Source organism: Marinobacter zhanjiangensis (assembly GCF_014651935.1).
GTDB lineage: Bacteria > Pseudomonadota > Gammaproteobacteria > Pseudomonadales > Oleiphilaceae > Marinobacter > Marinobacter zhanjiangensis.
Window position 1 is genome coordinate 263,321 of sequence record NZ_BMXV01000006.1, and the last position, 57,671, is coordinate 320,991.

The window sequence follows — 57,671 nt, forward strand, 5'->3', positions numbered from 1 at the left end:
CTCATTCGCGGCAGCCATGCCGGAACGATTTGTGCCTCTGCGTGAGGTGCGTGCGCTTTCCGGCTACACCGCGCAACTGGTGGCGGGTTATCAGGAGGATACCGCCGCGACATTTATTCGCCGCTATCCGGAACTCGAGGGGCTGCGTTACACTCGAAGCCAGAGAAATGGTCGGGACTGGTTCGTGGTCTACCTTGGCCGGTTCGAGCAGAAGCAGGCAGCCCGGGCTGCCGTCGCGGAATTGCCGTCCTCGATACGCTCCCAGCAGCCCTGGATCAGGGCTCTGGAAGACATCTGAGAGGCGCCGCAAGCGCCTTTTTTTATGGCCAGGGCAGAGATTGGCGCCACAGGGTTGGCACTATATTTGTTTGTATACGTACTTATGCGAGTGTAAAATAGCCAGCCCTTTTTTTCAGTGTTGGCGGGGCTTTATACCCTCCGGGTATTTAACTCGCTGACAGAAAAAGCATTTTTATGCGAGAGAACGCTTATGATGACAGGTTTGTATCATCCCGATGAATTCAGGGACAACTGCGGCTTTGGTCTGATCGCGCACATGAAAGGCGAGGCCAGCCACAAGTTGTTGCAAACTGCCATCGAGTCGCTGACCTGCATGACCCACCGAGGTGGTATCGCTGCAGACGGCAAGACCGGCGATGGTTGTGGCCTCCTTATCCAGAGCCCCGATGGCTTCCTTCGCAAGGCCGCCCAGGCCGCCTTTGGCAAGCAGCCAGGCGATCTTTTTGCAGTGGGCCAGGTCTTTCTCAGCCCTGAAAAAGCTCGGGCAGAGGCAGGTCGCAAGGCCATCGAGCAGCGCCTGACCGACCGTGGCCTGGAGATTCTGGGCTGGCGCAAGGTGCCTACCGACCCCTCCTGCCTGGGCCCGATGGCCCAGGACTGCCTGCCGTGGATCGAGCAGGTTTTCGTGGTGCCGGGCAAGGACCAGAACGAGCGCCAGTTTGCGATCGATCTGTTCGTTGGCCGGCGCCTGGCCGAGCGCGACATGGCGGAAGATGAGGAGTTCTACATCTGCAGCCTGTCCCACAAGACCCTGTCCTACAAGGGTCTGATGATGCCAGCGGACCTGACCCGGTTCTACCCTGATCTGGGTGACCCGGACCTCGAGACAGCGATCTGCGTATTCCACCAGCGTTTCTCGACCAACACCATGCCCAAGTGGCCACTGGCCCAGCCGTTCCGTTATCTGGCCCACAATGGCGAGATCAACACTGTCTCAGGCAACCGTAACTGGGCACTGGCGCGGGCTGCCAAGTTCGAAGCGCCGGATCTGCCCGACCTGCAGACCCTGCAGCCGCTGGTGAACCTGACCGGTTCGGACTCTTCCAGTATGGACAACATGCTGGAAGTGTTGCTGGCTGGTGGCGTTGACCTGTTCCGGGCGGCGCGGATGATGATTCCGCCGGCATGGCAGAACGTGGATACCATGGATTCCGAGCTACGGGCGTTCTACGAGTATAACTCCATGCATATGGAGCCCTGGGACGGGCCCGCTGGCCTGGTATTGTCCGATGGCCGTCATGCAGTCTGCATGCTTGATCGCAACGGCCTGCGCCCGGCCCGCTGGGTGATTACCAGGGATGACTTCATCACGCTGGCGTCCGAGATCGGCACTTACAGCTACAAGCCCGAGGACGTGGTGGCAAAAGGCCGGGTCGGTCCTGGGCAGATGCTGGCCGTGGACACCGAAAGTGGTGAGTTGCTGCACACCCGGGATATTGACCAGCGTCTCAAGAGCGCCCAGCCCTACAAGAAATGGCTGCGCGAGAACGGCCTGCGGGTCGAGTCCACCCTGAATACCGCCACGCCGGAATTCAAGCTGATGGACAACGACGAACTCCGGGTTCATCAGAAAATGTACATGGTCACCTATGAAGAGCGTGATCAGGTACTGCGTCCGCTGGCGGAAAATGGCCAGGAAGCCGTTGGCTCCATGGGTGACGATACGCCCATGGCCGTGTTATCCAGCAAGGTTCGCCACGTTGGTGACTACTTCCGCCAGAAGTTCGCCCAGGTGACCAACCCGGCCATCGACCCGCTGCGCGAAGCCGTGGTCATGTCCCTGGAAACCTGCCTTGGTGCCGAGCGGAATGTCTTCGAGGAAACCGCTGAGCACGCCAACCGGCTTATCCTGACCACACCGGTGCTGTCGCCGGCCAAGTTCCTGCGAATCGAGGGTAATGAGCGGCCCGGGTTTGAAGTGGCCAAGATCCACCTGAGCTACAGTCCTGAGCGGGGGCTGGAAAACGGCGTCCGTGATATCTGCGAAGCGGCCGAGAAGGCAGTGCGCGATGATGGCAAGGTGTTATTGATCCTGTCGGACAAGGACCTGAAGGAGGGCGACCTGCCGGTCAACAGCCTTATGGCCACCGGTGCGGTCCACCACCACCTGGTGGCGAAAGGCCTGCGCTGCGATTCCAACATCATTGTGGAAACCGGCTGGGCCCGCGACCCGCACCATTTCGCGGTGCTGTTCGGCTTCGGCGCCACGGCGGTCTATCCCTATCTTGCCTATCAGGTGATCAACGATCTGATCCGCACCGGCGAAATGCTGATCGACCCGATCGACGCCAAGAACAACTACCGCAAGGGCATCAACAAGGGGCTGCTGAAGATCCTGTCCAAGATGGGGATCTCCACCATCACCTCCTATCGGGGTGCCCAGCTGTTCGAGGCCGTGGGCATCGCCGACGAGGTGGTGGACCTTTGCTTCAGGGGTGTGCCCAGTCGCATCCAGGGCGCCACCTTCTATGACTTCCAGCAGGACCAGGAACAGCTGGCAGCGACCGCCTGGAAACGGCGCAAGTCAATCACCCAGGGCGGCCTGCTCAAGTATGTGCATGGTCAGGAATATCACGCCTTCAATCCGGATGTGGTCACCACCCTGCAGGCGGCCGTCACCAGCGGCGACTATGGCCAGTACCAGGAATATGCCGGACTGGTGAACAATCGCCCGGTATCCACGCTCCGTGACCTGCTGGCCTTCCGCGAGGACATCAAGCCGGTGGATATCGACGAGGTGGAGCCGGTGGAGAAGATTTTCCCGCGCTTCGATTCCGCAGCCATGTCCCTTGGGGCCCTGTCACCGGAAGCGCACGAAGCCCTGGCGGTGGCCATGAATACCCTCGGCGGGCGTTCCAACTCCGGTGAGGGCGGCGAGGATCCGGCCCGCTATGGCACCGAGAAGCGCTCCAAGATCAAGCAGGTAGCCTCCGGCCGATTTGGTGTGACCGCCGAGTACCTGCGTAGCGCCGACGTCATGCAGATCAAGGTGGCCCAGGGCGCCAAGCCGGGTGAAGGTGGTCAGCTGCCCGGCGGCAAGGTCAACGCGCTGATTGCACGGCTGCGTTACTCCGTGCCCGGCGTCACCCTGATTTCGCCGCCGCCGCATCACGACATCTATTCCATCGAGGATCTGGCACAGTTGATCTTTGACCTCAAGCAGGTCAACCCCAAGGCGCTGGTGTCGGTAAAACTGGTTTCCGAGCCGGGTGTTGGTACGATCGCGGCCGGTGTTGCCAAGGCCTATGCCGATCTTATCACGGTGTCCGGTTATGACGGTGGTACCGCTGCCAGTCCGCTGACGTCCATCCGCTATGCCGGCTCCCCCTGGGAACTGGGCCTGAGCGAGACCCAGCAGGCCCTTCGGGCCAACGACCTGCGGGGCAAGATCCGCCTGCAGACAGACGGCGGTATCAAGACCGGTCTGGACGTGGTCAAGGGCGCCATACTGGGCGCCGAGAGCTTCGGCTTTGGCACTACGCCCATGGTCGCCCTGGGCTGTAAGTACCTGCGCATCTGCCACCTGAACAACTGTGCCACCGGTGTGGCCACCCAGGATGACTACCTGCGGGAGGAGCACTTCAAGGGCACGGTGGAAATGGCCATGAACTTCTTCCGCTTTGTGGCGGCGGAAACCCGTGAGTGGATGGCGAAGCTGGGCGTGCGCAACCTGGAGGAGCTGGTGGGCCGCGTGGACCTGCTGGAGCGCCTGCCTGGTGACACCGAGCGCCAGAAGCGCCTGGATCTCAGCCATCTGCTGCACAATGACCATATTCCGGCGGACAAGCCCCAGACCTGTCAGGTTGAGCGCAACCACCCGTTTGATGAAGGTGCCCTGGCAGAGCGGATGGTCAGTGAAACGGCCGATGCCATTGCGGACCGCAAAGGCGGCACCTGGGACTTCAAGGTCACCAACTGTGACCGCTCCATCGGCGCCCGCCTGTCCGGTGAGATCGCCCAGCTTCATGGCAACCAGGGCATGGTGGGCAGCCCGGTCGTGCTTAACCTGACCGGTACCGCAGGCCAGAGTTTTGGTGTCTGGAACGTGGGTGGCCTGCACATGCACCTGGAAGGCGATGCCAACGACTATGTGGGCAAAGGCATGACCGGTGGCAAGCTGGTGGTTCGCCCGCCAGCGGTCAGCTCGTTCAAGTCCCAGGAAACGGCGATCGTGGGTAACACTTGCCTGTACGGCGCTACTGGCGGCAAGCTGTTCGCCGCAGGCACGGCAGGTGAACGCTTTGGCGTTCGCAACTCGGGCGCCCACGCGGTTGTGGAAGGCGCTGGTGACCACTGCTGTGAATACATGACCGGCGGCCTGGTGGCGGTGCTCGGCAGTACCGGACACAACTTCGGGGCCGGCATGACCGGTGGCTTTGCCTACGTGCTGGACCAGAACAACACCTTCGTGGACAAGTACAATCACGAACTGGTGGAGATCCAGCGGATTTCCAGCGAGGACATGGAGCCCTACCGTAATCACCTGCGCGGCGTGATCGCAGAGCACGTGGATGAAACCGGTAGCGAATGGGCCCGCCATATCCTTGAAAATTTCGACGACTACGTTGGCCGTTTCTGGCTGCTGAAGCCAAAGGCGGCCAATCTCAAGAGCCTGCTGGCCAGCACCCGGGCACGTCCGGAGTAACGGGCCACCGTCAACCGTAGTCAGTGGCCGGCCCCGCTCAACCGGGGCGGCCCGTCGAAATCACGATGATGAGAGCGTTACGATGAAAGAACGACTGAACAACGATTTTCAGTTTGTGCAGGTAGGCCGCGTCGACCCGAAAAAAGTGCCTGCCAGCAAACGTCGCAAGAACTTCGGCGAAATCTATTACCAGTTCGAGGCGGCGGATGCCAGCAGCCAGTCACACCGGTGCCTGGAGTGCGGCAACCCCTATTGCGAGTGGAAATGCCCGGTTCACAACTATATTCCCAACTGGCTCAAGCTGGTGTCTGAGGGCAACATCATGCGGGCTGTGGAGCTGTGCCACGAGACCAACTCGCTGCCTGAGGTCTGTGGCCGCGTATGCCCCCAGGATCGTCTGTGTGAAGGGGCGTGCACCCTGAACGATGGCTATGGCGCGGTGACCATCGGTTCCGTGGAAAAGTACATCACCGACACCGCCTTCGCGCTGGGCTGGAAACCGGATCTGTCCGAGGTCAAGTGGACTGATCGGAAGGTGGCGGTAATCGGCGCAGGGCCTGCGGGCCTTGGCTGTGCGGACGTGCTGGTGCGCAATGGGGTCAAGCCGGTGGTGTTCGACCGTTACCCGGAGATCGGCGGCCTGCTGACCTTTGGTATCCCCGAGTTCAAGCTGGAAAAGACCGTGATGACACGCCGTCGTGAGGTGTTCGAAGGCATGGGCGTCGAGTTCCGCCTGGAAACCGAGGTGGGCAAGGATGTCCAGTTGCAGGACATTATTGACGAATATGATGCGGTCTTCATGGGCATGGGCACCTATACCTACATGAAAGGTGGCTTCCCGGGCGAGGAGCTGGATGGCGTGCACGACGCTCTGCCATTCCTGGTGTCCAACGTGAATCGTCGCCTTGGCTTCGAGAAGAACGCAGGCGATTTCGTTGATATGAAAGGCAAGCGGGTCGTGGTACTTGGTGGCGGTGATACTGCCATGGACTGCAATCGCACCTCCATCCGTCAGCAGGCAGCCAGCGTCACCTGTGCTTACCGCCGTGACGAGGCGAACATGCCGGGTTCACGCCGTGAGGTGGCGAATGCCAAGGAGGAAGGCGTCAAGTTCATGTTCAACCGCCAACCCATCGCGATCATCGGCGAGGACCGGGTCGAAGGTGTCAAGGTGGTACAGACCAAGCTTGGCGAGCCGGATGAAAATGGCCGTCGCCGCCCGGAAGTGGTGCCGGGAAGTGAGGAGGTTATCCCGGCGGACGCGGTGTTGGTGGCCTTCGGCTTCCGCCCCAGTCCGGCTGACTGGTTCGATGAGCTGAAGGTGGGTACCGACGATTCCGGCCGTGTAAGCGCGCCCGAGGAAGCGGAATTTGCCTTCCAGACGACCAATGCCAAGATCTTCGCCGGTGGCGATATGGTCCGCGGCTCGGACCTGGTAGTTACGGCAATCTGGGAAGGCCGTGAGGCCGCCGAGGGGATCCTGGACTACCTGGATGTCTGAACCAATCGACATCTGATGCGTATCAAGGGGCGTCCTGGTTCAGCAGGCCGCCCTTTTTTATTGCGTCAAACACGTTATCATTGCCGCCTGTTTGAACATTTCCCAGTACACGGGAGTGCCCGCCCGGTTAGTCACTCCGCAGATCAGGAATCACTATGAGCGAACTGAAGAACGACCGCCTCCTCCGCGCCCTGATGCGCCAGCCTGTTGACCGTACGCCGGTCTGGATGATGCGCCAGGCGGGGCGCTACCTGCCGGAGTACCGGGCCACCCGGGAAAAGGCCGGGGACTTTCTGAGTCTGTGCAAGAACACGCCGCTGGCCTGTGAGGTGACCCTGCAGCCGCTGGAGCGTTTTCCGCTGGATGGGGCGATCCTGTTCTCGGATATCCTGACCATTCCGGATGCCTTGGGCCTGGGCCTGTATTTCGAGACCGGTGAGGGGCCCAAGTTCCGCAATGTGATTCGTTCGGAAGCGGATGTGGCGGCGCTGCCAACCCTCAAAGCGGATGTGGATCTGGATTATGTAATGAATGCGGTCTCCACGATCCGCGGCGCACTCAATGGCCGGGTGCCGTTGATCGGCTTTTCTGGCAGCCCCTGGACGCTCGCCACTTACATGATCGAAGGTAGCTCGTCCAAGGATTTCCGCGAAGCCAAGAAGCTGATGTACGGTCAGCCGGAGGTGATGCATCGGTTGCTGGATCATCTGGCGAATTCGGTGATCGATTACCTGAACAGTCAGATCCGGGCCGGCGCCCAGGCGGTTCAGATTTTTGATACCTGGGGTGGGGTGCTGAGTAGCTGGGCCTACCAGGAGTTTTCGCTGGCCTATATGAAGAAGATTGCCGACGGTCTGATTCGCGAGAGCGACGGGCGCCGGGTGCCGCTGATTATCTTCACCAAGAATGGCGGCCAGTGGCTGGAGTCCATGGCGCAGTCGGGTGCTGATGCGCTGGGTCTGGACTGGACCACTGATATTGGCAATGCCCGGGCCCGCGTGGGGGACCAGGTGGCCCTGCAGGGCAATATGGATCCTGCCATGCTGTACGCGCCGAAGGAGCGGATTCGTGAGGAGGTGGCGGATATCCTGAAGCGTTATGGCCCGGGTCCTGGTCACATCTTCAATCTGGGGCATGGCATTACACCGGATGTGGATCCGGAGCATGCCGGGGCGTTTATCGAGGCGGTTGTCGAACTGAGTGGGGAGTACCATCGTTAAGTTGAACGGTTGATTCTCTGTTGACTTCTACCTTGTGCCGGTCGGAATCAGGCCGGTAACTCTTTCCTAGACACGCCCCGCAAGTACGTCCCTGTAGGGCTCGACGAGCGCCTTCCCTGGCGCTCGACGGTCCAGGAAAGAGTTACCGGCCTGCTTCCTCGGCAGATTATGCAGTTAACTTTTGCTCTGTGCCCAACCCTTACATCAACTGTCCCTGCGTTCCCGGCAGTGGTATCAAATCTCTGAGAGGTCTATAGTCATGAAAAGACAAGAACATGGACCCGGGAGCAAGGCATTGGACGAAAATACCCCCGAAAAGCGTCGCTTCCATCGAATCCACTTTGATGCGCCCTGTGATCTCCACTGGCAGGACGACATGCAGACGGCTGATGTTCTGGATATCTCCCTGAAAGGCGTCCTGGTCAGCCGCCCGGCCGGCTGGGCGGCGTCCGAGGGCGAGCCCTGCGAGTTGACCATCCATCTGAATGACCACGAAAGCGCCATCGTCATGGCGGTTACCTTGCGCCACCTCGAGCCGGACCGGTTGGGCTTCAAGATTGAGTACATTGATCTCGAAAGCGCCTCTCATTTGAAGCGCTTGGTAGAACTGAACCTTGGCGATGCAGCGCTTCTTGAGCGTGAGCTTTCGCATCTGATCGAATAATCCGCCAAGCGTTAACTGCGAAGATGGATAAGGAGATAGGTCGAGAACCTTTTCCCGGACCTTCGAAAACAGGGGTGGAACGCGCCGGCGTTTCACGGCCCGGCCATGGATGGCCGGGCTAGGACCTTTACGGCGACGCAGGAGCAGTTAGCCGTAAAGGTTTTCGAAGAGCCTCCATGGATGGATTCACGGCGTGTCCGGGAAAAGGTTCTCGACCTGTCGCCCCGGCACCAAACTATCAGGCTACTAAACCATTAAGATTTAGCTGGCCTATAGGTCCTCTAGCGCCGCTAAAGCCTCACTCAATTTGGTCACCGGAATCACCTTCATCCCCTCAATACCCTTGCGGGGCGCGTTGGCCTTGGGTACAAGCGCACGGGTGAAACCGTGCTTGGCGGCCTCATAAATCCGTTCCTGCCCTGAAGGTACGGGGCGGATCTCGCCGGACAGGCCGACTTCGCCGAAGATCACCAGATCCTGGGGCAGGGCGCGGTCGCGGAAGGAGGAGACGATAGCAGCCAGCAGGGCCAGGTCGGCGCTGGTTTCCGCCACCTTGACGCCGCCGACCACATTGACAAACACATCCTGATCCGACACATGCATACCGCCATGGCGGTGCAGTACCGCGAGCAGCATGGCCAGCCGGTTCTGGTCCAGGCCCACGGCGACCCGGCGCGGGTAACTGCCCTGAGCCATGTCCACCAGTGCCTGTATCTCCACCAGCATGGGCCGGGTGCCTTCCCAGACCACCATCACCACGCTACCCGGAGCGGCTTCCTCACCCCGGTTGAGGAAGATGGCGCTGGGGTTCTTTACCTCTTTCAGACCCTGTTCCAGCATGGCAAACACGCCCAGCTCATTGACCGCGCCGAAGCGGTTCTTGATGCCCCGCAGGGTGCGATAGCGGCTGTCGCTGGAGCCCTCCAGCAGGATCGAGCAGTCAATCATGTGTTCCAGGACCTTGGGGCCGGCCAGGCTGCCGTCCTTGGTGACATGACCTACCAGGAACAGGATGGTGCCCGTCTGCTTGGCAAAACGGGTCAGGTAGGCGGCGCTTTCCCGTACCTGGGAGACGGACCCGGGGGCGGATTCGATATCCGCCACATGCATCACCTGGATACTGTCCACCACCAGGATTTTCGGCTTTTCCGCCTCTGCTACCTGCATCAGCCGTTCGACGCTGGTTTCCGACAGCATCTTCAGGTCTTTGGTGGGCACACCCAGACGCCTGGCCCGCATGGCCACCTGTTGCAGGGATTCTTCGCCAGTGACGTAAAGGGCGGGAGTCTTCTCCGCCAGATGGCAGACCGCCTGCAATAGCAGCGTGCTCTTGCCGGCGCCGGGGTGCCCGCCCATCAGTACTGCGGAACCCTCCACCAGTCCACCGCCAAGCACCCGGTCGAACTCCTGCATGCCCGTGCTGATGCGGGGCTGCTCGGCAAGGCTGACCTCGTCCAGGCTCTTCACCGCGGTCAGGCTGCCGGCAAAGCCTTCGAAGCGGGCACCGCGGGCGCCCTTGGCGTTGCTGCCACTGACGCCGCGAACCTCACTGATGGTGTTCCAGCCGTGACAGGCGCCGCATTGACCCTGCCATTTGGAGTAGTCGGCGCCGCACTCGGTGCAGACAAAGGCGGTTTTTACTTTGGCCATGGGTGAGTCCTGATTGGTTCGGGGGAGTCTCCACCCTCACCCCCGGCCGCTCTCCCCTCAAGGGAGAGGGGAGAATCTGGTCCAGCCTGGGGTCCGTTTCAAGCCCCTCTCCCCTGAAGGGAAAGGGGTTGGGTGAGGGGGGAGGTAGACGAGTAGCGGGTTCGTACCTTACGCCAGCTTCGTGTGTTTCATTCGCTGGGGCTGCATGGCCGAGTCACCCTTGCGCTTCTTGAAGTCCTCGTCGTACTCGCTGAAGTTGCCTTCGAAGTAGACCACTTCACCATCATCCTCGAAAGCGAGGATGTGGGTGGCTACCCGGTCCAGGAACCAGCGGTCGTGGGAGATCACCAGGGCGGAGCCCGGGAAGTTCAGTAGCGCCTCTTCCAGGGCGCGGAGGGTTTCCACGTCCAGGTCGTTGGTGGGCTCATCCAGCAGCAGTACGTTGCCACCCTGCTTGAGCAGTTTGGCCAGGTGCAGACGGTTACGCTCACCGCCGGACAGGTCCCCGACACGCTTCTGCTGGTCGCTGCCCTTGAAGTTGAAGCGGCCCACATAAGCACGGGACGGGGTTTCGTAGTTGCCGATCTTGATGATGTCGTTGCCGTCGGAGAGCTCTTCCCACACGGTCTTGCTGCCGTCCAGGTCGCGCATCTGGTCCACGTAGGCCAGTTTCACGGTCTCGCCAACCACGATGTCGCCGGAATCCGGCTTGTCGTATCCGGCAATCATCTTGAACAGGGTGGACTTGCCGGCGCCGTTACCGCCGATGATGCCCACGATGGCCCCCGGCGGAACCCGGAAGGACACATCCTCATAAAGCAGCCGGTCTTCGAACGACTTGCTGATGCCGTCAACTTCAATGACCTTGTCGCCCAGGCGCGGGCCGGGCGGAATGTAAAGTTCGTTGGTCTCGTTGCGCTTCTGGAACTCCTGGGAGCTCATCTCCTCGAAGCGGGCCAGGCGGGCCTTGCTCTTGGACTGACGGCCCTTGGCGTTGCTTCGAACCCACTCCAGCTCCTGCTTGACGGCCTTCTGGTGGGAAGCCTCCTGCTTGGACTCCATTTCCAGGCGCTTTTCCTTGTTCTCCAGCCACTGGCTGTAATTGCCCTCAAAGGGAATGCCCTGGCCGCGGTCCAGTTCCAGGATCCAGCCCGCTACATTGTCGAGGAAGTAACGGTCGTGGGTAATGGCTACCACGGTGCCGCTGTAGTCGTGCAGGAAACGCTCCAGCCAGGCCACGGATTCCGCATCCAGGTGGTTGGTGGGCTCGTCCAGCAGAAGCATGTCGGGGCTGGACAACAGCAGGCGGCACAGGGCCACCCGGCGGCGCTCACCACCGGAAAGGTTGGCGACCTTCTGTTCCCATGGTGGCAGTCTCAGGGCATCCGCAGCCACTTCCATCTTGCGTTCGATATCATGGCCGTCAGTGGCCTGGATGTAGGCTTCCAGCTCGCCCTGTCTTTTGGCCAGAGCGTCAAAGTCGGCATCCGGTTCGGCATAGTCCGCGTAAACCTGGTCCAGGGCCGCCAGTGCGTCGTGAACACCGGACACAGACTCGTCGACGATTTCCTTGACGGTCTTGTCGTCGTCCAGTTCCGGTTCCTGGGGCAGGTAGCCCACGTTGATGCCGGGCTGGGGGCGGGCTTCGCCGATGTAATCCTGGTCCACCCCGGCCATAATGCGCAGCAGGGTGGATTTACCGGCCCCGTTCAGGCCGAGCACCCCAATTTTGGCGCCGGGGAAGAAGCTCAGGGAGATATCCTTGAGAATTTCGCGCTTGGGCGGAACCACCTTGCCCACGTGGTTCATGGTATAAACGTACTGGGCCATGTTGGCTTTGTCCTCTTTTACAGAAATTGCCACGGAATCCACGGAAGAACACGGAAAAAGAGGTGGATTCCGTGGCAAAAAAATTCTTTAACGCAGGCCGGATTGTCGCCTGCTTGAAAGCAGAACCCCGTAAGGTATCTAAACCTATTGGGGATAGCAATTGGCGCAGAGCGGAACAGGCCCGCGTGCCGGTATCTGCGGACGCCGTAAAGGATGATTTTTTACCCGGAATCAAGATAGAATAGCGGCCCAATTTTTCAGGGATTCCGGGGTGCAAGTGTCCCGTCCGGCGAACTCGCTCACCCGTAGCGTAACGAGTTAGCCGGATGCGGGGCTATGTCCGGGGCCAGCCACACAGACAGGGGCAACGCATGTTTAACCGTGATATGAAAATCGCCGGCTTTGATGACGAGCTGTGGAGCGCCATGCAGGCGGAGGAAACGCGTCAGGAAGCTCACATTGAACTGATTGCATCGGAAAACTACACCAGCCCCCGTGTGATGGAAGCCCAGGGTAGCGTATTGACCAACAAATACGCCGAAGGCTACCCCGGCAAGCGTTACTACGGTGGCTGTGAATTTGTTGATGTGGCGGAGCAGCTGGCTATCGACCGCGCCAAAGAGCTGTTTGGCGCCGCCTATGCCAACGTACAGCCTCACTCCGGCTCCCAGGCCAACTCGGCCGTCTTCATGGCCCTGCTGAAGCCGGGGGATACTGTGCTGGGCATGAGCCTGGCCCACGGTGGCCACCTGACCCACGGCGCCACCGTCAACTTTTCCGGCAAGATCTACAATGCCGTCCAGTACGGCATCAACACGGATACCGGCCTGATCGACTATGACGAAGTGGAGGCCATGGCCGTCGAGCACAAGCCGAAGATGATCATTGCCGGCTTCTCCGCCTATTCCCAGGAGCTCGACTTTGCCCGCTTCCGCAAGATTGCCGACAAGATTGGCGCCTACCTGTTCGTGGATATGGCCCATGTGGCGGGGCTGGTGGCTGCCGGTGTCTATCCGGATCCGGTTCCCCATGCCCACGTTGTGGCAACCACTACCCACAAGACCCTGCGTGGTCCCCGTGGTGGCCTGATCCTGGCTTGCGACGACGAAGCCCTGCAGAAAAAACTGAATTCCGCTGTTTTCCCGGGCGGTCAGGGTGGCCCACTGATGCACGTGATCGCCGCCAAGGCCGTTTGTTTCAAGGAAGCCATGAACGACGAATTCAAGGCCTATCAGAAGCAGGTAGTCAAGAATGCGGCTGCCATGGCGGAGGTGTTCATTGAACGCGGTTATGACGTGGTTTCCGGTGGCACGCGGAATCACCTGTTCCTGGTCAGCCTGATCAAGCAGGATATTACCGGCAAGGATGCGGATGCTGCACTGGGAAGAGCCCATATTACCGTCAACAAGAATGCGGTGCCCAACGACCCCCGCTCTCCGTTCGTGACCTCCGGTCTGCGTATCGGTACGCCGGCGGTCACAACCCGCGGCTTTGGCGAGAGCGAGTGCCGCGATCTGGCGGGCTGGATGTGCGATATTCTGGATAACCTGGAAAACGAAGCCCTGATCGGCGAGGTTCGCGAGCAGGTGCAAGCCCTTTGTGCCCGTTTCCCGGTCTACACCGACTGATACCGCCGGGTAATCTGTCATGGCCGCTGCGGTAACGGAGTGGCCTGTTTCTATCGGAGCGTCCGACTATGCAATGTCCTTTCTGTGGTGAAGCCGATACCAAAGTGATCGACTCCCGGCTGGTGGCCGAGGGTGATCAGGTGCGCCGCCGCAGGGAGTGCCTGTCATGCCGCGAACGTTTCACCACGTTCGAAAGCGCGGAGCTGGTCATGCCCCGGGTGGTCAAGCAGGACGGCACCCGCCAGCCCTTCGACGAGGAAAAGCTGCGGGCCGGGCTGATGAAGGCCCTGGAGAAACGCCCCGTCAGCATCGAGCAGATCGACGCCGCCCTCAACCGGATCCGCTATCGCCTGCGGGCGACCGGTGAGCGGGAAGTGAAGTCGATGACGCTGGGCGAAGAAGTGATGACCGAGCTGCGCCAGCTGGACAAGGTAGCTTACGTGCGTTTCGCTTCCGTTTACCGGAGCTTCCAGGATATCAACGAGTTCAAGGAGGAGATCGAGCGGCTGTCGGACGGTGCCGACCCGGCTGATGTGGCCAGGGTGCTTGCCGACCGGGACTCAACCGAAGGTACTTCATGACACAAGCCCAGGATGTCGCCATGATGGCCCGGGCCATTCAGTTGGCCTGGCGTGGTCGTTATTCCACGCATCCCAACCCGCGCGTGGGTTGCGTGATCGCCCGGGGTGACCGGGTGCTGGGGGAAGGCTGGCACGAGCGTGCCGGCGAGGCCCATGCGGAAGTGAGGGCCCTGAGCCAGGCAGGACAGGATGCACGGGGTGCCACTGCCTACGTCACTCTTGAGCCCTGTAGCCATTTTGGGCGGACTCCGCCCTGTTCCCGGGCTCTGATCGAATCGGGTGTGGCCAGGGTGGTGGTGGCCAGCGAGGATCCCAACCCCAGCGTTTCCGGTCGTGGCCTGCAGCAACTGCGGGATGCGGGCGTTCGCGTCAAGGAGGGCCTGCTCCGGGAGGAAGCTGCGCGGCTGAACCCCGGTTTTCTCAAACGCATGAAGACCGGGCGCCCCTGGGTGCGCCTGAAGATGGCCGCCAGTCTGGACGGGCGAACCGCCATGGCGTCCGGGGAGAGCAAGTGGATTACCGGCCCGGAATCACGCAGCGATGTGCAGCGCCTGCGTGCCATGAGCGATGCCATTCTCACCGGTGTGAACACGGTACTGGTGGATGACCCGTCGCTGACTGTGCGGCGCAATGAGCTGGGTGATACCGGAGATGCGACTGAACCGTCGCGCCAGCCCTTGAGGCTGATTGCCGACCGGGATGCCCGTACGCCATCCACCGCCAGCATACTGCAGGGGGGCGATGTCCACCTGTTCTGCTCCTCCGAGGCGCTGTCGTCCCCTGCTGCGCAGGATCTGGCCGCTCTAGGGGTAACCCTCAACGGAGTGGGCTGGCAGGACAGCGGTGTCAACCTGGGGCAGTTGCTGGACAGGCTTGGCGAGCTGGGGGTAAACGAACTGCTGGTGGAGGCGGGGCCGACCCTTGCGGGCGCTTTCATCGTCGAGGGGCTGCTTGATGAGCTTTGGCTCTACCAGGCGCCTGTTTTCCTTGGCAGTGAAGGCAGGCCGACTGCCAGGCTGCCATTCAGGGACATGTGCGAGAAAATCGAGTGGCTGGTCACTGACCGGCGCCAGTTCGGCGTGGATACACGGCTGGTACTGGCGCCCAAGGTCCTGTCGCCCAAATCACCTGCGGGCAGCTGACGCGGCCTGGCGACCCATGCATCAACATCACGGCAGCCCTGCGCTGGCCGGGAGACTGTGGAATACTATGGCACTGAACACCGTTGAAGAGATTATCGAGGACATCCGTCAGGGCAAGATGGTGATTCTCATGGACGACGAAGACCGTGAGAACGAAGGCGACCTGGTCATGGCCGCCGAACATTGCACGGCGGAGTCCATCAATTTCATGGCCCGCTTTGGTCGTGGTCTGATCTGCATGCCCATGTCCCGGCAGCGCTGTGACCAGCTGGGCCTTTCGCTGATGGTGCAGAGCAATAACTCGGGGTTTGGTACCAAGTTCACCCTCTCCATCGAAGCGGCAGAAGGGGTGACCACCGGTATCTCCGCTGCGGACCGTGCCCGGACCGTGCAGGCCGCCGTGGCCCGCAACGCAACGGCGGCGGACCTGGTGCAGCCGGGGCATATCTTCCCGCTGATGGCGGACCCCGGCGGCGTGCTTAGCCGCGCAGGGCATACCGAGGCATCCTGCGATCTGGCTGCCCTGGCAGGCGGTGAGCCGGCGGGCGTGATCTGCGAGATCATGAACGACGATGGCTCCATGGCACGCCGCGAAGACCTGGAAAAGTTTGCCGCGCGGCATGAGCTGAAGATTGGCACCATCGCAGACCTGATCCACTACCGCACCATGAATGAACGCACCATCGAGTGCGTGGAGCAGTACGATCTGGATACGGAGTATGGTGTGTTCAATCTGCGCACCTACCGCGACAGTATTCAGGGCGGAACGCACCTGGCCCTGGTCATGGGTGATGTCCGGGCCGAGTCGCCGACAATGGTGCGGGTCCATGTCACCGATACCCTTCGCGACCTGCTGGGCGCCCGTCGCAAGGGGTCTCATAGCTGGCCGCTGCACCATGCCCTGGAGAAAGTGGCCGAAGAAGGCAAAGGGGTCGTGGTTCTGCTGAACAGCGCCGAGGACAGTTACAACCTGGAGGACCGGATTCACGAGTTCTTCGGGGAAGGGCCCGCCAAGGCTGGCAAGGGCGGCAGTTCCGGTGTCTACTTCACGGTCGGCACCGGTTCCCAGATCCTGCGGGACTGCGGCGTCGGCCAGATGCGACTGCTTAGTGCCCCGATCAAATTCTCCGCCATTTCCGGCTTCGATCTGGAAGTTGTGGAATATGTACCCTACACCGGTAGTTAAAACCAGAATTCAACGGATATCCGGGCCCCCGGCCCGGAACAGGAATGACAATGTCAGATATCAAGGTTATTGAAGGGGATTTTCGGCAGTGCGCAGGGCGTTATGCGCTGGTGGTCGGACGTTTCAACGGGTTCGTCGTGGAAAGCCTGGTGGAGGGCGCGGTGGATACCCTGCGCCGCCACGGCATTGCCGATGACGACATCACCATCGTGCGGGTACCCGGCGCCTACGAGATGCCCCTGGCCGTGAAGCGGGTGGCGGAGACCGGCAACTTCGACGCCATTATCGCCCTGGGGGCGGTGATCCGTGGTGGCACACCCCACTTCGAGTACGTGGCGGGTGAAGCCGCCAGTGGCCTGGGCGCTGTCAGCCTGGAAACAGACGTACCGGTCACCTTTGGTGTGCTGACCGTGGACTCCATAGAGCAGGCTATCGAACGTTCCGGCACCAAGGCTGGCAACAAGGGCGCCGAAGCAGCTATTACCGCGCTGGAAATGGTCAGCCTGTTCAACAAGCTGGGTGAGTGATGAGCGACCAGGACAGCACAGCGTCGGGCGCATCCGCCCCGGGCAAGCCCAAGGCCGGTGATCGCCGGCGTGCACGGGCCCTGGCCCTGCAGGCACTCTATCACCGTCATTTCAGCAAGAGTCCGATCAATGATATCGAGGCCGAGTTCATGGTCGACAACGACATGACCAAGGTGGACTCGGCATTCTTCCGCGACCTGCTCCGGGGCGTTCACCGGGAGCAGTCCGGGCTGGACGGGGTGATCGAACCACTGCTGGACCGTCCACTGGCGGAAGTGGATCCCATTGAGCTGGCTATCGTGCGTATCGGCGCCTATGAACTCAAGTATCGCGTCGACGTGCCCTACCGGGTGGTCATTAACGAGGGTATCGAGCTGGCCAAGCGTTTCGGTGGCACCGAAGGGCATAAATTTGTCAACAGTCTGCTGGACAAGCTGAGCCAGCGTCTCCGCCTGGCGGAAACCCGTCCCCGGCAGTCGTAGATTCCGCCATGGGTGAGTTCGAGCTGATCCGCACCCTTTTCCGTCCGTTGGCGGAAGCCACCTGGCAGGACGGTGTGGTTCTGGGGCCGGGGGATGACTGCGCCATCCAGCGCGTGCCACCAGGGCATGAGCTGGTCTTTTCCATCGATACCCTGGTGGCCGGGGTCCACTTTCCTGCCGGGTATGACCCGGTCCGGCTTGGCTGGCGTTCGCTGGCCGCTGCCGTCAGTGATCTGGCGGCCATGGGGGCCGATCCGGTCTGTTACACGCTGGCGCTGACGCTTCCCGATGCCGATCCGGGCTGGGCAAAGTCGCTTGTGGGTGGGCTGGAAGAGGCGTCCCGTGCGTTCGGTATTGCTCTGGCGGGAGGTGATATCACGCGGGGGCCGCTGACACTGACCATACAGGTTCACGGAACAGTGCCCGAAGGTCAGGCGATCCGGCGCAGCGGCGCCCGGTCCGGGGAACTGGTGGCTGTCACCGGCCCGCTGGGCGGGGCGGCGGCTGCACTGAGCTGGCTGGAGGCAGCCAGTCCTCCGGCTTCGGCGGAGGGGTTCCTTGCCCGTTACCATCGCCCTCAGCCCCGGTGCGAACTGGGCCGTCAGCTGCGAGGACTGGCTACCGCCGCCATCGATATTTCCGACGGGCTGCTGGCGGATCTCGGCCATATCCTCGAGGCCTCAGGGGTGGGGGCAGAACTGGAGCCGGGCCGGGTACCACGGAATTTCGATGGCACCCAGGCGACTCTGGATCAGGCCCTGAACGGTGGCGATGACTATGAGCTCTGCGTGATTCTGCCACATTCAGCGCTGGAGCAGTTGCCGGGCAGCGTGGCCGACAGCCTTTGGGTGGTCGGTAAGGTGTGTGCCGGTTCCGGGTTGCGTCTGATGCACGCGGACGGGGTTATCGAAGAGGTCAGTGTGCCGATGGGCTATGATCATTTCAGGGGGCAATAGCAGAACAGGGCCGACAAGGGGTAGCGGCGATTGCCAGAGACGCATCCATGCGTTAGCCCGGTTCTGCGGTCCATGGTGTCAGTGAACTCGCAACTCCCGGGCATCATGGGGCAGCATGTTGATCACATGCAGGAACCGCTTGAGGCCGATTTCGGCACGCTCCCGTGTGGCAAAGGGACCGCTGTCAAATCCTTCCCGTGTTGTGAAGTACCATTTCCCTCCCACGCAGAAGTAACGACTGCTGCGGAATGGTGTCGGGGTAGCCTCGCCTGCTCGGATGTTGGTATCCATGGTAGCCTCCTACTACTTGACTGTGGACTGCACTTCGCCCGGGTCCGGGCGCTGGTTACAGCGAGCTATCCTGATACGGATCGACAATCGCAAAATTCAGGACACATGACATAAAATTAAACCAATTTCTGCCGAATTCAACACTTTTTTACAATTCGCCAGTAGAATGCTTCTTTATCACGGACTTGCGCCTGAACAGGTCTGTGGTCAGAATGCCCCCATCAACCGGCGGGCTTCCAACAGCCCCGCACAGACTCAATGTTATCCATGGAGAACGACCGAATGCTTGCAAGGTATATCAAGGTTCCGAGGACCGGGCTCAGCTGGCTGAAACTGTTGGTGCCGGCACTGGCGATTGTGGTGGTATCCGGTTGCAGTACCGGTATGTCGCGGGTCCAGACCTGGGACGGTGAGGCATCCGGTGAAGTCGCAGTGCTCAAGGCTCCCTCGTCGGTCAAGGTGCGCGAGGTCAACGGGCGCCGGGTTGGCAACTTCCTGATGGACGATCTGGCAATCGATTACGAGTTGCTGCCAGGTACCAACACGGTGGTCTTCACCCACAAGACCATCTGGGCCAAGAGTGGCGTGATCCGCGATGGCGAGTCGGCGGTTCATGTGGTGGAGAGCGCGCCCCAGCAGTTTACGATCAACACCCGCCCCGGTGAGGTGTATCGCTTCGACATTCCTGAAGTGACCACTCGCCGCGAAGCGCAGCGGTTCGCCTCCAGCTTCAGCGCTGAACTGATCACCGACGACGGCAGCGTGGTTGCCCGCTCGGAGCCATTTGAGGGCTATCCGCAACAGCAGCAGGTCGCCAGCCAGCCGTCGTCCGGTACCAGTGGTGAGGCGAACGTGGTGACTGGCCGGCCCACAGGTGCGCCCGCGCCAGTTGTACAGGGGCAGGGCAATAACCGCATGGACACGCTGGATGGCCTCAAGGTGCTGTGGGAACGCGCCAGCGGTGAGGAGAAGCGGGAGTTCCTGCGCTGGGCGTTTGACTGAAAGCCGGCTTCCTACTCGATATCCAGCCAGCCCCGGAAGAGTCCGGGCTGGCTGAGCCTTTCCCAGAACCACTGCAACGCCTTGCCCTGATCCTCGCTGCGGCGGGCAATGTGAACCGCGATGGGTTCACGGGGAATGTCCACCGGTTTTTCTACCAGTAAGCCCGCTTCCAGCTGCCGGACGATCCGGTAACGGGGCAACCAGCCCACACCAAGCCCCACTTCCTGAAGTGCAATTTTCTGATCGATGTTGGTGACCGTGACGGTCTGTTGCCGCCTGAAAATCCCCGCGCTTCCGGGGGGTAGTGAGCGGGAGCTGTCAGCCGCCACCGCCGCCGGATAGCGGGCAATGTCCTGTTCGGTCAGTGGATGGGGCTCGCCGGACAGTGGGTGATCGGCCGCGACCGCAAACACGAACGGTACCCGGCCCAGGCTGCGGGTGGAAAAGTCACCTGCTGGCCTGCTCATCTGGTCGGCGCCTATGGCGAGATCGATGCGACGGCTTTGCAGCGCATCCCAGGTGCCGGTGAATACTTCTTCCACCAGTTGCACCTCAACCGGAATGCCCAGGTCGTAAAACTCCCTGATCGCGGGAAACATCGCCTCGGCGGGCAGCAGTGAATTGAATCCGATCCTTATTCGTGTCTCCCAGCCCTGGGCCACCTGTCGCGTGGTATGGGCGAGGGCTTCCGTGGCCTCCAGCAGTGAACGGCCTTCGTTGAGAAGATAGCGGCCTGCGGGCGTCAGTGTGGCCCGGTGACCACTCCGGTCAAAAATGTCCACGTCCAGGTCCTCTTCCAGCTTCTGGACCGTGTAACTGATGGCCGATGGCACCCGAAACAGTTCGCTGGCGGCACCCGCGAAGCTGCCTTTGCGGTCAATGGCGTCGAGTACTTTCAGGGCGTCGATGGTGATGGCTGTGTGCATGTTCGAATTATCTGAAGGTGATGGCCAGAATTGATTGCTTGGAGCGTAGCAGGGTGGTGGCTAAGCTGTCTGCCATTGATTCATGTCTTTTTCAGCCACGGAATCCACTGAAGAACACGGAAAGCAAAAACTGAAAATTCCTTGCCACGAAACCCACGAAACCCACGAAAGGTTATAAAGGTATTTGTTCGTGTATTCCGTGGCAAAACCACAAGGGGGTAAAAATGGGGTTGCTGGTAGATGGCGAATGGCACGACCAGTGGTACGACACTGACAAGACGGGCGGCAAGTTCGAGCGGGAAGCTGCCCGTTTCCGTAACTGGGTGACCGCGGATGGTTCACCCGGGCCTGCGGGCGAGGGTGGGTTCCGGGCAGAGTCCGGTCGTTATCACCTGTACGTGTCCATGGCCTGCCCCTGGGCCCATCGGACGCTGATTTTCCGGAAACTGAAGGGGCTGGAGTCTCACATCACGGTTTCGGTCGTGCACCCGGATATGGTTGAGAACGGCTGGGAATTCCGGCCAGGGGACGAACGTCACCAGGACCATCTGCACGATGCCCGTTTCCTGCATGAGGTCTATACCCGGGCGGCTCCGGATTACACCGGACGGGTTACTGTGCCTACACTCTGGGATAAAGAGAGGGAGACCATCGTCAGCAATGAGTCGGCGGACATCATCCGCATGTTCAATTCAGCATTCGATGAACTGGACGGTGTGCGCCGCGACCTGGATTTCTATCCAGAATCTTTACGGGAGGAAATCGACCGGGTAAACGAGCGGGTCTACCACACGGTCAATAATGGTGTGTACAAGGCGGGGTTTGCGACGGCGCAGGACAAGTACGAGGATGCTTATGGCGCGCTTTTCGAGTCCCTGGACTGGCTGGAGGAGCGCCTCAGTGGTCAGCGATACCTGACGGGAGATGAGCTGACCGAGGCGGACTGGCGGCTTTTTACCACCCTGATCCGGTTCGACGCGGTGTACTTCAGTCACTTCAAGTGCAATCGGCAGCGTATCGGCGATTATCTGAGTCTGTCGGGATACGTGAAGGATCTTTATCAGGTGGCGGGGGTATCGGATACGGTCGATATCCAGCAGATCAAGCGGCACTACTACGTCAGCCAGCGAACCATCAATCCTACCCAGATTGTGCCGGTGGGCCCGGAGCTGGATTTTGACGGGCCTCACGGGCGTTCCTTTCTTTGATCGAACTGCCCGCCGGGTTCAGTTGACCCGCTCTACGGCCAGCTCGGTCAGCAGGTGCAGTGCCTGAGTCTGGGGAGAGTCTGGCAGAACCAGGGCACACTGTCGCGCCAGGTCCGCCTGCTCACGGGCCCTGGCCATGGTGTATTCCAGGGCGCCGGAATCGTTGACAATGGCAAGAATGCAGGGTAAATCATTCAGTCCGCCCTTGCGGACGGCCTGGCGGATCAGCTGCCGGTCGCTCTCGTGGCTGCTGGCCATGGCATGGATCAGCGGCAGGGTGGCTTTGCCTTCGGCCAGGTCGTCACCCACGTTCTTGCCCATGGCATCGGCGTCGCCGGTATAATCCAGGGCATCGTCCACCAGCTGGAACGCGAGCCCCAGGTGCTTGCCGTAGTCCCTGAGTGCCTTTTCCTGCCTGTCGTCCGCACCCGCAAGCAGGGCACCGGTGTGGGAGGCGGCCTCGAACAGCATGGCGGTCTTGTTGTGGATGACCTCCATGTACTTTTCCTCGCTCAAGTCCGGGTTCTTGACGTTCATTAACTGCAGAACCTCGCCCTCGGCGATTACCGCGGTTGCGTGAGACAGAATCTCCATGATGGGCAGGCTTTTCAGTTCCACCATCATCTCGAAGGCACGGGCGTAGAGGAAATCCCCTACCAGTACGCTTGGCGCATTTCCCCAGCGTGCGTTTGCAGTGCTGCGCCCCCGCCGCATATCTGATGTGTCTACGACATCGTCATGCAAAAGGGTGGCGGTATGCAGGAACTCGATGACCGCGGCCAGCTTCAGGTGGTCGTCGCGGTCGTACCCAAGGGCCCGGCTGGACAGTAAAACCAGTAAGGGTCTCAGGCGCTTACCGCCGCTCTCGATGATGTACTGGGCGATCTTTTCCACCAGGGGGACATCCGAGGAAAGCCGCTTGATGATCAGGTCATTGACGCGGGTAAAGTCGTCCGCGACGGTATCGTGTATGCGCTGGGCAGTCATGCGGCTGTCCGATCCCCTGAAAAGTGATTTGTCTGATAAAACAGGCAGGTCGCGGCAATGCTAGGTATTGCGGTCATCAGTGTCAACTTGGCTTGTAAAGAGTGGCAGCTTTTCGTACAATCACGCGCCCCAACTCATCCCAACCTGCGCTCCCTGCTATAGGGTTGCCAGAGCGCTTCCCTTAGAACCAGGCGGATAAGAGCAGGGATGGGTCAATCGCGGAGAAGGTACATATGTACGCAGTTATTGTTAGCGGTGGCAAGCAGCACCGGGTAAAGGAAGGCGAAACACTCAAGCTGGAAAAGCTGGAAGTCGAAACCGGTGGTACCATTGAGTTTGATCGCGTTCTGCTGGTCGGCAATGGTGACGACATCAAGGTGGGTGCACCGGTAGTGGATGGTGCCAAGGTGACTGCCGAGGTGGTTGATCACGGTCGTCATGACAAGATCCAGATCATCAAGTTCCGTCGCCGGAAGCATTCCATGAAGCGTCAGGGCCACCGTCAGTGGTTCACTGAAGTCAAGATCACGGGTATCCAGGGCTAAGACCCCCTGAGTAACCCCTCAGATAAGGAGGCTTGTAATGGCTCACAAAAAAGCAGCAGGTAGTACCCGTAACGGTCGCGATTCCGAGTCGAAACGACTTGGTGTGAAGCGCTTCGGTGGCGAGACGGTACCTGCAGGCAGCATTATTGTTCGTCAGCGTGGCACTCGTTTCCACGCCGGTGACAACGTAGGTTTGGGCAAGGACCACACACTGTTTGCAACCGCAAATGGCCAGGTCAGGTTCGAGACCAAGGGTCCCGAGGGCCGCAAGTTCGTAAGCATCGTTCCAGCGGCGTAAGTCGCGGTGATGCCCGGCTCTGATATCATTCGGTAACAGGGCCGGCAAAAACCCCGCAAAGCTTTGAGGTTTTCTGTCCGGCAGCAACAGGCCGGCGGGAGCCAGAGCCTGCGGGGTTTTTTTGTTTATGCGCAGAGCGCAATAGGTTCAACCATGAAATTTGTAGACGAAGCCACCATCATCGTGGAAGCGGGCAAGGGCGGTCACGGTTGCCTGAGTTTCCGGCGAGAGAAATACGTTCCCAAGGGCGGTCCTGACGGTGGTGACGGTGGCGATGGTGGCTCCGTATACCTGGAGGCCGAGGAATCCCTCAACACCCTGATCGACTACCGATTCCAGCGCAAGCACAAGGCGCGGAACGGTCAGCCGGGTTCCGGTCGCAACTGTACCGGCACCAAGGGTGATGAGCTGGTGCTGCCGGTGCCCGTGGGCACCACCGTGGTGGATATGGATACCCATGAAGTGCTTGGCGACCTGACCTATGCCGGCCAGCGGCTGAAGGTGGCCCAGGGTGGGTTTCATGGTCTGGGCAACACCCGCTTCAAGTCGTCGGTCAATCGCGCTCCGCGCCAGACCACCAACGGCTCCGAGGGTGAGGTCCGCAACCTGCGTCTTGAGCTGAAAGTGCTGGCGGATGTGGGGTTGCTGGGCATGCCCAATGCCGGCAAGTCCACCTTTATCCGTTCGGTATCCGCTGCCAAACCCAAGGTAGCGGACTACCCGTTTACCACGCTGGTGCCCAACCTGGGTGTGGTCAAGGTCCAGGAGCATCAAAGCTTTGTGATCGCTGATATCCCCGGGCTGATCGAGGGTGCCGCCGAGGGCGCCGGCCTCGGCATCCGCTTCCTCAAGCACCTGGTGCGTACCCGGCTGCTGCTGCATCTGGTGGATGTGGCGCCCTATGACGGTTCGTCGCCGGCGGATGCGGTGCGGGCCATTGAGCATGAGCTGGAAAAGTTCAGCGAAACCCTGGCCAGCCGCGATCGCTGGCTGGTGCTCAACAAGGTGGACATGGTGGCGGAGGATGAGCGCGAGGCCCATTGTCAGGCCATCATCGACGAACTTGGGTGGCAGGGGCCGGTGTTCCGGATTTCCGCGATCAGTGGCGAGGGCACCAGGGATCTGACTCAGGCGATCATGCGCTGGATTGAAGAGCGTGCCCGGGAAGAGGCGGACAATCCCGACCTGGCAGAGGAAGAGGCGGAACGTCGCAAGCAGATGGACGAAGAAGCGCGGAACGGGATAGAGGAAGAAAAGGCCATTCGGCGCGCCGCCCGGGAAAATGATGACGATGACGACCCTGATGATGACGATCACGACGTCGAGGTAGTCTACGCTCCGGAATGAACCTGCCCTTATGACCAGGGCTCAGCAGGAACGACCCAGTAACCATGAGTGAACGTGAGCAGGTGCGCCGGGCCCGGCGCCTGGTGATCAAGATTGGCAGCGCACTTCTGACCAACGACGGTCGGGGGCTGGATGTGCCCGCGCTGGCGCGCTGGGTTGATCAAATTGCCGACCTGATTCGCGAAGGTGTCGAGGTGGTGGTGGTGTCGTCCGGCTCGGTTGCCGAGGGCATGACCAGGCTAGGCTGGAGCCGGCGTCCCGAACACCTGCACGAGCTGCAGGCGGCTGCGGCGGTCGGGCAGATGGGGCTGGTGCAGACCTGGGAGGCCCAGTTCCGCCGCCATGATCGCAACGCGGCTCAGGTTCTGCTGACCCACGATGATCTTTCCGATCGCAAACGCTACCTCAATGCCCGCAGTACCCTGAGAACCCTGCTGGACTTCGGTGTCATTCCTATCGTTAACGAGAATGACACGGTTGTTACCGACGAAATCCGCTTTGGTGATAACGATACCCTGGGTGCACTGGTGGCCAATCTGATCGAAGCGGATGGCCTGATCATCCTTACCGATCAGGATGGCCTGTTTGACAGCGACCCCCGCAAGCACCCGGACGCCAGGCTGGTCACCGAGCGCCGGGCCGGAGATCCGGAGCTGGATATCATGGCCGGCGGTGGCGCCGGTGCGCTGGGTCGCGGCGGCATGCAGACCAAGCTTCGGGCGGCGCGCCTGGCGGCCCGGTCCGGCGCCTTCACGGTGATCGTGGGTGGTCGTCTCGATCAGGCGATCAGTCGGCTGCGGGAAGGTGAAGAGATTGGTACCCTGCTACTGCCGGAACAGGGCCGGATTGCGGCCCGCAAGCAGTGGCTGGCCAGCCACCTGCAGACACGGGGGCGGGTGACCATCGACGCCGGCGCCGTTCAGGTTCTGTGTCGGGGCGGTCGAAGTCTTTTACCGGTTGGCGTAAAAGGTGTGGCCGGGCAGTTCCGCCGCGGTGAGATGGTGTCCTGTGTGGATGAGAGTGGCCAAGAGGTGGCCCGCGGGCTGATCAACTACGATTCGGATGAGGCAAGGGCCATTGCTGGCCGTTCCAGTGACCGGATTACGGATGTGCTGGGCTATGTGTCCGATGAGGAGATGATCCATCGGGACAACATGGTGCTGGTCTGACCGGTTGCGGGGTGTTTTCTCCGGGCAATAAAAAAACCCCGCTTTCAAGCGGGGTTTTTTGTGTCGCCAGACTGCGGATCAGGCTTTCAGGGCCTTGATCCTGGAGCTCAGGCGGCTCTTCTGCCGAGCAACCTTGTTCTTGGCGATAACGCCCTTGTTAACCATGCTGTCCATGATCGGCTGGGCTTCCTGGAAAGCCTTCTGGGCTTCCTCGTAGTTGCCGGCGTTGATCTTGCTCTGGACCTTCTTGATATAGGTGCGCGCCATGGAACGCAGGCTGGCGTTGTGCTTGCGGTTCTTCTCGTTCTGACGTGCGCGCTTCTTGGCTTGCGGGGTATTTGCCACCGTGTAACTCCTGAAAAATCTGAGTGAAAATCTGGATTCGCTGGGAGCGTCTTCACCGAAGCCGCCCCGACAATCGTCGCCGCGCCCACTGCATTCGACGCGTCAAAATAAATGACGCGGAATCATGCCTCCACAAGCCTTCAATGTCAAGTGGCAGGGAGGTTTCACGAGCACCGGGAAGCCTGTGATAAACTCCCGCCACCTCCACCACAGGAAGCGGTCCGAATGAGTCAGTCGGAAACTCCGGAAGTCCCGTCTCAACCCTCCAAAGCCCCGGGGTTGCTGCGTTCGTCTGGTGTTGTAGGGATTATGACCATGCTGTCCCGGGTGCTGGGGCTGGTGCGCGACATGGTTATCGCCCGCTATTTTGGTGCTGGCGCCAGCGCTGACGCCTTCTTTGTGGCCTTCAAGATTCCCAATTTCCTGCGCCGCCTGTTTGCCGAAGGCGCTTTCTCCCAGGCGTTTGTGCCGGTGCTGTCCGTCTACCGTGAAAAGGGTGACGTGAGTGAGGTGCGAGGGCTGGTCAACGCTGTGGCCGGCTCCCTGGGGCTGGTATTGCTCGGGGTCACCCTGGTGGCCATGGTGGGCTCGCCGGTCCTGACCGCCCTATTCGCCCCGGGGTTTACCGATGATCCGGTGAAGTTCGGCCTGGCCAGCGACATGCTGCGCATCACCTTCCCCTATTTGTTGCTGATTTCACTGACCGCTTTTGCCGGCTCTATCCTCAACAGTTATGACCGGTTTGCCGTGCCGGCATTCACCCCGGTGATACTGAACCTGTCGATGATTGGCGCGGCCATTTTCATGACGCCGCTGATGGCGCAGCCGGTGATGGCCCTGGCCTGGGGTGTGGTCATTGCCGGCGCGCTGCAGCTGTTCTTCCAGCTGCCGTTCCTGATGCGGTTGGGGTTGATGCCGCGCCCCCGGGTGGATTACCGCCATGAGGGAGTCAAGCGGATTCTGAAGCTGATGGCCCCGGCCCTGTTCGGGGTGTCTGTCAGCCAGATCAACCTGTTGCTGGACACGGTGCTGGCCTCGTTCCTGCAGACTGGCAGCGTGTCCTGGCTGTACTATTCTGACCGTCTCTCGGAGCTGCCTCTGGGTGTGATCGGCATTGCCATCGGTACGGTGATTCTGCCCAACCTGTCCCGCAAACATGCGGCCCAGTCCAGGGACGATTTCGCAGCCACGGTGGACTGGGCCGTGCGGGCGGTGCTGCTGATCGGGCTGCCCGCCGCCGTGGCGCTGGTGATGCTGGCGGAGCCGCTGATTGCCACCCTGTTCCACTATGGCGAGGTCACCGACCGGGACGTGGCGATGTCCGCGCAAAGCCTGCGGGCCTATTCGCTGGGCCTGCTGGCGTTCATGCTGATCAAGGTGCTGGCACCGGGTTTCTTTGCCCGGGAAGATACCGTCACCCCGGTAAAAATCGGCATATTCGCCATGGTGGCCAATATGGTGCTCAATCTGGCGCTGATCGTGCCCCTGGCTCATGCCGGTCTGGCCCTGGCTACCTCGATTTCCGCCTGGCTGAACGCACTGTTGTTATGGCGTGGGCTGTCGAAGCAGGGGGCCTGGAAGTCCCAGCCCGGGGCCATTCGGTTTCTGTTGCAGCTGCTGGTGGCGAACCTGGTTTTGGCAGGGGTTATTCTGCTGCTTAATGAGCCGGTCAGTGCATGGATGGCGGCGGGCGCGATGGACCGCGCTGCGGATATGGCCATGCTGGTGGTTGCCGGGGCGGGCGCCTACTTCCTGGCGCTGGTCCTGGCGGGTGTACGTATAAGACATTTCGTCCGTCGATAGGTTATAATCGCGCGTTTTCTCACCAGCGATCTACCGTCGCTGGCAAGCTGACAACAGAGGGTTTGCTGTAGGCATGCGTCTGATTCGGGGGCTGAAAAACCTCAAACTGCTGTCTCGCCGGGACGATTTCATCCTGTCGCAGGGCTGTGTTGCCACCGTGGGCAACTTCGACGGCGTCCATCTGGGGCACCAGACCATCCTTGAGCAGGTGAAGGAAAAGGCCGAGGCCCTGGGGGTTCCGTCAGTGGTCATGGTGTTTGAGCCCCAGCCCCGGGAGTTCTTCCAGGGTGATGAGGCGCCGCCCCGGCTGACCGGCTTCCGCCAGAAGTTTGAAGCCATCCTGTCCTATGGTGTGGACTGTGTACTCTGCCTGAAGTTTGACGAAAACTTCCGCAGTTACTCCGGCATGGGCTTTATCGAGGATGTGCTGATAGACGGTTTGAAGGTGCACCACCTAGTGGTAGGGGACGACTTCCGCTTCGGCTGTGACCGGGCCGGCGACTTCCGGCTGCTGAACCAGGTTGGGGAAAGGGCCGGTTTTTCCGTGGAAAACACCCGTACTGTCACCGTTGACGGCGACCGGGTAAGCAGCACCCGCATCCGTCACGCGCTTCAGGAGAACAACCTGTCACTGGCGGGCCGCCTGCTGGGCCATCCCTATACCATCCGGGGGCGGGTGGTTTACGGCCGGCAGCTGGGGCGCACCATAGGCGCCCCCACGGTGAATATCATGCTGGGCCGGCTGGCTCCGTTGCGGGGGGTGTATGTGGTGGATGTCGAGTTGCCCGACGGCCGTCATCGCGACGGTGTTGCCAATATCGGCCTGCGCCCCACGGTGGATGGTCGCCAGCCGTCCCTGGAAGTGCACCTGCTGGACTTTGCTGGCACACTTTATGGCCAGCGTATAGCGGTCACGTTCCGTCAGCCGCTGCGGGACGAGATCAAGTTTGACTCCATTGATGAACTCAAAGACCAGATCGCCCGGGACCTCGACGACGCCCGGGCGTGGATCGCCGACCACGGCACGGTCGCCAACCAACACTGACCGAGAGATTATGAGCGACTACAAGCATACGTTGAATCTGCCTGAAACCGCCTTCCCCATGCGCGGTAACCTGGCCAAACGCGAGCCGGACATGCTCAAGCGCTGGCAGGACCTGGATGTGTACGGCACCCTGCGCCAGCAGCGGGCAGGCCGTGACAAGTTCATCCTCCATGATGGCCCCCCCTACGCCAACGGCAGCATTCATATCGGTCATGCGGTCAACAAGATTCTCAAGGACATGATCGTCAAGTCCCAGAGCTTCAAGGGATACGACGCGCCCTATGTGCCGGGCTGGGACTGCCATGGCCTGCCCATCGAGCACAAGGTTGAGCAGGAAATCGGCAAGGCCGGCGTCAAGGTGGACTACAAGACCTTCCGCCAGGCCTGTCGCGACTATGCGACAAAGCAGATCGAAGGCCAGAAGGCCGACTTCATTCGTTTGGGCGTGATGGGCGAGTGGGACAAGCCCTACCTGACCATGGACCCGAAAGTGGAGGCGGGAATTGTCCGCGCCCTGGGCAAGATCGTCGCCAAGGGTCACCTCATCCGTGGTTTCAGGCCGGTGTACTGGAGCGTGGTCGGGCAGTCCGCCCTGGCCGAGGCCGAGGTGGAGTATCAGGACAAGACCTCGACCCAGATCGATGTGCGCTTTACCGCTGTCGAGCGGGGCAGGGTTCTGGAAGCCTTTGGTACCGATCAGGGCGAAGGCGATGTGTCCGTGGTGATCTGGACCACCACCCCCTGGACCATTCCGGCCAACCAGGCGGTTTCGCTCCACGGTGAGCTGGACTATGCCCTGGTGCAGACCGATGTCGGAAATGGCCCGGAGCGCATGATCCTGGCGGCGGAAATGGTGGAAGACATCATGGGTCGCTGGGGCGTGGAGCAGTATGAAGTGCTGGCCACCTGCAAGGGTGAGGCCCTGGAGCGGCTCCTGCTGCACCACCCGATCTATGACAAGCAGGTGCCGGTGATACTGGGCGATCACGTTTCCACCGACGCCGGTACCGGCGCCGTTCATACCGCCCCGGATCACGGTATGGAAGACTTTCAGGTGGGCAAGGAGTACGGCATTGGCACCATCAACCTGGTCAAGGCCGATGGCACCTATACCGAGGCCGCCGGCGAATTCGCCGGTGTCCACGTCTACAAGGCGGACGATCCGGTCTGTGGTGCCCTTGAGCGTGAGAGCAAACTGGTCCGCTCGGAGAAGTTCCAGCACAGCTATCCCCACTGCTGGCGCACCAAAACCCCGCTGATCTACCGGGCGACCCCTCAATGGTTCATCAGCATGGACAAGGAAAACCTGCGTGCCGACGCCCTGGAAGCCATCAAGGGTGTGCGCTGGGTGCCCGCCTGGGGCCAAAATCGTATCGAGGCCATGTTCGAGCAGAGCCCGGACTGGTGTGTCTCACGTCAGCGCACCTGGGGCGTGCCTATCACCCTGTTCGTGAACAGGGAAACCCAGGAGCTTCACCCCGACACCCAGGCGCTGATTGAAAAGGCCGCTCAGTCCATCGAGAAAGATGGCATTGACGCCTGGTACGACCTGGATGCCGGTGAGCTGCTGGGCGCCGATGCAGACCAGTTTGAGAAGGTGACTGACACCCTGGATGTGTGGTTCGATTCCGGCGTTACCCACGAGTCGGTCCTGCGGCCCCGGTCGGAGCTGGGGCAGTTCCCGGCGGATATGTACCTGGAGGGCTCCGACCAGCACCGTGGCTGGTTCCAGTCATCCCTGAAGACCTCCATTGCCATGAATGGCGTGGCCCCTTACCGGCAGGTGCTGACCCACGGCTTCACCGTGGACGGCAAGGGCCGCAAGATGTCCAAGTCCCTGGGTAACGTGATCGCACCCCAGGAGGTGATGAACGAGCTGGGCGCCGATATCCTGCGCCTCTGGGTGTCCGCCACCGATTACAGTGGCGAGATGACCGTGTCCAGGGACATCCTCAAGCAGACTGCCGACGGCTACCGCCGTATCCGCAATACCTCCCGCTTCCTGCTGAGCAACCTCAACGGGTTCGACCCGGCAGAGCACATGGTGGTGCCGGAGGATATGATTGCCCTGGATCGCTGGATGGTGGACCGTGCGTTGCGGCTGCAGGAGGAACTGGACGAGGATTATGGCAACTATGCCTTCCTGCGCATCTACCAGAAGGTCTACAACTTCTGTGAAGCGACTTTGGGCGGCTTCTATCTGGATATCATCAAGGATCGCCAGTACACCACGCCGGCGGACAGCCTGGCCCGTCGTTCCTGTCAGAGCGCCCTGTACCACGTGGCCGAGGCCCTGGTACGGTGGATTGCGCCGATCCTCAGCTTCACCGCCGACGAGATCTGGCAGCACCTGCCCGGCAAGCGTGGCGACACGGTATTCTACGAAACCTGGTACGACGGCCTGACCGCTCTGTCAGACAACGCCGATCTTGGCCGCGACTATTGGCGCGAGATCTATAGCGTGAAGGAAGCCGTAAACAAATGCCTGGAAGAGGCCCGCGGCCGTGGCGAGATCAAGGGCTCTCTGAGTGCCGAGGTAACGCTGTACTGCAACGATGATCTGGCCGGCAAGCTGGAGCATCTGGGTGAGGAACTGCGTTTTGTGCTGATTACCTCGGAAGCCACGGTGCGGCCGTTGGCAGAAGCTGAAGGCGCCGAGCAGAGCAGCCACGAAGGCCTGATGGTGAAGGTGGCGGCGGCGGCCCATGCCAAGTGTGAGCGCTGCTGGCACCACCGTGAGGATGTGGGCCGGCACGACAAGTACACCGACCTGTGCGGCCGGTGCATCACCAACCTGGAAGGCCCGGGCGAAACCCGCACCTTCGCCTGACGGAGATGACCATCCGGATGGACGCTGCCATGACACAACAGCAGACGGGCACCAAGCTGAAATGGCTTTGGCTTTCCGTGGCGGTCATTGCTCTGGACCTGGGCACCAAGGCGCTGGCCACAGCCATGCTGACTTATGGTGACCCGGTGCCGGTTATGCCGATGTTCAACCTGACGCTGCTGCACAATACCGGTGCGGCGTTCAGCTTCCTGGCGGGTGCCGCCGGCTGGCAACGCTGGTTCTTCGTGGCGCTGGCGATTGTGGTCAGCGTCGTGCTGGTCTACTGGCTCAAGGGGCTCAAGCGGAACGAGACCTGGGTTGCAGTGGCCATTGCCCTGATCCTCGGCGGCGCCATCGGCAACGTCTACGATCGCGTCGTCCACGGCTACGTGGTGGACTTCCTGCATTTTTACTGGCAGGACTGGCACTTCCCGGCTTTCAACCTGGCCGATACCGCAATCACTATCGGTGCCGGCATGATGATCCTCGATATTTTCCGCAAGCCTGCTGACCAGGCGGCGGATGGGAGCGACTGAACCATGAACGACCTGCCCATCGACCAGGGTACCCGGGTGACCCTCAACTTTGCCCTGAAATTTCCGGACGGCGAGGTGATCGACTCTACTTTCGACAAGCAGCCGGCGACCCTGGAAATCGGCGACGAGAACCTGCCGGAAAACTTCGAGGCCTACCTGATGGGCCTCAAGGCTGGTGATCGGAATGTCTTCGAGGTGCCGCCGGAGAAGGCCTTTGGTCAGCACAATCCCAGCAACGTTCAGACTTTCAAGCGCCACGAGTTCAGCGCCGATATGGTTCTGGAGCCCGGTGTAATGATTTCCTTTGCCGACGCCCGACAGAGTGAATTGCCCGGTGTGGTCAGCCGCGTGGAAGGCGATCAGGTGGATGTGGACTTCAACCATCCGCTGGCAGGGCGTACACTGACGTTTGAAGTGGAGATTATCGACGTTGAACCTGTTGCCACCGCTCATTAGCTGGCGGATTGCAGAAGGTTACGAGGATTCGATGTGAGGTGTTGCTCTCCGGGACCTTCAAAAACATGGACGTTTTTGAAGAGCCTCCATGGATGGATTCACGGCGTGTCCCGGAGAGCAACACCTCGCAGCGAAGCCAGACTCCCAAGTTAGCAGGCCCGAGTAATCAAGGTACCATGCAAATCAGACTAGCTAATCCCCGCGGCTTCTGCGCCGGGGTAGACCGAGCCATCGAAATCGTCAACCGGGCCCTGGAAGTGTTCGGGGCGCCGATTTACGTGCGCCATGAAGTGGTCCACAACAAATATGTGGTGGACGACCTCCGCAACCGTGGCGCCATTTTCGTGGATGAACTGGAAGAGGTGCCTGACGACACCCTCGTCATCTTCAGCGCCCACGGCGTTTCCCAGGCGGTGCAGAAAGAAGCCGCCGACCGGGGCCTGAAAGTCTTCGATGCCACCTGTCCGCTGGTCACCAAGGTGCATCTGGAAGTCATGCGCTATAGTCGCGATGGCCGTGAGTGTATCCTGATCGGCCACCATGGCCACCCTGAAGTCGAGGGCACCATGGGGCAGTATGATCACGGCAATGGTGGTGACATCTATCTGGTGGAAGACGAAAAGGACGTCGCGAACCTAGAGGTGAAAGACCCCGAGCGACTTTCTTATGTCACCCAGACAACCCTGTCCATGGATGACACAGCCCGGGTCATCGACGCCCTGCGGGACAGGTTTCCCCACATCGAAGGCCCCCGCAAGGACGATATCTGCTACGCCACCCAGAACCGCCAGGACGCCGTCAAGCAACTGGCCGGCGACTGTGACCTGATGCTGGTCGTGGGCTCCCCTAACAGCTCCAACTCCAACCGCCTGCGGGAACTGGCCGAACGCATGGGCACCCCGGCCTACCTGATCGATGAGGCCGGGCAGATCGAGCCCCAGTGGCTTGAGGGCCGAGCAACGGTTGGTGTAACCGCCGGCGCCTCGGCACCGGAAGTGCTGGTCAATGACGTGATCAAGCGCCTGCAGGAATTGGGCGGTACAGTCCCCGAGGAAATTACAGGCCGGGAAGAGAATATTGTCTTTTCCATGCCGAAAGAGCTGCGCATTGAGGCTGTAAACGTCTGATCCGTTTTCCCGATATCCGGTCTGGACAGCCCCTCCCCACCTGCGGGAGGGGGGGAGAAGCCTCCCGAAAGAAGCCAGCAACCTCCCCTACAGCCTCGATCCCGGCCCTGTGACGCCCGTCACGCCCTGAACCCCCTTTATACCGCTTATCCGCCAACAAAAACCGCTCATCGATTCCAGCTAGATGGCACAATGGATGCCGGTTAATCTTTCTCCAGGTCATGATGGAAGTGGGCTATGTACGGAAGAGAGCGAAGTTCTGGTTTTACGATGATTGAGCTACTGATCACGATGGCGATCATGGCAATCATTCTCGGTTTGGTGGTCCCCTCCTTCCAGGGAATTATTCGATCGAACCAGGTGACTACGGAAGCAAATGCTTTTATGTCGGCCGTGCAGCTGGCCCGCAGTGAGGCGGTAAAAAGAGGAAATGACGTGTCGCTTTCCGCAGATGGAGCCGGTTTTGGTGATGGCTGGTGTGTCCATACCGGCGCCAACTGTGCTGCCGATCTTATTCGTGAATTTGACGAGCCAAGTTCGGATTTCGCCGCGGGCTTTACCTCGGTCACCTTTAACCGCCGGGGGGAGCGGGACACCGGGCCCGCCATGCTTCAGGTGCAGGTCCGTCCTGCGGACTGCGATGCTGGTGAAGCGGGCGCGGAACGGGAAATCAGCATATTGGTTAGTGGTCAGGTCCGGATGGGGAGGAATGATTGCCCATGAACAAGTGTTGTTCTGGTATTCAAGGCAAGGTGCCGGATATGTCACATCGGCATGCCGGCTTTGGTTTGATCGAGGTGCTGATTTCGCTCCTGATTCTCGCTGTTGGCCTGCTCGGCCTGGGTTCCCTGCAGTCCACCGGGTTAACCATGACCAGTGAAGCCCGTAATCGCAGCCAGGCCATTTTCCTGGCCGATGATATCTTTGAAAGGGCCCGGGCAAACAGGAGCAACCTGGCTGCGTATCAGGTTGACGCCCTGAACGATCCGGACTGTAACGAAAACTTTTCCATCGATAACGCAGGTGTTGCAGCGGATGATCTCGCCGAATGGCAAAACTCACTGGCGTGTCTGTTGCCGAACGGAACCGGTTCCGTGAATGTGGCTGATAGCACGGTAACCGTACAGGTGACCTGGGATGCCAATTCGGGCAATGACGACGATGGTTCACTGACTATGGCGGCGGAGATCTGACGATGGCCAGTTTGTTGATTTCAGAGCGGCGTCTCCCGCGGAAGCAAATAGGACTTTCGCTCATTGAGCTGATGATAGCACTGCTCCTGGGAACCGTTTTGACCCTGGGCGTCACGCAGGTTTTTCTGGGCTCCAGCCAGACCTACCGAACCAGTGATGCAATCGCAATGCTACAGGAGAACCTGCGTTTCTCCCTGTCGAGACTGAGCCGTGACGCGCGGATGGCGGGCCACTATGGTTGTCTGATCGGCCAACCTACGGAACACCTCAATACCGGGAGCGCCGCGTATAACGACGAACTGTTTAATTTTGAACGTGCCGTGGTTGGCTGGGATGCACCTAACACAGGATTGGGCAACGATCATGAGGTGGGCGCTTTCGTTGCAGGAAATGGCGGCTGGACAAATGGCGAGGCTGACACTGTGCCACCAGTGATCGCCAATAATGCGGTGCAGGGTAGCGATATTCTGGTGCTTAATGGCTCCGTCAGGGCCAGCGTCACATTGGCAGACAATCCGGGTCAGCCGGCAAACACGATTGGTACGGACGGACAAACTGGAATCCCCCAGGGCACGATCCTGGTGGCAATCATGGGTGACTGCAGTGGTGGTGATCGGTTCCAGAAGTCTAACCAGGCCACCTCGAGCTCCATCACCCGAGGCCTCGGTGGTTCTCCCGGTAATACGAATGACGAAGAGCTTGCCACTCATACCGATCAATCGTCGGTCTACACCTACAGAAGCACCGGTTATTTCGTTGGCATCGGCGCCGGTGGCGAACCGGCCCTGTTCCAGGTAGCCCTCGAGCCGGGCGCTGCGGACGGCAACCCCATAGAAATCGTCTCCGGCGTGGAAAGTCTGCAACTCCTCTACGGCGTGAGTCAGAACGAACGCCGCGCCGAGACCTATGTTCCCGCTGACCAGGTCGACGACTGGGAGGACGTGGTCAGCGTACGGTTCGGACTGCTGATGCGGTCTGACGACAGAATTCTGGACGAGGACAACACCAGAACCTTTAACCTGGTGGGCACGGAAGTAGACCCTGGCGCTGATCGTCGGGCCCGACTTGTCGGGGCATTTACTGTTGGTATCCGGAACCGTTTGGAGTGAGATCCATGAGCGAGATCAAGGTAGTGGGTGGCTTCCCCAGGGGGGGATCCATAAGGGGAGGGCAGTCCGGTTCGGCGCTGATTGTGTCGCTGATCATGCTGTTGCTGCTGAGCCTGATAGGAGTTGCCAGTATGCAGAGCACGACCCTGCAGGACCGGATGACCGGTAACCTGCAGGATCAGGAGCTGGCTTTCCAGGCGGCAGAGGCGGCTGTGAGGGAGGCGGAGGGTTTCCTGCGTGAGGACCCGCCAGCGAGCTTCCCGAATAATGACGGGCTCTACCGCGTCGGCGCCGATGATCGGCCCGACTGGATGGCCAACATCGAGGATGATGGCAATGGCACCATCGAGTATGGGGCGGACATCGACAGGACATCATCAAGGCCCGTTTATTACATTGAGCAGATTGATTCGATTGTTCCCCCGGGGACGGACCTGTCAACGTTTACCGAACCTGTGTATTACCGAGTGACGGCACTTGGTTATGGCGGTTCCGAGGACTCAGCGGCGGTTATCACCACTGTATTCAAGAACGAGTAACTTGCTTCAGGGTTTTGGGGCAGCGGAGATTGGGATATGAATCTATTAAATGCTTTTGTGGGAAAGGTTCGGATGGCATGTGACCAGAGGGTCGCACATTGTGGAGCGGCTTTGCTGCTTACGCTTGCTCCTCTCCAGTATTCGTCGGCCGAGGTGGCTCAGTCTCCCTTGTTTCTGGGTGGTGGTAGCGGGGTGCCGGGTAACCTGGTGCTGACGCCGTCTGTTGAGTACCCGACCGTCCAGAGCCTGGCTAACCTGGGCAGCTACAGTTCGGACAGACAGTTTGAAGGGTATTTTGATCCCCAGAAGTGCTATCAATACAGCTTCGTTACGGATGACGATGCTGGCAATCATTTCTACCCGAGCAGCCCGGCATCGGACAGGACATGTAATGGAGCAGGAGAATGGAGTGGTAATTTTCTCAACTGGGCCGCTACTCAAACCATTGACCCGTTCCGCAAGGTGTTGACTGGTGGTTACCGGGTAAGGGATACCGCCACGGAAACCTGGCTTGAGAAAGCCCGGCACCCCGGTCAGAGTGGCCTGACCGTCAGAGAGATATCTGGCGATCAGGTGGCTGGTGCTACGCCTTTCAACAGTGGTGTGTCACGAGTCAGGGTAAAGATTGAGGGGCTTGAAACTGATATGAGGTTCAGTCTCAACGATTCCGGGGTGGATGATACACAAGCCTGGTATGACCCGGACAGTACGATAGATGTGAACGCGACCGGAAGTTACCGGGCGGCTGTACGGGTCAAGGTCTGTGACGAGAGCGCTGGCCTGGAGGACAACTGTCGGGAGTATGGTCAGGGCTGGAAACCAGAAGGCCTGATCCAACAGAATGCCCGGGATATCCGCTACAGTGTTTTTGGCTATCTCAACGATCCCAATAGCAGTCGGGATGGTGGGGTCCTGCGCGCCAACCAAAAGTATGTAGGACCTTTGAAGTTCGTTGAGGGGGAAGGGTTTGTCGAGAATCCAAATGCGGAATGGGATGCAGAAACCGGGGTGTTTACGACAAATCCCAATCCTGATGATGCCACCAATACGCCAGGCACTATAACAAACAGCGGCGTCATTAATTATATTAACAAGTTTGGTCAGCTGAATGAGTTTGACCACAAGGCTCTGGATCCGGTCAGTGAATTGTATTACACAGCTACCCGTTATTTGAAAAATCAGGGAAATGTGCCTTCCTACTCTTCGCTTACCAGTAATATCGATAGATATACAGATGGTTTTCCCGTCATTACGGAATGGGATGACCCGATACAGTATGAGTGCCAATCAAATGTGATTCTGGGCATAGGCGATGTGAACACTCACGATGATGGTAACTTGCCGGGTACGTCCTATAGGGGGGATGAGCCTTCCCTGCCTGACGAGGTCAGCAGTGATGATACGGTCAACGTAACGACCGCGACCAACAAGGTCGGTGATCTGGAAGGGGTCGTTAACCTGGGGACAGGCGAATTCACCGGTCGCCAGAACACGGCTTACATTGCCGGACTTGCTTACGACAATCACACCGTCGACATGCGACCGGATCTGCCCGGGATCCAGACTGCATCAACCCATTGGGTTGATGTTCTGGAAAACCAGAACCTGGCGAGCCCCTCCAACAATCAGTACTACCTCGCAGCCAAGTACGGTGGGTTCGTGATTCCGGAGGATGAGGCTGACGAAGTAAACTTTGACCCCTATACCAGAACGGAAGCCTTGCCCGAATCATGGTGGCATACCAACAACGAAACGGTAACTGTTGGCGGTACCAGTTTCAAACGTCCCGATAACTTCTATATAGCCGGTCAGGCAGACCGGATGATCGAAAGCCTGCGGGAAGCGTTCAGGAATATCACCGCTGAAATGTCCAGTTCGGCTTCCTCGGTGGCCGCCAACTCCACGTCGCTCCAGTCCGATACCGCCATCTTCCAGGCGTCGTTCGATAGTTCCGCCTGGAGTGGTGAGTTGAGGGCCTTTGAGCTATCCGACGGGGGAGAGATTTCGGTGGCTCCGATATGGTCCGCTGCTGAGAAGCTCGACGATATGACGGACCTTGGAATCAACAATCGGAATATCCTGACTGCATCCCCGTTAGTGACTGACGGGGATGCGATGCTGACCACGACCGGGCAGAGTTTTGAATGGGACGATCTGACACCTGACCAGCAAGAAGCCCTGCGGATGACCGAGGGCGGCTCCCTGGCGGATGTTTCCGTGGGACAAGACCGGCTGAACTATCTCCGGGGTATCCGGACTAAGGAGCAGACCGACAACAACCAGACACGGCCCTTCCGGCAGCGGGACAGTCGTCTGGGTGACATTGTCAACTCCTCTCCCCAGTACGTGCATCAGAAGAACTTCGGGTATCAATGGCTATCTTCCGTGGCCGGTTTTGGGAGTGTGGACAGCTATACGGATTTCCGGGCCAGCAATGTTTATCAGGATCGTCCGCCATTGATTCTGGTCGGTGCTAATGACGGGATGCTGCACGGGTTCAATGGCAGCGTGGATCCTAACGATGGCGGTGAAGAACTGTTTGCCTATGCTCCCACGGGCGTATTCGCCAACCTTTGGGAACTGACAGAGCCGGAATATGAACATCGCTTCTATGTGGATGGTACGCCGCGGGTAAGCGATGCCTGGCTTGGCAGCACACTTGGCTGGAAAACCATTGCCGTTGGAACCACAGGGGCTGGCGGCAAGACGGTGTTTGCTCTGGATGTCACTGATCCTGAAAGCATGGGTGCGTCGGAAGTTCTCTGGGAGTTCTCGCACCCGGATATGGGATATATGATGCAGCAACCGGCTATCTTTGCGCTGGCCACTGGCGAGTTCGGAGTGGCTGTTAGCAGCGGCTATGAATCCGGTTTCACCGACGGTGTCGTCTGGTTGCTGGAGGCTGGCACGGGTGATGTGATTGAAACCATCGAACTGCCGACTGGTGGTGCCGACCTCGGCTCGCCGGTCCTGATCGACCTGAATCGAGACCGTGTTGCAGACAGGATGTACGTTGGTGACACGGAAGGACGGATCTGGCGAGTTGACCTAGACAGCGCCAGCACCAATGACTGGGATGCGCCCGCTTCCTTGAAGAGTGGCTCTACAATTACGCCATTGTTTGAGGCAGCTGTAGGCCAGAGCATTACCGCTGACCCCGTGGCTGCGCTGAACGAGCAGGGTGACGTGATGTTGTTCTTCGGCACCGGTACTTTCCAGGATGTGGGTGACAATGTCGTCCCGAACGACCCAACAGTGGATTCGTTCTACGGTATTGTCGATCGTGGGGAGCTGGTTGAGCGCGGTGATCTGCTGGAGCAGGAAATTCTGAACGAGGGGACCGTGAGCGGAAACCGGGTTCGGGTGGTTTCGAAAAATGAGCCCAGTGGAAGTGCCTACAATGGCTGGTACATTGATTTGCTCTGGAAAGAGTCTAATGGCGGTCCTGGGGCCCAGGGTGAGAGGGTGGTTGCCAAAGCCCTCGTTCGCTCGGACCGCGTCATCTTCCCGACACTGATTCCCTCAGAGGACCCCTGCGCAGCAGGTGGTCGTAGCTGGTTGATGGAGGTATCGCTCTACACTGGCGGACGTTTGAACTACCAGGTATTCGATATCAATAACGACGGTGAAATCAATGACGAGGACCGCGTAGACGACCCCGAATGTGAGGGTGACTGCGAGGATGTGCCGCCGTCAGGGATTGATCCGGACATCGGCATCATCAATACCCCAACGGTTATAAAAGGCTGCGTTGACGACGACGAGTGTAAAGTGGTCAGCGGCTCCTCTGGTCAGGCCGATACCATTCAGGAAGAGGGGAACGTTAATTGGGGCAGGATCAATTGGGAACAGCTCCGATAGAAAAGCCGATCATGCGCCAGCCCAGGTTTTCTGAGCTGGCGCATATTTATTATGCAGTCAGTTATGGACGTGGACATGAGAAAACCTCAGGCAAAAGCGGGCAATGGTTTTACCCTGATTGAGTTAATGATAGTTGTCGCAATCGTAGGCATTCTCGCCGCAATTGCTTACCCCTCTTACCAGTCGCACGTCGAACGGACGCGCCGCAATCTGGCGCAGGCTGACCTGCTCGAGCTGGCCCAGTGGATGGAGCGGCGGTACTCGACCACGTTTGATTATCGGGATGGTGGTGGTGACCCGGCGCTTCCTTTCACGACATCGCCAAGAAACGCCGCTGAACCGACGGCATACAACATCAGCTTTAACGGCGCTGTGGGTCGATCGGATTTCGAGTTACAGGCCCAGCCGACCGCATTGCAGAACGGGGATCGGTGCGGGACCCTGACACTCAACGAACAGGGCACACGCGGTGCTGCTGAAGCCGACTGCTGGTAAGCTTAGCTAAGGGCAGTGAATATTGTTGCCGCTGGCGTTTTCCACAATGCCATCACCGTTGCGGTCTCGTGACCAGATTAACCGACCACCAAAGTTGATGCGTACATGGTTGGCTCTTTCGGGAGTGCGGGATTCAGGACACCATGTCAGGTTGCCAATCGATCCTTTCGACGTACCATCCGGGTTAAACTGGAAGTAGCGTCTTTGGCTGCTTCCGCTTTTGCTCGGAATGATTCGACCGGCATCGTGTAAGGTGAGGCGTTTGATGACCTGACGGTCACTTTTGATTTTCTTCAGATTCTCGGTATCAAGGAACACGGTGACGGGGAGCTGCCAGTCACTCGTGCACGTTCCATCCTGTCGGGTCGGGCAGAGTGTCACGATGGTCCTGCGATGCACCGCTGTCGTTCGTGCCAGCGTAAATGCCCGTTGAAGATTGGTCTGGACTGAAGAAGCCTGCACTCTTTCCGTAACCGGCGTCCATAATGTTGTGGTGATCGCAAACAACAATACACTGATTGCCAGTGTTACCATCAGTTCAAGCAGCGTCGTGCCATCTTCCCTGGAGTTGCCCTCGTCCATTTCGTTTCCACTATCCTAGAATTCAGGATGGCGATTGTGCCGAAGCTTTTTCCCCCCTGGTATCGGCGGATTGCGCTTTTAAAAGTAAGTGATCACTTACAACAAGAAGCGACATATTCGCTTTCTTACTCCATCCCCAACTTCTTCAACCGATACCGCAACGCCCGAAAACTGATTCCCAATCTCTTGGCCGCCGCCGTCTTGTTCCACCGTGTCGCCTCCAGCGCCTTCTCGATGGCCTGGCGCTCGATGGTTTCCAGATAGTCCTCCAGATCCATCTCCCCATCGGGAACCGGCGGTATGTCGCTGGTCTCTGAGGAGGCAGTGGTCTTGTCTCCAGGGAGGTCAATGGGGGGCGTGCCGATATGCAGGTCGTCGGTGTCGATCACTTCCGAGTCGCACAGCGTGAATGCCCGTTCCAGAATGTTTTCCAGTTCCCGCACGTTACCGGGAAAGGTGTAGTCACCCAGGTAGGCCAGAGCGCCCTTGCTCAGCCGGGCCGGGGGGCAGTCGTACTCGCGGGCGATGCGCTCCAGGATGTGAGTGGCCAGCAATGGGATATCATCCGGGCGATCCCGCAGTGGGGGTACGGCCAGCTCAATCACGTTGATGCGGTAGAACAGGTCCTGCCGGAAATTGCCTTCCTTGACCAGTTCCGGCAGGTTCTTGTGGGTGGCGCTGAGAATGCGTATATCCACCGGAACTTCCCGGGATTCGCCCACGGGCCGCACGGCTTTTTCCTGGATTGCACGCAGCAGTTTCACCTGCATGGCCAGGGGCAGATCGGCCACCTCATCCAGGAACAGGGTGCCGCCGTTGGCGCTGCGGAACAGGCCGTCCTTGTTCTCGTTGGCGCCGGTAAAGCTGCCCTTGCGGTGGCCGAAAAATTCGCTTTCCATCAGCTCCGACGGTATCGCGCCGCAGTTCACCGCCACAAAGGGTGCGTCGCTGCGGGGGCCCTGCATATGAATCATGCGGGCCACCAGCTCCTTGCCGCTACCGGATTCACCGCTGATGAACACTGGTGCCTGGCTTCTCGCCAGTTTCCGGGTCTGGCCGCGCAGGCGCCGGATTTCCCTGGATTCCCCCAGCAGGAGTCCGGGTTCGTCGGCTTGCTGGCTTTCCTGTTGCTCCGGTTCCGACAGTTTGAGCGCGGTCTGCACCAGATCCCGCAATCGTGCCAGCTCCACCGGCTTGGAGACAAAGTCGAAGGCGCCCGCCTTGAGGGCTTCAATGGCGGTATCCATGTTGCCATAGGCGGTGATGACGGCCACCGGGGTATCAGGACTGTGCTCCTGAATCCATGCCACCAGGTCGATGCCGTTGCCGTCGGGCAGGTTCATGTCCGTCAGGCACAGGTGGGCGGGTTCCGCCGCCAGCAGTTCCCGGGCGGTTGCCAGGTCCGGGGCGGAGCGGGTGGCTATGCCCATGCGGACCAGGGTGATTTCCAGCAGTTCCCGGATATCCGGTTCGTCGTCCACTATCAGCGCGGTATGGGTGGTCATGGGTGAGTGTCCTTGAGCTCTGTCAAATCAGGCGGCCGGATGGCGCGAAGGTGATCCGGAAGCAGCAGCCGGGGCTGTCCTGCTTCAATAGTGCCAGGTGGGCCTGGTTGGTTTCGCACAACTCCCGGGCCAGGTAGAGGCCCAGGCCAGTGCCGCTCTTGTCGGTGGTGAAAAAGGGTTCGAAAACCGAGATTCGGTTTGCCTCGGAAATGCCGGGTCCGTAATCCTGTATGTCGATAATAGCGCGCTCGCCATCGGCGGTGGCTCCAACCCGAAGGGTCAGCCGTGGCGAGCCGGTCTGTTCCAGGCTATAGCGAAGGCCGTTGTCACAGAGGTTGGTCAGTACCTGTTCTATCTGGCTTTTGTCGAATCGGGCTGCGGGCACGTTCGGTTCGGTCTCCAGTTCGATGCGGGCCGGCTCTCCTCCCTCGCAGCCCTTCGCCTGCTGGTACTCACGGGTGAATGCCTCCAGCCACCGGGGCAGGTCTACCAGCTCGGCGTCAGCCTGGCGTCTGCGCGACAGGTCCAGCACGTTGTCGATAATGCCATTCACTCGCCGCGAATGACGCTGGATGATACCCAGCATGCGCTGGTCCGCCTCGCCAATGTCGCCGGATTCGCCCATCAGTTGCGCCGCATGGCTGATGGCCCCGAGGGGATTGCGCACTTCATGGGCTATGCTGGCGGTCAGGCGCCCCAGGGAAGCCAGCTTCATTTGCTGGGCCTGTTGCGTCACCTTGCTCAGGTCCTCAATGAATACCAGGATCAGGTCACTGTTCTCTTCATCGAGCCGGGTAAAGCTGGCCTGAATCATCGGCGAGGTGGACTGGACCTGGCACGGCTCCGGTCGCTTCCGCGGGTTCTCTTGCCAGGCGATCAGGCCCTCCAGCAGAGCAATGGGCAATACCCGGCTGTGGTGGCCCTGGTTGCCGGTCAGCCCAAACAGCAGTTCTTCCGCGGCGCCATTGGCCAACCGGATGCGTCCGTCCTGGTCGGTAACCACAATCCCGGTGCGCATGCGCTGGATAATCTGTTCGTTGATCTTTTCCAGCTCGACAATGCTGCGGGCACGATAGTCGGCCAGTTCCTCGCTACGCTGCATGCGGCGGGTAACGGACTGCAGGATCAGTGCCGCACCGAAATAAAGAATTCCCAGTGAACCCGCACGGACAATGTTGTCGACATTTTCCCCCAGGGCCATGACACCCCAGCCCGCAACGGCCAGCGAGCAGATGGCAGCCAGGGCTGCATAGAACACCCCCATGCGGCTCGGGGTCAGTATATTGCCGGCCGCCACGGAAATGATGATCAGATTGGCGAGCCCGTTGGTGATCCCGGAACTCGCCGCCAGCAGTAAGTGCATCACCAGGATATCGATCAGCAACGACAGCGTGATATGGCGTTGAGCCGGGCGAAAGCCCTGCGCCAGCAATAGCCCGATAATGACATTAAGTGCCAGATAGGCAAGCACGCCGGACTGGTACTGCAGTGGCAGCCGCATGGGCTGATCAAGTTGTGCCGGGTCAACAAACAGCAGGCCGGCGAGCACCAGGCTGATAACGATCCGGTACACGTTGTATACCCGGAACAGCCGGTTGCTTTGCGCCGGGGGAGCCGGTTTCCGCTCGTTTCCGGGTTGATCGGTGTTGTCCGGTGTTACATGGTTCAAACGGAGGTCTCTTGCGTTGTTGTCGTGGCTTTCTTTACCTCTCCTTGTGTCAACGCGGCAGAAATCCGTTCTGCACACCGCTATAATAGCCTTTTCACGGCAACAGGTTACAGGAGCGGAACATGTCCCAGCAGCCAGCTGCAGATGGATCGGGTCAGGCCACCCGAAAACTCACGATCGTCATGGCCCAGATGGACTTTCTGGTTGGCGACATTCCCGGTAACACTCAACTGGTGATCGATGCCGTTCGCAAGGCCGAGCAGGAGCATAACGCAGATCTGGTTGTGTTTCCGGAACTCTGCCTCACCGGATACCCCCCGGAGGACTTGCTACTGCGTCCCAGCCTGGATCTGAGGATCAATGAGGCACTGGACGCCTTGCGCCAGGCGGACCTGTCTGCAGCGTGTGTTATCGGCGCGCCTGTGCGTCACGGCGGACTGCTATACAACTCGGCCCTGGTCATCGACGGCGGTGAAACGGTTGCCACCTATTGCAAGCAGTTCCCGCCCAATTATCAGGTCTTCGATGAGAAACGCTATTTCGCCGCAGGTACCGACACCTGTGTGCTGGATTTACGTGGTGTGCCGGTCGGGCTGACGGTTTGCGAGGACCTCTGGAGCGACGGGCCGGCAGAGCAGGCGGCCGCCGCCGGTGCCCGGCTGCTGATCAATATCAACGCGTCCCCTTACGATATTGGCAAACAGGCCCGCCGCAAAGCGTTGCTGGAAGGTAAGGCCCGTAAGAACACCATGGGAATAATGTATGTCAACCTGGTGGGAGGGCAGGATGAGCTGGTGTTCGATGGCGGCTCCCTGGTCTATGACCACTCAGGCGAACTGGCTGTCGAGGCGCCTCAGTTTGGTGAGGGGCTGTACCCGGTAGAGTTCGTTTATGATCGCCATTGTCAGCCAGTGTCACAGCCGCCATTGCCGGAGCCCTCGCTGGAGGAGAATATCTACAGGGCCCTGGTGCTGGGCGTTCGGGACTACGTCAACAAGAACGGTTTCCGCTCGGTGGTCATGGGCCTCTCTGGTGGTATCGACTCGGCGCTGACCCTGGCCATAGCCGTGGATGCCCTTGGGGCGGATCGTGTTCATGCGGTCATGATGCCGTTTCGCTACACCAGTTCCATGAGCCTGGAAGATGCGGAAGCCGAGGCCGAGACCCTTGGTGTACGCTACGATGTGTTCTCCATCGAGCCACTGTATGACGCATTCATGGCTACTCTGGCCGCCCCCTTCGAGGGCACCACCCCCGACACCACCGAGGAAAACCTGCAGGCCCGCCTGCGCGGTGTGCTGTTGATGTCCCTGTCCAACAAGTTCGGTTCCCTGGTGCTCACCACCGGCAACAAGAGCGAGCTGGCGGTTGGCTATTCCACGCTATACGGCGATATGGCCGGTGGCTTCGACGCCCTCAAGGATGTGCCCAAGACCATGGTGTTCCGCCTGGCGTGGTACCGGAACTCCATCGGCCCCTGCATTCCCGAGCGGGTGATTACCCGTCCACCGTCGGCCGAGCTGGCGCCGGACCAGAAGGACGAGGACAGCCTGCCCGGCTACGATGTTCTGGACCAGATACTCAATCTGTATGTGGAGCGGGACTTCAGTGCCGAGGCGATTGTGGCGGAAGGTTTCGACCGCGCCGATGTGGAGCGGGCAGTCCGGCTGGTGGATATCAATGAATACAAGCGCCGGCAGGCGCCCATAGGTGTGAGAATTACCGAAAGGGGCTTCGGTAAGGATCGTCGCTACCCCATCACCAATGCCTGGAAACCCGGTCTCTGATGGGGTGGATTCCGGGGCTGGAACCCTGACCAGCCCCGGGCAGGATCAGTTGCCCATCAGTCCGAAGGTGACCACGTTCAGCAGCGAGCGGTTTTCCGGGGTCAGGTCACGACCCTGAAAACGCATGTTGCGGTCAAAGGCGTCACTCTCCGGGTGGTTGACGGCCAGCAGTCGAATGGAGTCGCTGGCGGCCTCGTCAAGGTCCAGTGCCTGGTAGGTTTCGGTCATCAGGATCAGGGCTTCTTCTGTGGAGGGTGACTCGGGATAGTTCTCCACCACGTAGCGGGCCCGGTTATTGGCTGCCAGGTAGGCCTGCCGGCGGATATAGTAACGGGCTGCGTGAAGCTCCAGTTCTGCCAGGCGGTTGCGCACGGCAATCATGCGCTGGCGCGCATCCGGGGCATAGTCGCTGTCAGGGTAGCGGCTCAGCAATTCCGAGAAATCCTGAAAGGCACGCCGCTGCTCGCCCGGGTCACGATCCGTGGGGTCGACACCGAGATATCGGGTCGCCAGACCCACATCCAGGTTGTAGGATGCCAGGCCGCGCATATATAACGCATAGTCAGCATATTCGCTTTGCGGATTCAGGCGCAGGAAGCGGTCAGCGGCACTGCGGGCCCCTTCCAGATCGAGGTTCTGGTAGCGGGCGTAGATCAGATCGAGCTGAGCCTGTTCGGCGTAGCGGCCAAACGGGTAATAGGTCTCCAGCTGATCCAGATTGGTTTCGGCCCGGTTGAAGTTGCCGGAGTTCATGGCCTTGCGGGCTTCCTCGTAATAGGTCTCCTCCGGGAGGACATCGCCTTCTTCCTGGGTGGAGGCGCAGGCGCCCAGAACCATCGTAGCGGCCACTAATACAAAACGAAAACCTGATCTCATGCCTGAATCCCGTATAATGACATTGATACCGGTGGGTTCGCAGCCCATTCGGAGTCGGCCATTGTAACGGCCTTGTCCGCTGTTGTGCAGTGGGTTAACGGACATTCACCAGGGGCGACTGAAAAGTCTTGCGCAGGTTGCGGCCATCAGGCCGGATCTGTCCCCTTAACGGCCCGGGGCCAGTATGACTGAACATTCCCGAATTCGCGCCTCTTTCGAGGTGCCCCACGAACTGTCTGACCGGCGTCTGGATCAGGCCGTGTCGGAGCTGATGCCGGAACACTCCCGTTCACGCCTGCAGGGCTGGATCAGGGACGGCCAGCTGATTCTCAACGGTCGCCAATGCAAACCCCGGGACAAGGTGATGCTGGGGGATCGGATCGAGCTGGATGCCGAGCCTGAAGTTCAGGTGACGTGGAAGGCACAGTCCATAGAGCTTGAAGTGGTCTACGAGGATGACCACCTGCTGGTGATCAACAAGCCTGCAGGGCTGGTGGTCCACCCCGCGGCGGGACACGCCGATGGCACCCTGGTCAATGCCTTGCTGAACTACGCACCGGAAGTGGAAAACCTGCCCCGGGCCGGCATCGTGCACCGGCTGGACAAGGACACTTCCGGCATCATGGTGGTCGCCCGCAGCCTTATTGCCCATACTTCCCTGGTGGATCAGCTGCAGGAGCGAACCATGGGGCGGGAGTACGAAGCGGTAGTTGTGGGGGAGCTCACCGGTGGGGCCACCGTAGACGCACCGATCGGACGTCACCCCGGGGATCGCAAGAAAATGGCCGTGGTGGCATCCGGCAAGCCGGCCGTTACCCATTACCGGCTGGTGGAGCGATTTGCCGCCCATACTCACGTTCGTTGCAAGCTGGAGAGCGGGCGCACCCACCAGATCCGCGTGCACATGGCCCAAGTTCGTCATCCCCTGGTGGGTGATCCGCTTTATGGTGGTCGCCTGCGTCTGCCCAAGGGCACGACCGAGGAGCTGAGGGAGGTGCTTGCGGGGTTCCAGCGCCAGGCACTTCACGCCCGTCAGCTGACCCTGGAGCATCCGGAAACCGGCGAAATGCTCACCTGGGAGACGCCGCTGCCCGAGGATTTCGAGCACCTGCTGGCGGCTTTGCGCCAACATGTCAGGGAGCTGAAGAGTCATGAGTTCTGAACTGCCAGTGATTCATCCCGAATGGCCCGCGCCGCCACAGGTCCGGGCCTTTTGCACGAGCCGTTCCGGGGGCGTCAGTTCGCCGCCCTGGGACAGTCTCAACCTGGGCGATCACGTTGGTGACAACCATGGCGACGTGCTGGAGAACCGGCGTCGGCTGGCCCACTGGGCCCATCTGGAAGTAGAAGATTTCCACTGGCTGCAGCAGGTTCATGGTACCGACGTGGCGCAATTGCCGGCTCCGGAACGCATCGCAGATGGCGCCGTGACTGACCGGACGGGCGTGGCCTGCGCCATCCTGACGGCGGATTGCCTGCCGGTACTGTTCTGCAATCGTGAAGGCACGAAAGTGGCGGCAGCTCATGCCGGCTGGCGCGGGCTGGCAGATGGCGTACTGGAAAACACCCTGCAACGGTTCGAGGACAGGTCACAGGTGTTGGCCTGGTTGGGGCCGGCCATCGGTCCTGACCGCTTTGAAGTCGGGCCGGAAGTGCGGGAGCGTTTCCTTGCCTTCAGCCATGAGCTGGATCGCTATTTCGCTCTGTCGCCGCAACGTCCCGGCCATTTTCTGGCGGATATTTACGCCCTGGCCCGGTTCCGTCTGCAGGAGGCCGGTGTCGAGGCAATCTACGGGGGCGGCTGGTGCACCGTCAGCGATCCGCAGCGCTTTTATTCCTACCGCCGGGACGGTCAGACCGGGCGCATGGCGTCCTGTATCTGGCTGGAACCCTGACGTTTATCGATCCCGACAAATGACGTCTGTCAATTTTCTGACACTTGTTGCGGTTTGTGCCTTGAAGTCCCCCCACTTGCCCCTACATTTAGTGTCAAAGCAATCGAATGCCGTTGGCTGCCGGAATGTCGGCCAGAGGCATTGAGAGACAGACCTGGGGACAACAGACCATGAGAATCGACAAACTCACCAGCCGGTTACAGACCGCCCTTGCAGACGCGCAGTCATTGGCAGTGGGCAAGGATCACAACTTTATCGAGCCGGTACACCTGATGCACGCGCTGCTGGATCAGGATGCCAGCTCCATCAAGCCACTGCTCAAGCAGGCCGGTGCCGAGCCCGGCCGTGTTCGCCAGGCGATTGCCTGGGAGGTTGAGAACCTGCCGGAAGTCAAGGGTTCGGCCGGCGATGTCTCCATGTCCAATGACATGGGGCGGCTGTTCAACGTCGCAGACAAGCTGGCCCAGCAGCGCGGCGACCAGTTCATTTCCAGCGAACTGATGTTGCTGGCGGCTCTGGAGAATCGTGGCACCCTTGGGCGGGTGCTGAAAGAGCAGGGCGTGACGAAGGAAAGCCTGGAGCAGGCCATTGACGCCATCCGTGGTGGTGAAAAGGTCGACGACGCCGGCGCCGAGGAAAACCGCGAGGCTCTGACCAAGTACACCATTGACCTGACCGAACGCGCCGAGTCCGGCAAGCTGGACCCGGTAATCGGCCGTGACGACGAGATTCGTCGCACCATCCAGGTGTTGCAACGCCGGCGCAAGAACAACCCGGTGCTGATTGGCGAGCCGGGCGTTGGCAAGACCGCCATCGTGGAAGGCCTGGCCCAGCGCATCGTCAACGGCGAAGTACCCGACGGACTCAAGGACAAGAAGGTGCTTTCCCTGGATATGGGCGCACTGATTGCCGGCGCCAAGTTCCGGGGTGAATTCGAGGAGCGTCTGAAGGCACTTCTGAATGAGCTTTCCAAACAGGAAGGTCAGATCATCCTGTTTATCGATGAAATTCATACCATGGTGGGCGCTGGCAAAGCCGAGGGCTCCATGGACGCCGGCAACATGCTCAAACCGGCCCTGTCCCGTGGTGAACTGCATTGCGTGGGCGCCACCACTCTGGACGAATACCGGGAGAACATCGAGAAAGACGCCGCGCTGGAACGTCGCTTCCAGAAGGTGGTGGTAAGAGAGCCCACCGAAGAAGACACCGTTGCCATTCTGCGGGGCCTGAAGGAGCGCTACGAAGTGCACCATGGTGTCGAGGTGACCGACGGTGCGATCATTGCCGCTGCCAAGTTGTCGAACCGCTACATCTCCGACCGCAAGTTGCCTGACAAAGCCATCGACCTGGTGGATGAGGCAGCCAGCCAGATCCGTATGGAGATGGACTCCAAGCCGGAGCCCCTGGACCGTCTGGAGCGTCGCCTGATTCAGCTCAAGATTGAGCGGGAAGCCCTCAAGAAGGAGACCGACGCGGCGTCGAAGAAACGACTGTCAGAGCTGTCCGACGTCATCACCGGTGTGGAGCGGGAGTACGCCGACCTGGAAGAGATCTGGAATACCGAGAAAGCTGCACTTCACGGTTCCCAGAAGATCAAGAGTCAGCTGGAGCAGGCCCGGATCGACCTGGAAAACGCCCGTCGTGCCGGCGATCTTGGCAAGATGTCCGAGCTGCAGTATGGCACCATCCCGGAGCTGGAGCGCCAACTGGACATGGCCAGCCAGGCTGAAATGATGGAAATGAAGCTGCTTCGCAACCGGGTTACCGACGAAGAGATTGCCGAGGTGGTTTCCAAGTGGACCGGCATTCCGGTATCGAAGATGCTGGAAGGCGAGCGCGACAAGCTGATGCGCATGGAGGAAGCGCTGCACAATCGTGTTATCGGTCAGGATGAAGCGGTCGGGGCGGTGGCCGACGCGGTGCGCCGCTCCCGTGCCGGCCTGTCCGACCCTCATCGGCCCAACGGTTCCTTCCTGTTCCTCGGGCCCACCGGTGTCGGCAAGACAGAGCTCTGCAAGTCACTGGCCGGCTTCCTGTTTGACACCGAGGAGGCCATGGTCCGCATCGATATGTCCGAGTTCATGGAAAAGCATTCCGTGGCCAGGTTGATCGGTGCCCCTCCGGGCTATGTGGGCTATGAGGAAGGTGGCTACCTGACCGAGGCCGTGCGCCGCCGGCCCTATTCCGTGCTGCTGCTGGACGAGGTGGAAAAAGCTCACCCGGACGTGTTCAACATCCTGCTGCAGGTACTGGAAGATGGTCGCCTGACCGATGGCCAGGGCCGTACCGTGGACTTCCGCAACACGGTGATTGTTATGACCTCCAACCTGGGGTCGGACATCATCCAGCAGAAGGCTGGCGAAGAGAACTACGAATCCATGAAGAACGCGGTCATGGAAGTCGTGGGTACCCATTTCCGTCCGGAGTTTATCAACCGGGTGGATGAGGTGGTGGTATTCCATCCGCTGGCGGAAAGCCAGATTCGCGGTATTGCCAGCATCCAGATCGAGTCACTCAGCAAGCGCCTCAAGGAGCAGGATATGCGCCTGGAACTGGACGATGCTGCCCTGGATCTGCTGGCGGAAGTGGGCTACGACCCGGTCTATGGTGCCCGGCCACTCAAGCGGGCTATTCAGCGGATGATCGAGAACCCGCTGTCGCAACAGTTGCTGAAGGGGGAATTTGTCTCCGGCGACGTTATCAAGGCGACAGTGAAGGACCACCAGCTGGTATTCAGCAAGGCCTGAGTATCGGATGCTGACTAACCAGAAACGGGAACCCGCGGGTTCCCGTTTTTTTTGAACAGGTGATCGGAGGCTGATTCCCGCAGGCCTGCTCAGGAGGCAGGCTCGCCACAGCTCTCCTCGACGATGTTCTCGAACTGCTGTTTTTTCTCGGCGATTTCCTCGGGGCTCAGGTAGCGTTGTTCGCCATCCTCGGTTACCCGTATGCGGGCGTTGCTGTTGATCGCCTGGAGGTTGGCCTGGGCCGCCTGGCACCTGGCTTCTCGCTGTTTGCGGCGAGCCTCTTCAACCGCGGTTTCCTTTTCTCGTCGCTCCCGTTCGGCCTGGCTTTCGTCCAGCGCCTGGACCTGCTCCTGGGCTGAGGGGCGATCGGCATCACCGCTGGACTTGCCGGTTTTCACGCTGACCCGCTCCGATGACTGGCCCACGGGCTCACGGTCACCGAAGTGCACAACTCCGTTTTCGTCCTGCCAGCGGTATACCGATTGGGCTGAGGCCAGGGCAGGAGCCGTCATGGCAATCAGGGCCAGTAGTATCAGGCGTTGGATCATAACCGCAAATCCTCAGAAATTGTCTCTTGAACCGTCGAGGCGTCCGCCGGATGCGGCGGGACAGGCCATCAATAACCTTGCTCGGGATAATCATGCCATGGCTGGCCATGTTTTTCCTGTGCCAGACCCAAATCTGTGAACCAGGGAGCAGCGTGGCAGTGCTGCGGCCGCCCCCAGGACCATGAAATGGCCTGCGTTACCATCGGAATGCGCCGGAAATGGCGCGATAATGCTGTCTGCGGCCCTGTTTCTATTGACAGATTCTCTCCCGCTGTCAAAATTACAGATTACCTGAAAGCAGGGGTCAATACGGCAGGCAATCCCGAGCAGTAACCCCCGTTAAATTCCACACTGTGCTTCCTGTGCCACCGGGTACAGGCGGTTGCTTCTTTCTATCGGCTCATCGCCCAGTATGATGGCAACCCGTTGACTGGCCCTGTTCCGGAACCCTCAGGAACCGGGCTGTCCAGGAGACAACCTCTGTCAGAAATAGTGTGGCGGAACGCCCGCGCCGGCTTTCAAAAGAGGTCAAGGCACGGGCATCCAGGCAGTTCGGGTTGATTCCCGTAACATTCACTCGTTTATAGAGGGTACACACGTGGAGTTATTGTCTGGTGCCGATATGCTCATCCGCTCGTTGCAGGATGAGGGTATAGAGTACGTTTACGGTTATCCCGGTGGTGCAGCGCTGCATATCTACGATGCGCTGTTCAGGCAGGATAAGGTCAAGCATATCCTGGTGCGCCACGAGCAGGCCGCGGTGCACATGGCCGACGGCTATGCCCGCGCCTCGGGAAAACCGGGTACTGTACTGGTGACCTCGGGGCCCGGGGCCACCAACACCATTACCGGTATTGCCACCGCCTTCATGGATTCCATTCCCATGGTGGTGCTGTGCGGCCAGGTGGCATCCACCCTGATTGGCGAGGATGCCTTCCAGGAAACCGACATGATTGGTGTTTCCCGCCCGGTCGTGAAGCACAATCTGTCCGTGCGCCATCCGGAGGAGATTCCGGAAATCGTCAGGAAGGCCTATCACATTGCCTCCACCGGCCGCCCGGGACCGGTCGTGGTTGATATCCCCAAGGATATGACCACGCCCAACGAGCGCTACGAGTATTCCTACCCGAAGAAGGTCAAGCTGCGCTCCTACAACCCGGCGGTTCGTGGCCACACCGGCCAGATCCGCAAGGCGGTGGATATGTTGCTGTCGGCCCGACGCCCGATGATTTACGCCGGTGGCGGGGTTATCCTCGGCAAGGCGACCGAGCAGCTGACTGAACTGACACGCATGCTGGGTTTCCCGATCACCAACACCCTGATGGGCATTGGCGGGTACCCGGCGTCGGATAAGCAGAGCCTGGGCTGGCTGGGCATGCACGGCACCTATGAGTCCAACATGGCCATGCACCATGCGGACCTGATCCTGGCGATTGGCGCCCGTTTCGACGACCGTGTCACCAACGCCACCGAAAAGTTCTGCCCGGGTGCTCGCATTATTCATATCGATATTGATCCGGCCTCCATCTCCAAAACCGTGGAAGCGGATGTCCCCATCGTCGGTCCGGTGGACTCGGTGCTGCGGGAAATGATCGGCATGGTAAAAGAGTCGGAGCAAAAGCCGGATGCCGGAGCCCTGGAGGCCTGGTGGAAGCAGATTAATGACTGGCGAGCCTTCCACGGCATGCGCTATGAAACCAGCGATGACGTGATCAAGCCCCAGGAAGTCATCGAAATGCTGCACAGGCTGACCAACGGTGAGGCTTACGTGACCACCGACGTCGGTCAACACCAGATGTTCGCGGCCCAGTACTACAAATTCGACAAGCCCAACCGCTGGATCAACTCCGGGGGGCTGGGCACCATGGGCTTCGGTTTGCCGGCGGCCATGGGCGTCAAGCTCAACTACCCGGACGACGAAGTGCTGTGCATTACCGGCGAGGGCAGCATCCAGATGAACATCCAGGAACTGTCCACCTGTACGCAGTACAACCTGCCGGTGAAAATCATCAACCTGAACAATCAGGCGCTGGGCATGGTCAAGCAGTGGCAGGACATGAACTATGAGTCTCGTCATGCCGAGTCCTACATGGGTTCACTGCCGGACTTCATCAAGCTGGCAGAGGCCTATGGCCACGTCGGCATGCGGATCGACAGGAAGGAAGATCTGGAGTCAAAACTGAAGGAGGCGCTGGCCATGAAGGACCGGCTGGTGTTCGTGGATGTCCAGGTTGACCGTTTCGAGCACGTCTATCCCATGCAGGTGGCCCGCGGCGCCATGAAAGATATGTGGCTCAGCAAGACGGAGAGGGTGTGATCATGCGTCGAATCATTTCTGTTTTGCTGGAAAACGAGCCGGGTGCACTGTCCCGGGTGGTCGGGCTGTTTTCCCAGCGCAACTACAACATTGAAACGCTGACCGTGGCGCCCACCGAAGACGAGACTCTGTCCCGTCTGACGGTAACCACGACTGGTTCCGACAAGGTGATCGAGCAGATCACCAAGCAGCTCAACAAGCTGATCGAGGTGGTCAAGCTGGTGGATCTGACCGAAGGGGCCCATATCGAGCGCGAGCTTATGCTGGTCAAACTCAAGGCCACCGGTGCCCAGCGCGCCGAAATCAAGCGAACGGTTGATATCTTCCGCGGGCAGATCGTGGATGTCACCAGCACCGTCTACACGGTACAGCTGGCGGGCAACAGCGATAAGCTGGACGCCTTTATCCAGGCGGTGGGCACCGCCGGGGTTCTGGAAGTGGTGCGCTCCGGCGTGTCCGGTATCGCCCGCGGCGAAAAGGTTCTCAGTCTCTGAGGCTCTCCGAATTTTCACTGAAGGCTCCGGAAACGGGGCAATACAAGACAGAGGTTACTATGCAGGTTTACTACGATAAGGATTGCGATCTTTCCATCATCCAGGGCAAGAAAGTGGCCATTCTCGGCTTCGGCTCCCAGGGTCACGCCCACGCGTGCAACCTGAAGGAATCCGGTGTTGATGTCACCGTGGGGCTGCGCCCCGGTTCGTCTTCCATTGCCAAGGCCGAAGCCTATGGCCTGAAGACTGCCGACGTGCCGACCGCGGTTGCTGCTGCCGACGTGGTTATGGTCCTGACCCCGGATGAGTACCAGGCGGAACTGTACCAGTCCCAGATCGAGCCCAACCTGAAGGAAGGCGCCACCCTGGCGTTCGCCCACGGCTTTGCCATCCACTACAACCAGATCGTTCCGCGCAAGGATCTGGACGTGATCATGGTGGCTCCCAAGGCTCCTGGCCACACCGTGCGTACCGAGTTCGAGCGTGGCGGCGGTATCCCTGACCTGATCGCTATCTTCCAGGATGCGTCCGGCAACGCCAAGAATCTGTCCCTGTCCTATGCCAGTGGCATCGGCGGCGGCCGCACCGGCATCATCGAAACCACCTTCAAGGACGAGACCGAAACCGACCTGTTCGGTGAGCAGGCGGTCCTGTGTGGCGGTACCGTCGAGCTGGTCAAGGCCGCGTTCGAAACCCTGACCGAAGCCGGCTACGAGCCTGAAATGGCCTACTTCGAGTGTCTGCACGAGCTGAAGCTGATCGTTGACCTGATGTACGAGGGCGGCATCGCCAACATGAACTACTCCATCTCCAACAACGCGGAGTATGGCGAGTACGTGACCGGCCCGGAGGTCATCAATGACCAGTCCCGTGAAGCCATGCGCAATGCCCTCAAGCGCATCCAGAGCGGGGAGTACGCCAAGATGTTCATCTCGGAAGGCGCGATGAACTATCCGTCCATGACCGCCCGTCGCCGCCAGAATGCCGAGCATCCCATTGAAGTCGTCGGCGAGAAGCTGCGTTCCATGATGCCGTGGATCTCTGCCAACAAGATTGTGGACAAGGACAAGAACTGATTCCTGTCGGAATCGGTCCTTACCTTGAAAAACGCGGCCTTCGGGTCGCGTTTTTTATTTCGGGTTAGCCACTATTTTTCACCGTTTGCCACAGAGGGTTATACTGAGCAATTCACCCATGACGGAACTGGATTCATGAGCGACGCAGAAAAAAATGCCAAAGCCCCGGAAAGCGAGAATGAGCTTCGGCCGGGTGAAGTGGAAGAAGAAGAGGTTGTGGGGGGTAACCGTGTCCGTCGCCGGGGCATCTACCTGTTGCCCAACCTGCTGACCACCGCCTCCCTGTTTTCCGGCTTTTATGCCATTGTCTCCGCGGCCAACGGCATGTTCGCCAATGCGGCTATCGCCATCTTTGTATCCATGATTCTCGATGGGCTTGATGGCCGTGTTGCGCGGATGACCAATACCCAGAGTAAATTCGGAGAGGAGTACGACAGTCTCGCCGACATGGTCGCCTTTGGCGTGGCGCCGGGGTTGGTAGCCTTCTTCTGGTCCCTGAACAGCCTCGGTCAGGTGGGGTGGGCCATCACCTTCATCTACGTCGCAGGGGCGGCTCTGAGGCTGGCTCGCTTCAATACCCAGATCGGTTCCCTGGACAAGAAGTTTTTTGTCGGCCTGCCCAGCCCGTCCGCGGCGGCGGTGGTCGCGGGGCTGGTCTGGTGTTTCCACGAGTATGATCCGGCAAGCTGGCTGACGGCGTTGACCATCGTCATCGTGGGTAGCTCCGGTGTGTTGATGGTGTCGAACATTC

At 59.9% G+C, this 57,671-nt stretch carries 49 protein-coding genes (1 of these 49 cut by a window edge); 38 read left to right on the forward strand and 11 right to left on the reverse strand.

Annotated elements, in window-relative coordinates:
* The 5 genes from IE079_RS18880 to IE079_RS14250 form a co-directional block, all read left to right on the forward strand.
* The coding region (locus tag IE079_RS18880; protein ID WP_227712515.1) for an SPOR domain-containing protein at window positions 1–298 on the forward strand (298 nt) is incomplete at its 5' end.
* Window positions 299–490: 192 nt separating this feature from the next.
* On the forward strand, window positions 491–4,945 hold the full coding sequence (gene gltB / locus IE079_RS14235; RefSeq protein WP_189577447.1) for a glutamate synthase large subunit: 4,455 nt from the start codon (window positions 491–493) through the stop codon (window positions 4,943–4,945).
* Window positions 4,946–5,027: 82 nt separating this feature from the next.
* The gene (locus IE079_RS14240) at window positions 5,028–6,446 is read left to right on the forward strand and encodes a glutamate synthase subunit beta (RefSeq protein WP_189577448.1); all 1,419 of its coding nucleotides are present in this window, start codon (window positions 5,028–5,030) and stop codon (window positions 6,444–6,446) included.
* A gap of 155 nt (window positions 6,447–6,601) precedes the next feature.
* Window positions 6,602–7,666, forward strand: coding sequence for a uroporphyrinogen decarboxylase (gene hemE, locus IE079_RS14245; RefSeq protein ID WP_189577449.1), 1,065 nt, complete (start codon window positions 6,602–6,604; stop codon window positions 7,664–7,666).
* A 295-nt stretch (window positions 7,667–7,961) separates the two neighbouring features.
* Entirely contained in the window at window positions 7,962–8,330 is a 369-nt protein-coding gene (locus IE079_RS14250; RefSeq protein WP_265013647.1) for a PilZ domain-containing protein, read from the forward strand.
* Between the two features lie 270 nt (window positions 8,331–8,600).
* Here the strand turns inward: IE079_RS14250 and radA are convergent, their stop codons facing one another.
* The gene (gene radA / locus IE079_RS14255) at window positions 8,601–9,980 is read right to left on the reverse strand and encodes a DNA repair protein RadA (RefSeq protein ID WP_189577451.1); all 1,380 of its coding nucleotides are present in this window, start codon (window positions 9,978–9,980) and stop codon (window positions 8,601–8,603) included.
* Window positions 9,981–10,148: 168 nt separating this feature from the next.
* Entirely contained in the window at window positions 10,149–11,810 is a 1,662-nt protein-coding gene (gene ettA / locus IE079_RS14260) for an energy-dependent translational throttle protein EttA (protein ID WP_189577452.1), read from the reverse strand.
* A 371-nt stretch (window positions 11,811–12,181) separates the two neighbouring features.
* Here ettA and glyA point away from each other — a divergent pair, with 371 nt between their 5' ends.
* The 7 genes from glyA (at window position 12,182) to thiL (ending at window position 18,312) form a co-directional block, all read left to right on the forward strand.
* The gene (gene glyA / locus IE079_RS14265; protein WP_189577453.1) at window positions 12,182–13,438 is read left to right on the forward strand and encodes a serine hydroxymethyltransferase; all 1,257 of its coding nucleotides are present in this window, start codon (window positions 12,182–12,184) and stop codon (window positions 13,436–13,438) included.
* A gap of 68 nt (window positions 13,439–13,506) precedes the next feature.
* The gene (gene nrdR / locus IE079_RS14270) at window positions 13,507–14,019 is read left to right on the forward strand and encodes a transcriptional regulator NrdR (RefSeq protein WP_189577454.1); all 513 of its coding nucleotides are present in this window, start codon (window positions 13,507–13,509) and stop codon (window positions 14,017–14,019) included.
* Complete coding sequence (ribD, locus tag IE079_RS14275) at window positions 14,016–15,161, forward strand: bifunctional diaminohydroxyphosphoribosylaminopyrimidine deaminase/5-amino-6-(5-phosphoribosylamino)uracil reductase RibD (protein ID WP_189577455.1); 1,146 nt, start codon at window positions 14,016–14,018, stop codon at window positions 15,159–15,161. The genes nrdR and ribD overlap by 4 nt, the downstream gene beginning before the upstream one ends.
* Window positions 15,162–15,228: 67 nt before the next feature.
* The gene (gene ribBA, locus IE079_RS14280) at window positions 15,229–16,347 is read left to right on the forward strand and encodes a bifunctional 3,4-dihydroxy-2-butanone-4-phosphate synthase/GTP cyclohydrolase II (RefSeq protein ID WP_189577456.1); all 1,119 of its coding nucleotides are present in this window, start codon (window positions 15,229–15,231) and stop codon (window positions 16,345–16,347) included.
* Between the two features lie 50 nt (window positions 16,348–16,397).
* Entirely contained in the window at window positions 16,398–16,874 is a 477-nt protein-coding gene (ribH, locus tag IE079_RS14285) for a 6,7-dimethyl-8-ribityllumazine synthase (RefSeq protein ID WP_189577457.1), read from the forward strand.
* Complete coding sequence (gene nusB, locus IE079_RS14290) at window positions 16,874–17,356, forward strand: transcription antitermination factor NusB (protein WP_189577458.1); 483 nt, start codon at window positions 16,874–16,876, stop codon at window positions 17,354–17,356. The genes ribH and nusB overlap by 1 nt, the downstream gene beginning before the upstream one ends.
* Before the next feature lie 8 nt (window positions 17,357–17,364).
* Window positions 17,365–18,312 (forward strand): thiamine-phosphate kinase, encoded by a 948-nt coding sequence (gene thiL, locus IE079_RS14295; protein ID WP_189577459.1) that lies wholly within the window; start codon window positions 17,365–17,367, stop codon window positions 18,310–18,312.
* A 78-nt stretch (window positions 18,313–18,390) separates the two neighbouring features.
* Here thiL and IE079_RS14300 read toward each other — a convergent pair whose 3' ends face one another.
* A complete protein-coding gene (locus IE079_RS14300; protein ID WP_189577460.1) occupies window positions 18,391–18,603 on the reverse strand; it encodes a DUF6316 family protein in 213 nt (70 codons plus the stop codon).
* Window positions 18,604–18,885: 282 nt separating this feature from the next.
* On the opposite strand from IE079_RS14300, the gene IE079_RS14305 reads away from it, so the two are divergent.
* Window positions 18,886–19,605: a DUF2057 family protein gene (locus tag IE079_RS14305; RefSeq protein WP_189577461.1), complete on the forward strand. Its 720-nt coding sequence runs from the start codon at window positions 18,886–18,888 to the stop codon at window positions 19,603–19,605.
* Window positions 19,606–19,616: 11 nt separating this feature from the next.
* On the opposite strand, the gene IE079_RS14310 is transcribed toward IE079_RS14305, so the two are convergent.
* A complete protein-coding gene (locus IE079_RS14310) occupies window positions 19,617–20,531 on the reverse strand; it encodes a LysR family transcriptional regulator (RefSeq protein WP_189577462.1) in 915 nt (304 codons plus the stop codon).
* 224 nt (window positions 20,532–20,755) lie between these two features.
* On the opposite strand from IE079_RS14310, the gene IE079_RS14315 reads away from it, so the two are divergent.
* Window positions 20,756–21,739, forward strand: coding sequence for a glutathione S-transferase family protein (locus IE079_RS14315; RefSeq protein WP_189577463.1), 984 nt, complete (start codon window positions 20,756–20,758; stop codon window positions 21,737–21,739).
* An 18-nt stretch (window positions 21,740–21,757) separates the two neighbouring features.
* On the opposite strand, the gene ispB is transcribed toward IE079_RS14315, so the two are convergent.
* Window positions 21,758–22,726, reverse strand: a complete 969-nt coding sequence (gene ispB, locus IE079_RS14320; RefSeq protein WP_189577464.1) for an octaprenyl diphosphate synthase — start codon at window positions 22,724–22,726, stop codon at window positions 21,758–21,760.
* A 233-nt stretch (window positions 22,727–22,959) separates the two neighbouring features.
* Between ispB and rplU the strand changes: the two genes are divergently transcribed.
* From rplU to proB, 4 genes are all read left to right on the forward strand, one after another.
* The gene (gene rplU / locus IE079_RS14325) at window positions 22,960–23,271 is read left to right on the forward strand and encodes a 50S ribosomal protein L21 (RefSeq protein ID WP_189577465.1); all 312 of its coding nucleotides are present in this window, start codon (window positions 22,960–22,962) and stop codon (window positions 23,269–23,271) included.
* Between the two features lie 37 nt (window positions 23,272–23,308).
* Window positions 23,309–23,569 (forward strand): 50S ribosomal protein L27, encoded by a 261-nt coding sequence (gene rpmA / locus IE079_RS14330; protein WP_189577466.1) that lies wholly within the window; start codon window positions 23,309–23,311, stop codon window positions 23,567–23,569.
* Between the two features lie 153 nt (window positions 23,570–23,722).
* A complete protein-coding gene (cgtA, locus tag IE079_RS14335) occupies window positions 23,723–24,916 on the forward strand; it encodes an Obg family GTPase CgtA (RefSeq protein ID WP_189577467.1) in 1,194 nt (397 codons plus the stop codon).
* Between the two features lie 44 nt (window positions 24,917–24,960).
* Window positions 24,961–26,085 carry a glutamate 5-kinase gene (gene proB, locus IE079_RS14340; RefSeq protein ID WP_189577468.1) on the forward strand — a complete coding sequence of 375 codons (1,125 nt, stop codon included), beginning with the start codon at window positions 24,961–24,963 and terminating at the stop codon, window positions 26,083–26,085.
* 78 nt (window positions 26,086–26,163) lie between these two features.
* Here the strand turns inward: proB and rpsT are convergent, their stop codons facing one another.
* On the reverse strand, window positions 26,164–26,430 hold the full coding sequence (rpsT, locus tag IE079_RS14345; protein ID WP_189577469.1) for a 30S ribosomal protein S20: 267 nt from the start codon (window positions 26,428–26,430) through the stop codon (window positions 26,164–26,166).
* A gap of 225 nt (window positions 26,431–26,655) precedes the next feature.
* Between rpsT and murJ the strand changes: the two genes are divergently transcribed.
* The 12 genes from murJ to IE079_RS14405 all read left to right on the forward strand — a co-directional run bounded on the left by murJ (window position 26,656) and on the right by IE079_RS14405 (window position 41,424).
* Window positions 26,656–28,233, forward strand: coding sequence for a murein biosynthesis integral membrane protein MurJ (murJ, locus tag IE079_RS14350; protein ID WP_189577470.1), 1,578 nt, complete (start codon window positions 26,656–26,658; stop codon window positions 28,231–28,233).
* Window positions 28,234–28,306: 73 nt separating this feature from the next.
* The gene (gene ribF, locus IE079_RS14355) at window positions 28,307–29,278 is read left to right on the forward strand and encodes a bifunctional riboflavin kinase/FAD synthetase (RefSeq protein WP_189577471.1); all 972 of its coding nucleotides are present in this window, start codon (window positions 28,307–28,309) and stop codon (window positions 29,276–29,278) included.
* 10 nt (window positions 29,279–29,288) lie between these two features.
* On the forward strand, window positions 29,289–32,108 hold the full coding sequence (ileS, locus tag IE079_RS14360) for an isoleucine--tRNA ligase (protein ID WP_189577472.1): 2,820 nt from the start codon (window positions 29,289–29,291) through the stop codon (window positions 32,106–32,108).
* Window positions 32,109–32,125: 17 nt separating this feature from the next.
* Window positions 32,126–32,644, forward strand: coding sequence for a signal peptidase II (lspA, locus tag IE079_RS14365; RefSeq protein WP_189577473.1), 519 nt, complete (start codon window positions 32,126–32,128; stop codon window positions 32,642–32,644).
* Window positions 32,645–32,647: 3 nt separating this feature from the next.
* On the forward strand, window positions 32,648–33,100 hold the full coding sequence (gene fkpB / locus IE079_RS14370; RefSeq protein ID WP_189577474.1) for an FKBP-type peptidyl-prolyl cis-trans isomerase: 453 nt from the start codon (window positions 32,648–32,650) through the stop codon (window positions 33,098–33,100).
* A 176-nt stretch (window positions 33,101–33,276) separates the two neighbouring features.
* On the forward strand, window positions 33,277–34,227 hold the full coding sequence (gene ispH, locus IE079_RS14375) for a 4-hydroxy-3-methylbut-2-enyl diphosphate reductase (protein ID WP_189577475.1): 951 nt from the start codon (window positions 33,277–33,279) through the stop codon (window positions 34,225–34,227).
* A 237-nt stretch (window positions 34,228–34,464) separates the two neighbouring features.
* A complete protein-coding gene (locus tag IE079_RS14380) occupies window positions 34,465–34,950 on the forward strand; it encodes a GspH/FimT family pseudopilin (RefSeq protein ID WP_189577476.1) in 486 nt (161 codons plus the stop codon).
* Between the two features lie 38 nt (window positions 34,951–34,988).
* On the forward strand, window positions 34,989–35,420 hold the full coding sequence (gene pilV / locus IE079_RS14385; RefSeq protein WP_189577477.1) for a type IV pilus modification protein PilV: 432 nt from the start codon (window positions 34,989–34,991) through the stop codon (window positions 35,418–35,420).
* A gap of 2 nt (window positions 35,421–35,422) precedes the next feature.
* A complete protein-coding gene (locus IE079_RS14390) occupies window positions 35,423–36,529 on the forward strand; it encodes a PilW family protein (protein WP_189577478.1) in 1,107 nt (368 codons plus the stop codon).
* A gap of 5 nt (window positions 36,530–36,534) precedes the next feature.
* Window positions 36,535–37,068 carry a pilus assembly PilX family protein gene (locus IE079_RS14395; RefSeq protein ID WP_189577479.1) on the forward strand — a complete coding sequence of 178 codons (534 nt, stop codon included), beginning with the start codon at window positions 36,535–36,537 and terminating at the stop codon, window positions 37,066–37,068.
* 36 nt (window positions 37,069–37,104) lie between these two features.
* Window positions 37,105–40,929 carry a pilus assembly protein gene (locus IE079_RS14400; RefSeq protein WP_189577480.1) on the forward strand — a complete coding sequence of 1,275 codons (3,825 nt, stop codon included), beginning with the start codon at window positions 37,105–37,107 and terminating at the stop codon, window positions 40,927–40,929.
* A 75-nt stretch (window positions 40,930–41,004) separates the two neighbouring features.
* The gene (locus IE079_RS14405) at window positions 41,005–41,424 is read left to right on the forward strand and encodes a type IV pilin protein (RefSeq protein ID WP_189577481.1); all 420 of its coding nucleotides are present in this window, start codon (window positions 41,005–41,007) and stop codon (window positions 41,422–41,424) included.
* A 6-nt stretch (window positions 41,425–41,430) separates the two neighbouring features.
* Here IE079_RS14405 and IE079_RS14410 read toward each other — a convergent pair whose 3' ends face one another.
* The 3 genes from IE079_RS14410 to IE079_RS14420 all read right to left on the reverse strand — a co-directional run bounded on the left by IE079_RS14410 (window position 41,431) and on the right by IE079_RS14420 (window position 45,180).
* Window positions 41,431–42,006 (reverse strand): GspH/FimT family pseudopilin, encoded by a 576-nt coding sequence (locus IE079_RS14410; RefSeq protein WP_189577482.1) that lies wholly within the window; start codon window positions 42,004–42,006, stop codon window positions 41,431–41,433.
* Between the two features lie 125 nt (window positions 42,007–42,131).
* Window positions 42,132–43,511: a sigma-54-dependent transcriptional regulator gene (locus IE079_RS14415; protein WP_189577483.1), complete on the reverse strand. Its 1,380-nt coding sequence runs from the start codon at window positions 43,509–43,511 to the stop codon at window positions 42,132–42,134.
* A 22-nt stretch (window positions 43,512–43,533) separates the two neighbouring features.
* Window positions 43,534–45,180 (reverse strand): sensor histidine kinase, encoded by a 1,647-nt coding sequence (locus tag IE079_RS14420; RefSeq protein ID WP_189577484.1) that lies wholly within the window; start codon window positions 45,178–45,180, stop codon window positions 43,534–43,536.
* A gap of 122 nt (window positions 45,181–45,302) precedes the next feature.
* Between IE079_RS14420 and IE079_RS14425 the strand changes: the two genes are divergently transcribed.
* Complete coding sequence (locus IE079_RS14425) at window positions 45,303–46,967, forward strand: NAD+ synthase (protein WP_189577485.1); 1,665 nt, start codon at window positions 45,303–45,305, stop codon at window positions 46,965–46,967.
* A gap of 45 nt (window positions 46,968–47,012) precedes the next feature.
* Here the strand turns inward: IE079_RS14425 and IE079_RS14430 are convergent, their stop codons facing one another.
* Window positions 47,013–47,843: an outer membrane protein assembly factor BamD gene (locus tag IE079_RS14430; protein WP_189577486.1), complete on the reverse strand. Its 831-nt coding sequence runs from the start codon at window positions 47,841–47,843 to the stop codon at window positions 47,013–47,015.
* Window positions 47,844–48,027: 184 nt separating this feature from the next.
* On the opposite strand from IE079_RS14430, the gene rluD reads away from it, so the two are divergent.
* The 3 genes from rluD to clpB all read left to right on the forward strand — a co-directional run bounded on the left by rluD (window position 48,028) and on the right by clpB (window position 52,485).
* Window positions 48,028–49,005, forward strand: coding sequence for a 23S rRNA pseudouridine(1911/1915/1917) synthase RluD (gene rluD / locus IE079_RS14435; RefSeq protein ID WP_189577487.1), 978 nt, complete (start codon window positions 48,028–48,030; stop codon window positions 49,003–49,005).
* Window positions 48,995–49,738 (forward strand): peptidoglycan editing factor PgeF, encoded by a 744-nt coding sequence (pgeF, locus tag IE079_RS14440; RefSeq protein WP_189577488.1) that lies wholly within the window; start codon window positions 48,995–48,997, stop codon window positions 49,736–49,738. The genes rluD and pgeF overlap by 11 nt, the downstream gene beginning before the upstream one ends.
* A 170-nt stretch (window positions 49,739–49,908) precedes the next feature.
* Window positions 49,909–52,485, forward strand: a complete 2,577-nt coding sequence (gene clpB / locus IE079_RS14445; protein WP_189577489.1) for an ATP-dependent chaperone ClpB — start codon at window positions 49,909–49,911, stop codon at window positions 52,483–52,485.
* A gap of 89 nt (window positions 52,486–52,574) precedes the next feature.
* Here clpB and IE079_RS14450 read toward each other — a convergent pair whose 3' ends face one another.
* Window positions 52,575–53,033 (reverse strand): DUF4124 domain-containing protein, encoded by a 459-nt coding sequence (locus IE079_RS14450; protein ID WP_189577490.1) that lies wholly within the window; start codon window positions 53,031–53,033, stop codon window positions 52,575–52,577.
* A 598-nt stretch (window positions 53,034–53,631) separates the two neighbouring features.
* Here IE079_RS14450 and IE079_RS14455 point away from each other — a divergent pair.
* The 4 genes from IE079_RS14455 to pssA all read left to right on the forward strand — a co-directional run.
* A complete protein-coding gene (locus tag IE079_RS14455) occupies window positions 53,632–55,350 on the forward strand; it encodes an acetolactate synthase 3 large subunit (protein ID WP_189577491.1) in 1,719 nt (572 codons plus the stop codon).
* Between the two features lie 2 nt (window positions 55,351–55,352).
* Window positions 55,353–55,844 carry an acetolactate synthase small subunit gene (gene ilvN / locus IE079_RS14460; protein ID WP_189577492.1) on the forward strand — a complete coding sequence of 164 codons (492 nt, stop codon included), beginning with the start codon at window positions 55,353–55,355 and terminating at the stop codon, window positions 55,842–55,844.
* A gap of 59 nt (window positions 55,845–55,903) precedes the next feature.
* Window positions 55,904–56,920, forward strand: a complete 1,017-nt coding sequence (ilvC, locus tag IE079_RS14465; protein WP_189577493.1) for a ketol-acid reductoisomerase — start codon at window positions 55,904–55,906, stop codon at window positions 56,918–56,920.
* A gap of 135 nt (window positions 56,921–57,055) precedes the next feature.
* A protein-coding gene (gene pssA / locus IE079_RS14470) for a CDP-diacylglycerol--serine O-phosphatidyltransferase (RefSeq protein ID WP_189577494.1) crosses the window boundary here: on the forward strand, window positions 57,056–57,671 show its 5' portion. The gene runs 194 nt beyond the window's last position; the window shows 616 of its 810 coding nt (coding positions 1–616); the start codon lies at window positions 57,056–57,058; the stop codon falls past the right edge of the window.

Bases quoted from the DNA above. Each gene is read 5' to 3' on its own strand.
- IE079_RS14240 (WP_189577448.1), top strand. From the start codon at position 5,028: ATGAAAGAACGACTGAACAACGATTTTCAGTTTGTGCAGGTAGGCCGC.
- IE079_RS14400 (WP_189577480.1), top strand. From the start codon at position 37,105: ATGAATCTATTAAATGCTTTTGTGGGAAAGGTTCGGATGGCATGTGAC.
- IE079_RS14315 (WP_189577463.1), top strand. From the start codon at position 20,756: ATGGGGTTGCTGGTAGATGGCGAATGGCACGACCAGTGGTACGACACT.
- IE079_RS14425 (WP_189577485.1), top strand. From the start codon at position 45,303: ATGTCCCAGCAGCCAGCTGCAGATGGATCGGGTCAGGCCACCCGAAAA.
- IE079_RS14305 (WP_189577461.1), top strand. From the start codon at position 18,886: ATGCTTGCAAGGTATATCAAGGTTCCGAGGACCGGGCTCAGCTGGCTG.
- hemE (WP_189577449.1), top strand. From the start codon at position 6,602: ATGAGCGAACTGAAGAACGACCGCCTCCTCCGCGCCCTGATGCGCCAG.
- IE079_RS14415 (WP_189577483.1), bottom strand. From the start codon at position 43,511: ATGACCACCCATACCGCGCTGATAGTGGACGACGAACCGGATATCCGG.
- lspA (WP_189577473.1), top strand. From the start codon at position 32,126: ATGGACGCTGCCATGACACAACAGCAGACGGGCACCAAGCTGAAATGG.
- murJ (WP_189577470.1), top strand. From the start codon at position 26,656: ATGAGTCAGTCGGAAACTCCGGAAGTCCCGTCTCAACCCTCCAAAGCC.
- IE079_RS14405 (WP_189577481.1), top strand. From the start codon at position 41,005: ATGAGAAAACCTCAGGCAAAAGCGGGCAATGGTTTTACCCTGATTGAG.
- glyA (WP_189577453.1), top strand. From the start codon at position 12,182: ATGTTTAACCGTGATATGAAAATCGCCGGCTTTGATGACGAGCTGTGG.
- ileS (WP_189577472.1), top strand. From the start codon at position 29,289: ATGAGCGACTACAAGCATACGTTGAATCTGCCTGAAACCGCCTTCCCC.
- nusB (WP_189577458.1), top strand. From the start codon at position 16,874: ATGAGCGACCAGGACAGCACAGCGTCGGGCGCATCCGCCCCGGGCAAG.
- ribH (WP_189577457.1), top strand. From the start codon at position 16,398: ATGTCAGATATCAAGGTTATTGAAGGGGATTTTCGGCAGTGCGCAGGG.
- nrdR (WP_189577454.1), top strand. From the start codon at position 13,507: ATGCAATGTCCTTTCTGTGGTGAAGCCGATACCAAAGTGATCGACTCC.
- pilV (WP_189577477.1), top strand. From the start codon at position 34,989: ATGTCACATCGGCATGCCGGCTTTGGTTTGATCGAGGTGCTGATTTCG.
- gltB (WP_189577447.1), top strand. From the start codon at position 491: ATGATGACAGGTTTGTATCATCCCGATGAATTCAGGGACAACTGCGGC.
- clpB (WP_189577489.1), top strand. From the start codon at position 49,909: ATGAGAATCGACAAACTCACCAGCCGGTTACAGACCGCCCTTGCAGAC.
- ettA (WP_189577452.1), bottom strand. From the start codon at position 11,810: ATGGCCCAGTACGTTTATACCATGAACCACGTGGGCAAGGTGGTTCCG.
- IE079_RS14310 (WP_189577462.1), bottom strand. From the start codon at position 20,531: ATGCACACAGCCATCACCATCGACGCCCTGAAAGTACTCGACGCCATT.
- cgtA (WP_189577467.1), top strand. From the start codon at position 23,723: ATGAAATTTGTAGACGAAGCCACCATCATCGTGGAAGCGGGCAAGGGC.
- IE079_RS14395 (WP_189577479.1), top strand. From the start codon at position 36,535: ATGAGCGAGATCAAGGTAGTGGGTGGCTTCCCCAGGGGGGGATCCATA.
- fkpB (WP_189577474.1), top strand. From the start codon at position 32,648: ATGAACGACCTGCCCATCGACCAGGGTACCCGGGTGACCCTCAACTTT.
- ispH (WP_189577475.1), top strand. From the start codon at position 33,277: ATGCAAATCAGACTAGCTAATCCCCGCGGCTTCTGCGCCGGGGTAGAC.
- ribBA (WP_189577456.1), top strand. From the start codon at position 15,229: ATGGCACTGAACACCGTTGAAGAGATTATCGAGGACATCCGTCAGGGC.
- radA (WP_189577451.1), bottom strand. From the start codon at position 9,980: ATGGCCAAAGTAAAAACCGCCTTTGTCTGCACCGAGTGCGGCGCCGAC.
- IE079_RS14380 (WP_189577476.1), top strand. From the start codon at position 34,465: ATGTACGGAAGAGAGCGAAGTTCTGGTTTTACGATGATTGAGCTACTG.
- IE079_RS14300 (WP_189577460.1), bottom strand. From the start codon at position 18,603: ATGGATACCAACATCCGAGCAGGCGAGGCTACCCCGACACCATTCCGC.
- ilvN (WP_189577492.1), top strand. From the start codon at position 55,353: ATGCGTCGAATCATTTCTGTTTTGCTGGAAAACGAGCCGGGTGCACTG.
- pgeF (WP_189577488.1), top strand. From the start codon at position 48,995: ATGAGTTCTGAACTGCCAGTGATTCATCCCGAATGGCCCGCGCCGCCA.
- ispB (WP_189577464.1), bottom strand. From the start codon at position 22,726: ATGACTGCCCAGCGCATACACGATACCGTCGCGGACGACTTTACCCGC.
- ilvC (WP_189577493.1), top strand. From the start codon at position 55,904: ATGCAGGTTTACTACGATAAGGATTGCGATCTTTCCATCATCCAGGGC.
- IE079_RS14450 (WP_189577490.1), bottom strand. From the start codon at position 53,033: ATGATCCAACGCCTGATACTACTGGCCCTGATTGCCATGACGGCTCCT.
- rplU (WP_189577465.1), top strand. From the start codon at position 22,960: ATGTACGCAGTTATTGTTAGCGGTGGCAAGCAGCACCGGGTAAAGGAA.
- ribF (WP_189577471.1), top strand. From the start codon at position 28,307: ATGCGTCTGATTCGGGGGCTGAAAAACCTCAAACTGCTGTCTCGCCGG.
- IE079_RS14410 (WP_189577482.1), bottom strand. From the start codon at position 42,006: ATGGACGAGGGCAACTCCAGGGAAGATGGCACGACGCTGCTTGAACTG.
- IE079_RS14430 (WP_189577486.1), bottom strand. From the start codon at position 47,843: ATGAGATCAGGTTTTCGTTTTGTATTAGTGGCCGCTACGATGGTTCTG.
- rluD (WP_189577487.1), top strand. From the start codon at position 48,028: ATGACTGAACATTCCCGAATTCGCGCCTCTTTCGAGGTGCCCCACGAA.
- ribD (WP_189577455.1), top strand. From the start codon at position 14,016: ATGACACAAGCCCAGGATGTCGCCATGATGGCCCGGGCCATTCAGTTG.
- proB (WP_189577468.1), top strand. From the start codon at position 24,961: ATGAGTGAACGTGAGCAGGTGCGCCGGGCCCGGCGCCTGGTGATCAAG.
- IE079_RS14390 (WP_189577478.1), top strand. From the start codon at position 35,423: ATGGCCAGTTTGTTGATTTCAGAGCGGCGTCTCCCGCGGAAGCAAATA.
- rpmA (WP_189577466.1), top strand. From the start codon at position 23,309: ATGGCTCACAAAAAAGCAGCAGGTAGTACCCGTAACGGTCGCGATTCC.
- thiL (WP_189577459.1), top strand. From the start codon at position 17,365: ATGGGTGAGTTCGAGCTGATCCGCACCCTTTTCCGTCCGTTGGCGGAA.